At 66.6% G+C, this 57671-nt stretch carries 46 protein-coding genes (1 of these 46 cut by a window edge); 35 read left to right on the forward strand and 11 right to left on the reverse strand.

What is annotated here, in order from left to right:
- From ACQQ2N_RS16955 to ACQQ2N_RS17010, 12 genes are all read left to right on the forward strand, one after another.
- Nucleotides 1–553, forward strand: partial view of a beta-ketoacyl-ACP synthase III gene (locus ACQQ2N_RS16955; RefSeq protein ID WP_440222748.1) — the 3' portion only. The gene continues 431 nt to the left of window position 1, outside the view; only the last 553 of its 984 coding nucleotides appear in the window; its start codon lies beyond the left edge, outside the window; its stop codon occupies nucleotides 551–553.
- A gap of 25 nt (nucleotides 554–578) precedes the next feature.
- Entirely contained in the window at nucleotides 579–1391 is an 813-nt protein-coding gene (locus tag ACQQ2N_RS16960; RefSeq protein WP_440222749.1) for a serine/threonine protein phosphatase, read from the forward strand.
- Nucleotides 1388–2338: an ACP S-malonyltransferase gene (gene fabD, locus ACQQ2N_RS16965; RefSeq protein WP_440222750.1), complete on the forward strand. Its 951-nt coding sequence runs from the start codon at nucleotides 1388–1390 to the stop codon at nucleotides 2336–2338. The genes ACQQ2N_RS16960 and fabD overlap by 4 nt, the downstream gene beginning before the upstream one ends.
- Nucleotides 2339–2370: 32 nt before the next feature.
- Nucleotides 2371–3114 (forward strand): 3-oxoacyl-ACP reductase FabG, encoded by a 744-nt coding sequence (gene fabG, locus ACQQ2N_RS16970; protein ID WP_440222751.1) that lies wholly within the window; start codon nucleotides 2371–2373, stop codon nucleotides 3112–3114.
- 136 nt (nucleotides 3115–3250) lie between these two features.
- Nucleotides 3251–3490: an acyl carrier protein gene (gene acpP, locus ACQQ2N_RS16975; RefSeq protein WP_440222752.1), complete on the forward strand. Its 240-nt coding sequence runs from the start codon at nucleotides 3251–3253 to the stop codon at nucleotides 3488–3490.
- Nucleotides 3491–3669: 179 nt separating this feature from the next.
- Nucleotides 3670–4908, forward strand: coding sequence for a beta-ketoacyl-ACP synthase II (fabF, locus tag ACQQ2N_RS16980; RefSeq protein WP_440222753.1), 1239 nt, complete (start codon nucleotides 3670–3672; stop codon nucleotides 4906–4908).
- 17 nt (nucleotides 4909–4925) lie between these two features.
- The gene (locus ACQQ2N_RS16985) at nucleotides 4926–6296 is read left to right on the forward strand and encodes an aminodeoxychorismate synthase component I (RefSeq protein WP_440222754.1); all 1371 of its coding nucleotides are present in this window, start codon (nucleotides 4926–4928) and stop codon (nucleotides 6294–6296) included.
- Nucleotides 6297–6351: 55 nt separating this feature from the next.
- Nucleotides 6352–7410 carry an endolytic transglycosylase MltG gene (mltG, locus tag ACQQ2N_RS16990; protein ID WP_440222755.1) on the forward strand — a complete coding sequence of 353 codons (1059 nt, stop codon included), beginning with the start codon at nucleotides 6352–6354 and terminating at the stop codon, nucleotides 7408–7410.
- Nucleotides 7407–8042 carry a dTMP kinase gene (gene tmk / locus ACQQ2N_RS16995; protein ID WP_440222756.1) on the forward strand — a complete coding sequence of 212 codons (636 nt, stop codon included), beginning with the start codon at nucleotides 7407–7409 and terminating at the stop codon, nucleotides 8040–8042. Before mltG ends, tmk begins: the two co-directional genes overlap by 4 nt.
- On the forward strand, nucleotides 8039–9004 hold the full coding sequence (gene holB / locus ACQQ2N_RS17000) for a DNA polymerase III subunit delta' (protein WP_440222757.1): 966 nt from the start codon (nucleotides 8039–8041) through the stop codon (nucleotides 9002–9004). Before tmk ends, holB begins: the two co-directional genes overlap by 4 nt.
- 27 nt (nucleotides 9005–9031) lie before the next feature.
- Nucleotides 9032–9373 carry a PilZ domain-containing protein gene (locus ACQQ2N_RS17005; RefSeq protein ID WP_440225792.1) on the forward strand — a complete coding sequence of 114 codons (342 nt, stop codon included), beginning with the start codon at nucleotides 9032–9034 and terminating at the stop codon, nucleotides 9371–9373.
- Nucleotides 9373–10293: a ketopantoate reductase family protein gene (locus ACQQ2N_RS17010; protein ID WP_440222758.1), complete on the forward strand. Its 921-nt coding sequence runs from the start codon at nucleotides 9373–9375 to the stop codon at nucleotides 10291–10293. Before ACQQ2N_RS17005 ends, ACQQ2N_RS17010 begins: the two co-directional genes overlap by 1 nt.
- A 27-nt stretch (nucleotides 10294–10320) precedes the next feature.
- Here the strand turns inward: ACQQ2N_RS17010 and ACQQ2N_RS17015 are convergent, their stop codons facing one another.
- Nucleotides 10321–12372: a 3-hydroxyacyl-CoA dehydrogenase NAD-binding domain-containing protein gene (locus tag ACQQ2N_RS17015; protein WP_440222759.1), complete on the reverse strand. Its 2052-nt coding sequence runs from the start codon at nucleotides 12370–12372 to the stop codon at nucleotides 10321–10323.
- A 117-nt stretch (nucleotides 12373–12489) separates the two neighbouring features.
- Here ACQQ2N_RS17015 and ACQQ2N_RS17020 point away from each other — a divergent pair, with 117 nt between their 5' ends.
- From ACQQ2N_RS17020 to recO, 13 genes are all read left to right on the forward strand, one after another.
- Nucleotides 12490–12978, forward strand: coding sequence for a hypothetical protein (locus ACQQ2N_RS17020; protein ID WP_440222760.1), 489 nt, complete (start codon nucleotides 12490–12492; stop codon nucleotides 12976–12978).
- Nucleotides 12978–15575: a two-component system response regulator gene (locus ACQQ2N_RS17025; protein WP_440222761.1), complete on the forward strand. Its 2598-nt coding sequence runs from the start codon at nucleotides 12978–12980 to the stop codon at nucleotides 15573–15575. Before ACQQ2N_RS17020 ends, ACQQ2N_RS17025 begins: the two co-directional genes overlap by 1 nt.
- A gap of 112 nt (nucleotides 15576–15687) precedes the next feature.
- Nucleotides 15688–16275, forward strand: a complete 588-nt coding sequence (gene rpoE, locus ACQQ2N_RS17030; RefSeq protein WP_440225793.1) for an RNA polymerase sigma factor RpoE — start codon at nucleotides 15688–15690, stop codon at nucleotides 16273–16275.
- 4 nt (nucleotides 16276–16279) lie between these two features.
- A complete protein-coding gene (locus ACQQ2N_RS17035; protein ID WP_440222762.1) occupies nucleotides 16280–16957 on the forward strand; it encodes a sigma-E factor negative regulatory protein in 678 nt (225 codons plus the stop codon).
- Nucleotides 16954–18003 (forward strand): MucB/RseB C-terminal domain-containing protein, encoded by a 1050-nt coding sequence (locus ACQQ2N_RS17040; RefSeq protein ID WP_440222763.1) that lies wholly within the window; start codon nucleotides 16954–16956, stop codon nucleotides 18001–18003. The genes ACQQ2N_RS17035 and ACQQ2N_RS17040 overlap by 4 nt, the downstream gene beginning before the upstream one ends.
- Before the next feature lie 158 nt (nucleotides 18004–18161).
- Nucleotides 18162–19595, forward strand: a complete 1434-nt coding sequence (locus ACQQ2N_RS17045; RefSeq protein WP_440222764.1) for a DegQ family serine endoprotease — start codon at nucleotides 18162–18164, stop codon at nucleotides 19593–19595.
- 158 nt (nucleotides 19596–19753) lie between these two features.
- Nucleotides 19754–21547 carry a translation elongation factor 4 gene (gene lepA / locus ACQQ2N_RS17050; protein WP_440222765.1) on the forward strand — a complete coding sequence of 598 codons (1794 nt, stop codon included), beginning with the start codon at nucleotides 19754–19756 and terminating at the stop codon, nucleotides 21545–21547.
- Nucleotides 21548–21587: 40 nt separating this feature from the next.
- A complete protein-coding gene (lepB, locus tag ACQQ2N_RS17055) occupies nucleotides 21588–22478 on the forward strand; it encodes a signal peptidase I (RefSeq protein WP_440222766.1) in 891 nt (296 codons plus the stop codon).
- A 14-nt stretch (nucleotides 22479–22492) separates the two neighbouring features.
- Nucleotides 22493–23326, forward strand: coding sequence for a signal peptidase I (gene lepB / locus ACQQ2N_RS17060; protein WP_440222767.1), 834 nt, complete (start codon nucleotides 22493–22495; stop codon nucleotides 23324–23326).
- Nucleotides 23327–23346: 20 nt separating this feature from the next.
- The gene (locus tag ACQQ2N_RS17065) at nucleotides 23347–23730 is read left to right on the forward strand and encodes a DUF4845 domain-containing protein (protein WP_440222768.1); all 384 of its coding nucleotides are present in this window, start codon (nucleotides 23347–23349) and stop codon (nucleotides 23728–23730) included.
- Nucleotides 23726–24394, forward strand: a complete 669-nt coding sequence (rnc, locus tag ACQQ2N_RS17070; RefSeq protein WP_440225794.1) for a ribonuclease III — start codon at nucleotides 23726–23728, stop codon at nucleotides 24392–24394. The genes ACQQ2N_RS17065 and rnc overlap by 5 nt, the downstream gene beginning before the upstream one ends.
- A gap of 20 nt (nucleotides 24395–24414) precedes the next feature.
- Complete coding sequence (gene era / locus ACQQ2N_RS17075; protein WP_440222769.1) at nucleotides 24415–25317, forward strand: GTPase Era; 903 nt, start codon at nucleotides 24415–24417, stop codon at nucleotides 25315–25317.
- Between the two features lie 9 nt (nucleotides 25318–25326).
- On the forward strand, nucleotides 25327–26043 hold the full coding sequence (gene recO, locus ACQQ2N_RS17080) for a DNA repair protein RecO (protein WP_440222770.1): 717 nt from the start codon (nucleotides 25327–25329) through the stop codon (nucleotides 26041–26043).
- Here recO and ACQQ2N_RS17085 read toward each other — a convergent pair.
- On the reverse strand, nucleotides 26032–26730 hold the full coding sequence (locus tag ACQQ2N_RS17085; RefSeq protein ID WP_440222771.1) for a response regulator: 699 nt from the start codon (nucleotides 26728–26730) through the stop codon (nucleotides 26032–26034). The genes recO and ACQQ2N_RS17085 overlap by 12 nt on opposite strands.
- Nucleotides 26731–26855: 125 nt before the next feature.
- Between ACQQ2N_RS17085 and rlmD the strand changes: the two genes are divergently transcribed.
- From rlmD to ACQQ2N_RS17105, 4 genes are all read left to right on the forward strand, one after another.
- Nucleotides 26856–28157, forward strand: a complete 1302-nt coding sequence (gene rlmD / locus ACQQ2N_RS17090) for a 23S rRNA (uracil(1939)-C(5))-methyltransferase RlmD (protein ID WP_440222772.1) — start codon at nucleotides 26856–26858, stop codon at nucleotides 28155–28157.
- Between the two features lie 103 nt (nucleotides 28158–28260).
- Nucleotides 28261–29265, forward strand: coding sequence for a beta-N-acetylhexosaminidase (nagZ, locus tag ACQQ2N_RS17095; RefSeq protein ID WP_440222773.1), 1005 nt, complete (start codon nucleotides 28261–28263; stop codon nucleotides 29263–29265).
- Nucleotides 29266–29278: 13 nt separating this feature from the next.
- Nucleotides 29279–29818 (forward strand): hypoxanthine-guanine phosphoribosyltransferase, encoded by a 540-nt coding sequence (locus ACQQ2N_RS17100; RefSeq protein WP_440222774.1) that lies wholly within the window; start codon nucleotides 29279–29281, stop codon nucleotides 29816–29818.
- Nucleotides 29819–29829: 11 nt separating this feature from the next.
- Nucleotides 29830–30576, forward strand: coding sequence for an S-methyl-5'-thioinosine phosphorylase (locus ACQQ2N_RS17105; RefSeq protein ID WP_440222775.1), 747 nt, complete (start codon nucleotides 29830–29832; stop codon nucleotides 30574–30576).
- Nucleotides 30577–30618: 42 nt separating this feature from the next.
- Here the strand turns inward: ACQQ2N_RS17105 and ACQQ2N_RS17110 are convergent, their stop codons facing one another.
- The 7 genes from ACQQ2N_RS17110 to ACQQ2N_RS17140 all read right to left on the reverse strand — a co-directional run bounded on the left by ACQQ2N_RS17110 (nucleotide 30619) and on the right by ACQQ2N_RS17140 (nucleotide 42275).
- The gene (locus ACQQ2N_RS17110; RefSeq protein WP_440222776.1) at nucleotides 30619–32787 is read right to left on the reverse strand and encodes a malate synthase G; all 2169 of its coding nucleotides are present in this window, start codon (nucleotides 32785–32787) and stop codon (nucleotides 30619–30621) included.
- A gap of 91 nt (nucleotides 32788–32878) precedes the next feature.
- Complete coding sequence (gene glcF, locus ACQQ2N_RS17115) at nucleotides 32879–34102, reverse strand: glycolate oxidase subunit GlcF (protein WP_440222777.1); 1224 nt, start codon at nucleotides 34100–34102, stop codon at nucleotides 32879–32881.
- Nucleotides 34103–34105: 3 nt separating this feature from the next.
- On the reverse strand, nucleotides 34106–35161 hold the full coding sequence (gene glcE, locus ACQQ2N_RS17120; RefSeq protein ID WP_440222778.1) for a glycolate oxidase subunit GlcE: 1056 nt from the start codon (nucleotides 35159–35161) through the stop codon (nucleotides 34106–34108).
- Nucleotides 35162–36661, reverse strand: coding sequence for a glycolate oxidase subunit GlcD (glcD, locus tag ACQQ2N_RS17125; RefSeq protein WP_440222779.1), 1500 nt, complete (start codon nucleotides 36659–36661; stop codon nucleotides 35162–35164).
- A 149-nt stretch (nucleotides 36662–36810) separates the two neighbouring features.
- A complete protein-coding gene (locus ACQQ2N_RS17130) occupies nucleotides 36811–38574 on the reverse strand; it encodes a choice-of-anchor J domain-containing protein (protein WP_440222780.1) in 1764 nt (587 codons plus the stop codon).
- A gap of 805 nt (nucleotides 38575–39379) precedes the next feature.
- Nucleotides 39380–41062 carry a choice-of-anchor Q domain-containing protein gene (locus ACQQ2N_RS17135; RefSeq protein ID WP_440222781.1) on the reverse strand — a complete coding sequence of 561 codons (1683 nt, stop codon included), beginning with the start codon at nucleotides 41060–41062 and terminating at the stop codon, nucleotides 39380–39382.
- Between the two features lie 685 nt (nucleotides 41063–41747).
- The gene (locus ACQQ2N_RS17140; protein WP_440222782.1) at nucleotides 41748–42275 is read right to left on the reverse strand and encodes a choice-of-anchor Q domain-containing protein; all 528 of its coding nucleotides are present in this window, start codon (nucleotides 42273–42275) and stop codon (nucleotides 41748–41750) included.
- A 152-nt stretch (nucleotides 42276–42427) separates the two neighbouring features.
- Between ACQQ2N_RS17140 and ACQQ2N_RS17145 the strand changes: the two genes are divergently transcribed.
- Both ACQQ2N_RS17145 and ACQQ2N_RS17150 read left to right on the forward strand, forming a co-directional pair.
- Nucleotides 42428–44575: a KAP family P-loop NTPase fold protein gene (locus ACQQ2N_RS17145; RefSeq protein ID WP_440222783.1), complete on the forward strand. Its 2148-nt coding sequence runs from the start codon at nucleotides 42428–42430 to the stop codon at nucleotides 44573–44575.
- A gap of 54 nt (nucleotides 44576–44629) precedes the next feature.
- Nucleotides 44630–46036 (forward strand): hypothetical protein, encoded by a 1407-nt coding sequence (locus ACQQ2N_RS17150; protein ID WP_440222784.1) that lies wholly within the window; start codon nucleotides 44630–44632, stop codon nucleotides 46034–46036.
- Between the two features lie 172 nt (nucleotides 46037–46208).
- Here the strand turns inward: ACQQ2N_RS17150 and ACQQ2N_RS17155 are convergent, their stop codons facing one another.
- Nucleotides 46209–47150, reverse strand: a complete 942-nt coding sequence (locus ACQQ2N_RS17155; RefSeq protein WP_440222785.1) for a DNA-binding protein — start codon at nucleotides 47148–47150, stop codon at nucleotides 46209–46211.
- A gap of 104 nt (nucleotides 47151–47254) precedes the next feature.
- Between ACQQ2N_RS17155 and ACQQ2N_RS17160 the strand changes: the two genes are divergently transcribed.
- From ACQQ2N_RS17160 to ACQQ2N_RS17175, 4 genes are all read left to right on the forward strand, one after another.
- Complete coding sequence (locus tag ACQQ2N_RS17160; protein WP_440222786.1) at nucleotides 47255–48340, forward strand: site-specific integrase; 1086 nt, start codon at nucleotides 47255–47257, stop codon at nucleotides 48338–48340.
- Nucleotides 48341–48480: 140 nt separating this feature from the next.
- Nucleotides 48481–50283 (forward strand): ATP-dependent nuclease, encoded by a 1803-nt coding sequence (locus ACQQ2N_RS17165; protein WP_440222787.1) that lies wholly within the window; start codon nucleotides 48481–48483, stop codon nucleotides 50281–50283.
- Between the two features lie 17 nt (nucleotides 50284–50300).
- The gene (locus ACQQ2N_RS17170; protein WP_440222788.1) at nucleotides 50301–52013 is read left to right on the forward strand and encodes a UvrD-helicase domain-containing protein; all 1713 of its coding nucleotides are present in this window, start codon (nucleotides 50301–50303) and stop codon (nucleotides 52011–52013) included.
- 22 nt (nucleotides 52014–52035) lie between these two features.
- Nucleotides 52036–56646 carry a hypothetical protein gene (locus tag ACQQ2N_RS17175; protein WP_440222789.1) on the forward strand — a complete coding sequence of 1537 codons (4611 nt, stop codon included), beginning with the start codon at nucleotides 52036–52038 and terminating at the stop codon, nucleotides 56644–56646.
- 171 nt (nucleotides 56647–56817) lie between these two features.
- On the opposite strand, the gene ACQQ2N_RS17180 is transcribed toward ACQQ2N_RS17175, so the two are convergent.
- Nucleotides 56818–57216, reverse strand: a complete 399-nt coding sequence (locus tag ACQQ2N_RS17180) for an H-NS histone family protein (RefSeq protein ID WP_440222790.1) — start codon at nucleotides 57214–57216, stop codon at nucleotides 56818–56820.
- Nucleotides 57217–57671 lie beyond the last annotated feature (455 nt).

Raw genomic sequence — 57671 nt, forward strand, 5'->3', positions numbered from 1 at the left:
TGCCGAGACGCTCACGCGCATGCTCGACTGGAACGATCGTGGCACCTGCGTGCTGTTCGGAGACGGTGCCGGCGCGGTGGTGCTCGAGGCCTCCGAAGAGCCGGGCATCCTGACCACCAAGCTGCACGCGGACGGCGGATACAAGCATCTCCTGTACAACCCGGTCGGCGTCTCGGCGGGATTTCGCGACGAGCCGAACCATGGCGTCCGCGTGCTCATGACCGGCAACGAGGTGTTCAAGGTCGCGGTCAAGACGCTCGATCGCATCGTCGGCGAGACGCTCGAGGCCGCCGGCATGGACGAGTCGCAGATCGACTGGCTCATTCCGCACCAGGCCAACCTGCGCATCATCGAAGCCACGGCCAAGCGCCTGAAGATGCCGATGGAGCGCGTCGTCGTCACGGTCGACCGCCACGGCAACACGTCGTCGGGATCCGTGCCGCTCGCGCTCGACGAAGCCGTACGCTCGGGCAGGGTCAAGCGCGGCCAGACCGTGCTGCTCGAGGCCTTCGGTGGCGGCTTCACGTGGGCTTCGGCATTGCTGCGGTACTGATCGACCTTTCGAGGGAGATGCAGCGATGGCCCAGCGACTGACCCTGCGCGATACGCCGGTCTGGATGAAGCGCTACGTCGGCGGCGAGCGACGCCTGTCGCTTGCGCTGCTCGACGCGTGCATGCGCCGCCTCGGTGTCACGCCGCTGCGCCCGCCGCCGCACCACGCGGGTGATCGCGCCAAGCAGCTCGAGATGCGTCGCCTCGGCGAGCTGCGCGATGCCGACGTGAGCGTGCCCGACGTCATCGGCGAAGGTCCCGGCTTGCTCATGCTCAGCGACATAGGATCATCGTTCTCGGCGCGCCTTTCGCAATGCCGTGGCGACACGGTCGCGATCGATGCGCTGACGTCGGCTGCCGTCGATGCGATCGCCGATGTACACGCGCGCGGCCAATACCTCGGCCAGCCGACCGCGCGCAACCTCGTCGTGCTCGACCACGGCGGCATCGGCTTCCTCGACTTCGAGGAGGATCCGGCCGAAGTCATGTCGCTCGACAATGCCCAGGCACGCGACTGGCTGCTCTTCACCCATGGTGTCGCACGCCATTACGCCCAACGTCCCGAGGCCTTGTCCGGCATCCTCAAGCATGGCCTCTCGCGTTCACGTGCGGACGTCGCCACGATCGTGACCGACAGCAGCGATCGCCTGCACGTCGTCGCCCGCGTGCTCGCGCCGTTCGGCCGCAGCGCCGCGCGCGTGCGCGCCGCGCTCGCCGCGCTGCGCCTGGTCTCCTTCGCCGCCGTGGCCTTCCTTGCCGCACTCGCTGTCGACTACCTGCACGATGGCGACATCGACCTGCTGTCGTGGGCGAGCCACATCATCGGAACCCTCTCGTGACCAACAACGTTTCCTCCGCGCTCGCCCTCGTATTCCCGGGGCAGGGCTCGCAGTCGGTCGGCATGCTCGCCGACCTGTCCGACCGCCATGCCCTCGTGCGCGCGACCTTCGAAGAGGCCTCGGCCGGGGCCGGCACCGACCTCTGGGCGCTGTCGCAGGGCGGCCCCGAGGAGCTGCTCAACCGCACCGAGTACACGCAGCCCGCGCTGCTCGCCGCGGGCATCGCCGTGTGGCGCGCGTGGCGCGAGGAAGGCGGAGCGTTGCCTGCGCGCGTTGCCGGCCACAGCCTCGGCGAGTACACCGCCCTGGTCGCGGCGGGCGTGCTGTCGCTGCACGATGCCGCACACCTCGTGCGCATCCGCGGCCAGGCCATGCAGGCTGCCGCGCCGGAAGGCGTCGGCGCGATGGCGGCCGTGCTCGGCGCCGACGACGCCGTCGTCGAAGCCGTCTGTACGGCCGTCTCGGGCGAGCACGTCGTGGTGCCGGCGAACTACAACTCGCCGGGCCAGATCGTGATCGGCGGACATGCCCAGGCCGTCGATGCGGCGATCGCCGCGCTGGCGGAACAGGGCGTGCGCAAGGCCGTCAAGCTCGCCGTGAGTGTGCCGTCTCACACGCCGCTCATGCGCGAAGCCGCCAATCGTCTCGCCGAGGCGATGACCGCTTACGCGTGGCAGCCGCCGTCGATCCCGGTCGTGCAGAACGTCGATGCCGCCGAGCATGCGGGCACCGACGCGATCCGCGACGCGCTCGTGCGCCAGCTCTACCTGCCGGTGCGCTGGACGCAGTGCGTGCAGGCACTCGCCGCGGGCGGTGCGACCCGCATCGCCGAGTGTGGCCCGGGCAAGGTGCTCGCCGGCCTCGTCAAGCGCATCGACAAGGGCCTCGATGCGCGCGCGATCGGACTGCCGTCCGACCTCGCCGCCGCACGCGAAGCCTGGGCCTGATCCCCATCCATCGTTTCCCGGAGCACGTTTCCATGAGCGCATCCCTCAACGGCGAGATCGTCCTCGTCACCGGCGCGAGCCGCGGCATCGGCGCGGCCATCGCCGACACGCTCGCCGCACGCGGCGCCACGGTCGTCGGTACGGCGACCTCCGAGGCCGGCGCGAACGCGATCGGCGAACGTCTCGCCGCGCACGGCGGCCACGGCCGCGTGCTCGACGTCGCCGACGGCGCGTCGATCGAAGCCCTTGTAGACGCGATCGGCAAGGAATTCGGCGCGGTGTCGATCCTCGTCAACAACGCCGGCATCACGCGCGACCAGCTGCTCATGCGCATGAAGGACGAGGATTGGCAGGCCATCCTCGACACCAACCTGACCTCGGTCTATCGCGCATCGAAAGCGGTCATGCGCGGCATGATGAAGGCGCGCAAGGGACGCATCATCAGCATCGCCTCGGTGATCGGCGTGATGGGCAACGCGGGACAGTCCAACTACGCCGCGGCGAAGGCCGGCATCATCGCGTTCTCGAAGTCGCTCGCGCGCGAGATCGGTTCGCGCGGCGTGACGGTCAACGTCGTCGCGCCGGGTTTCATCGACACGGACATGACACGTGCGCTGCCGGAAGAACAACGCAACGCGCTGCTCGCACAGATCGCGCTGCAGCGTTTCGGTGGCCCGCAGGACATCGCGGAAGCCGTCGCGTTCCTCGCCTCGCCGGCGGCGGCGTACGTCACCGGCGAGACGCTGCACGTCAACGGCGGCATGTACATGGCGTGACACACATGGGCGCTGCCGGTCGGTAGCGACTGTGAACGGGTTCCACTACAATGCGCCGGCCTCGCGGGGCCTGCGCCCCAGCGGCGGTCCGCCAAAGGCGACCGCACAACCAATCCCATCGGGAGATTCCACACACATGAGCACTATCGAAGAACGCGTCAAGAAGATCGTCGTCGAACAACTGGGCGTGAAGGAAGACGAGGTCACGCCGAACGCGTCGTTCGTCGATGATCTGGGCGCCGACTCGCTCGACACCGTCGAACTCGTGATGGCGCTCGAGGAAGAGTTCGAGTGCGAGATCCCGGACGAGGAAGCCGAGAAGATCACGACGGTCCAGCAGGCGGTCGATTACGTGAAGTCGCACGTCAAGTCCTGATGGACCTGGCGGGCGCGGCGACCGCGACTCCACCCGTCGTCGCACAGCGACGACGGGCCGGACGCGCCGCACATTGAGTCAGAAAGCTGCGCCCGAGGGCGCAGCTTTCGTTTTGAGGATCGGGAACGGTACGCCGGCGTATGCACGGCGAGGCGCTCCCCACACGTGGAAGTCCCAGCATGAGCAAGCGTCGCGTCGTCGTCACCGGTCTCGGCATCGTCAGCCCCGTGGGCAACGACCTCGAGACCGCCTGGGATGCCATCCGCAACGGCCGCAGCGGTATCGGCCCGATCACCAACTTCGACGTCAGCGCGTTCCCCACGCGCATCGCCGGCGAGGTCCGCGACTTCGACGCCGCGGCCTGGATCCCGCCGAAGGACGTCAAGAAGATGGACAACTTCATCCATTACGGCGTCGCCGCCGCGCTCATGGCGCTGCGCGATGCCGGCCTCGAGATCACCGAGGCGAATGCCGAGCGCACCGGTGCGCTGATCGGCTCGGGCATCGGCGGCATCGCCGGCATCGAGAAGACCACGGTCGCGTGGCACGAAGGCGGCCCGCGCAAGATCTCGCCGTTCTACGTGCCGTCGACGATCATCAACATGGTCTCGGGCCACATCTCGATCATGACCGGCATCAAGGGCCCGAACTTCTCGGCCGTGTCGGCGTGTGCGACCTCCAACCACAGCATCGGCATGGCGATGCGCCTGATCCAGTACGGCGACGCCGACGCGATGATCGCGGGCGGCGCCGAGTACGCGACCGTGCCGACCGCGGTCGGCGGCTTCTGCTCGATGAAGGCGATGTCCACGCGCAACGACGACCCGCAGCGCGCGAGCCGTCCGTGGGACAAGGACCGCGACGGCTTCGTGCTCGGTGACGGCGCCGGCATCCTCGTGCTCGAGGAGTACGAGAGTGCGAAGAAGCGCGGCGCGCGCATCTACTGCGAACTCGCCGGCAGCGGCAGCAGCAGCGACGCGTTCCACATGACCGCGCCGAGCGAGAACGGCGAAGGCCCGGCGCGCTGCATGGCCGCGGCCATGAAGGACGCCGGCATCAACGCCGACCAGGTCGAGTACCTCAACGCGCACGGCACCTCGACGCCGCTCGGCGACGTCGCCGAGACGCTCGCGCTCAAGCGCGCGCTCGGTGACCACGCCTACAAGACGATGGTCAGCTCCACGAAATCGATGACCGGTCATCTGCTCGGCGCGGCCGGCGGCGTCGAGGCGATCTTCACGATCCTCGCGCTGTACCACGGCATCATCCCGCCGACGATCAACCTCGACGAGCCGGGCGAAGGCTGTGACCTCGACTACGTGCCCAACGTGGCGCGCGAGAAGGCGATCTCGGTCGCGGTGTCGAACGGCTTCGGCTTCGGCGGCACCAACGGCACGCTGGTCTTCCGCCGCATCTGATCGCGGCGGCGAACGACATGACCCAGCGCGGCACGCCGCCGCTCGTGCGCGTGCTGTCCGGGCGGCGCGACCTGCTGGCGCTCGCCGCGGCGTGGCCGTCGCGCTATCCGGGCCTGCTCGAGAGCGTCGCCCACGGCACCGCGCAGGCGCGCCACGACATCCTGTTCGCCTGTCCGCAGGCCTCGTTCGCGCTCGAGGCCGATGGCACCGTGCGTGATGCATCGGGTGCCGTGGTCGGCACGCGCTTCCTCGACGTGCTCGATGCTGCGTGGACTGCCGGGCGCGTCGTCGACGCATCGCCCGAGCCGCTGCCGTTCACGGGCGGCTGGCTGCTGTACCTCGGCTACGCGCTCGCCGCCGAGGTCGAGCCGCGCCTGCGGCTGCCGACCGAACGTGGTCGCGTGCCGCGCGCACTCGCGCTGCGCTGTCCGGTCGCGGTCGTCGTCGACCATGCGGCGGATCGCACGCTGCTCGTCGCCGAATCCGGTTTCACGCACCTGCTCGACGAGGTCGAGGCCGACCTCGCGGCCACGCCTGCGTTCACGGCGGCCCAGCCCCTCGTCGAACGCGTCGACGAGGATGCGCCGGAACGTTTCCTCGACGGCGTCGCGCGTACGCAGGCGTACCTGCGCGCCGGTGACGTGTTCCAGGTGAACCTGTCGCGCGAATGGCGCCTCGGCCTGCGCGCGCCGACGCCGCCGACGGCCGTCTACGCGGCCTTGCGGCGCGCGAACCCTTCACCGTTCGCTGCGCTCGTGCAGCAGCCGGGCTGGGCCATCGCGAGCTCGTCGCCCGAGCGCCTCGTCGAGGTACGCGGGCGCGACGTGCAGACGCGCCCGATCGCCGGCACGCGTGCACGCCTGCCCGGTGACGACGAGGCCGCGCGCGTGCGCGAGCTCGTCGGCCATCCGAAGGAACGCGCCGAGCACGTCATGCTGATCGACCTCGAACGCAACGACCTCGGCCGCGTCTGCGTGCCGGGTAGCGTGATCGTCGACGAGCTCATGGGCGTGGAGAGCTACGCGCACGTCCACCACATCGTCTCCAACGTGCGCGGCCGCCTGCGCGATGGCGTCACGCCCGCCCAGGTGATCGCGGCGGTGTTCCCGGGCGGCACGATCACGGGCTGCCCGAAGGTGCGCTGCATGGAGATCATCGCCGAGCTCGAAGGCGTGCCGCGAGGTGCCTACACCGGCTCGATCGGCTATCTCGGCCGCAACGGTGACCTCGATCTCAACATCCTGATCCGCACCCTCATGCTCGAGGACGACGAGGTCCGCCTGCGCGCCGGTGCCGGCATCGTCGTCGATTCGGTCGCCGAGGCCGAGCTCGCCGAAACGCGCGCCAAGGCGCGTGGTCTGCTGCGTGCGTTCGACCTCGACGCGTGACGCGATCCGATCCGGTCGATCCTGCTACGCTTCGGCGTCTTTCCGGCGTGACCGCATGACCTTCAAGCCTCTTCCCCGATCCCGCGGCGGCATCCTGCGCGTGCTGCTCGTCCTCGTCGCGCTCGCCGCCGTGGCCGTCGCCGTGCTCGCCGGCATCGCATGGCAGGATTTCAAGCGTTTCGCCGACGCACCGCTCGTCGTCGAGGCGCCGCGCACGATCGATTTCGAGCGCGGCACGCGTTTCAAGGCGATCGTGCGCCAGCTGCGCCGCGAAGGCGTCACGCGCGGTTCGCCGTTCTTCTGGCGCGTACTCGCGCACGAGATGGACGTGGCCTCGCGCCTGCAGGCCGGCGAGTACGCGCTCGCGCCCGGCATGACACCGCGCGACCTGCTCACCGCGATGGCGGCGGGCCGTGTCGTGCAGCACCGCTTCACGATCGTCGACGGCTGGACGTTCCGCCAGCTGCGCCTCGCGCTCGCCGCCGACAGCGGCCTCGCCCAGACCTTGCCGGGCCTCGACGACGCCACGATCGTCGCGCGCCTGTCGATCGAGGGTGGCCATCCCGAGGGCTGGTTCCTGCCCGAGACCTACTCGTGGGTGAAGGGCGACAGCGACTTCGACGTGCTGCGTCGCGCGCACACCGCGATGCGCCGCGAGCTCGATCGCCTGTGGCCCGCGCGTGATGCCGCTGCCGTGGTCAAGACGCCGTACGAAGCGCTCATCATGGCCTCGATCATCGAGAAGGAATCGGGCATCGCCGACGAGCGTCCGCAGATCTCGGGCGTGTTCGCGCGCCGCCTGCGCATCGGCATGCGCCTGCAGACCGACCCGACCGTCGTCTACGGGCTCGGCGAGGCCTACGACGGCAACATTCGCCGCCGCGACCTCGACACCGACACGCCGTACAACACCTACACGCGCGCCGGCCTGCCGCCGACGCCGATCGCGATGCCGGGTCTGCGTGCGCTCGAGGCGGCGCTGCATCCGGCCGACGGGAATGCGCTGTACTTCGTCGCAGTCGGTGACGGCAGCGGTCGCCACGTCTTCAGCGCGACGCTCGACGAGCACAATCGCGCCGTCGCGCGCTACCTGCGCCAGCTGCGCGCGCCATGAGCGGACGCCTGGTCACGATCGAAGGCGGCGAGGGTGCGGGCAAGAGCACCGTGCTCGACAGCGTGCGCGCGCGCCTCGAGTCCCACGGCATCACGCTCGAGGTGACGCGTGAGCCGGGCGGCACCGCGTTCGGCGAGGCCGTGCGCCAGCTCGTGCTCGATCCGTCGCTCGGTCCGGTCTGCGCCGAGAGCGAGCTGCTGCTGATGTTCGCGGCGCGCGCGCAACTCGTGCGCGAGCGCATCCGTCCCGCGCTCGCGGCCGGGCGATGGGTGCTCTCGGATCGTTTCACCGACGCGAGCCACGCCTACCAGGGCGGTGGCCGCGGCCAGCCCGGCGAGCGCATCGCCGAGCTCGAGCGCTGGGCCGCCGACGGTCTGCGTCCCGATCTCACCCTGCTGCTCGACCTTCCCGTGGAGCAAGGCCTCGCGCGCGCTGCGCAGCGTGGCGCGCAGGACCGCATCGAGGGTGAGCAGGCGACGTTCTTCGAGCGCGTGCGCGCGGCGTACCGTGCGCGCGCGGCCGCCGATCCCGCGCGCTTCCGCGTCATCGACGCAAGCCGCGACGTCACCAGCGTGCGCGACGATGCGCTCGCCGCGATCGACGCGTTCGTCGCTGCGGAGGGCAGGGCATGACGCTCGCGCCCTGGCTGCAGCCGGCATGGGCGTCGCTGGCCGCGCGGCTCGAGGCCGGGCGCCTGCCGCATGCGCTGCTCGTGGCGGGGCCCGCGGGACTCGGCAAGCGTGTGCTCGTCGAGGCGCTCGTCCGTGCAGCGCTGTGCGACCGTCGCGAAGACGACGGCCACGCCTGCGGCCACTGCCGCGCCTGCCTGCTGCTCGCCGCGGGGTCGCATCCCGACCGCGCGCACGTCACCTTCGAACTGCGCGACGACGGCAAGCCACGCACCGAGATCGTCATCGAACAGATCCGCGTGCTGTCGCAGCGGCTTGCGCTCGCGAGCCAGTTCGGCGGCCTGCAGGTCGCCATTATCGATCCGGCCGACGCGATGAACGCGAGCGCCGCCAACGGCTTGCTCAAGACACTCGAGGAGCCGTCCGCGTCGACCGTGATCGTGCTCGTCGCGGATCGCCTGTCGCGCCTGCCGGCGACGATCCGCAGCCGCTGCCAGCGCATCGAGGTCGGCGTGCCGCCGCGTGCCGAGGCGCGTGCGTGGCTGGCCGCGCAAGGCGTCGCCGCCGCGCGCGCCGACGAGGCCCTCGACGCGATGCTCGGCAACCCCGGACGCGCGCTCGAGGCCTGCGGCGACGACACGCTCGCGTTGCGGGCCGCCTGTGCGAAGGACCTCGCCAGCCTGCGCGGATCACGCGCGAGCGCGCTCGCGGTCGCCGAGGCCTGGACCGCCGACCGTCCGGCCGAGCGCCTCTGGCATGCCGCGGTGCTCGCGCGTGACGAAGGCCTGCGCCTCGCGCGTGGCGAGCGCGGTGTGCTCGGCTTGACCGCATCCGACGAAATCCCGAAGCTAGCCACGTGGTTTGCGGCGGCCAACAAGGCCCGCGAGCTTCTCAACACACCCGTGCGCAGCGAGCTGGTCGTCCTCGACCTGCTGCATGCGTGGCAGGCGCCAAGGAGGAACTGACCCATGTCCACACCTGCCGGCGGCGGCATGCCGCGCCAGGGCATCCTGTCGCTCGCCATCAAGGACAAGGGTGCGCTCTACAACGCCTACATGCCGTTCGTGAAGGGCGGTGGCCTGTTCGTGCCGACGACCAAGCGCTACAACCCGGGCGACGAGGTGTTCATCCTGTTGTCGCTGATGGACGAGAAGGACCGCCTGCCGGTCGCCGGCAAGGTCGTCTGGATCACGCCGCCGGGCGCGCAGGGCAACCGCACGGCCGGCATCGGCGTGCAGTTCAACGAATCCAGCGACGGCGAGGCCGCGCGCACGAAGATCGAGACCATCCTCGCCGGCATCCTCGGCCAGGAACGCCCGACCCACACGATGTGATGCGCACGCTGGTCCTCGGTGCCGGTGCGACCGGCGGGTATTTCGGCAGTCGTTTCCTCGACGCAGGCCTCGACGTGACGTTCCTCGTGCGCGAGGCACGCGCGGCGACGCTCGCACGCGATGGCCTGCGCGTGCATCGCACCGGCGGCACGTTCGCGGCGCCCGTGAACACGCTCGTGCGCGTGCCGGACGATGCCGCATTCGACCTCGTGCTGCTGTCGTGCAAGGCCTACGACCTCGAGGCCTCGATCGACGCCATCGCGCCCGCAGTCGGGCCGTCGACGCGCGTGCTGCCTCTGCTCAACGGCCTGCACCATCTCGAGGCACTCGATGCGCGCTTCGGCGCGGAGCGCGTGCTCGGCGGCCTCTGCCACATCTCGGTGACGCTCGACGCCGAAGGTGCGATCCGCCAGACCGGTGCGATCGACCGCCTCACGTTCGGGAGTCGCGATCCAGCCGCGCATCCGTTGCCCGCGACGATCCGCGGGGCGCTGCTCGGCGTTCCGGTCGAAGTCGCCGAGAGTCCCGACGTGCTCGCCTCGATGTGGCGCAAGTTCGCGTTCCTCGCGACGCTGGCCGGCATCACGACGCTGCTGCGCGGATCGATCGGTGCGATCGAGGCCGTGCCGGGTGGCGCGGCGCTGACGCTGCGGCTCTACGAGGAGTGTTGCGAGACCGCGAGCCGCCACGGCCATGCCCAGGATGCCGGCGCGCTCGAAGAGGGAAGCGCCATCCTCACCGCGCCTTCCTCGCCGCTCAAGGCCTCGATGCTGCGCGACCTCGAGCGCGGCTCGCGCACCGAGGTCGAGCACGTGCTCGGCGACATGCTCGCGCGGGCACAAGCCGGCGACGTCGATGTTCCGCTGCTCGCGGCGGCGGTCGCGAACCTTCGCGTCTACGAGAACGCGCGCCGCGGTTGAGCCGGCGCGCGTTGCCCGTCGCTTCCGTCAGCCCTGCGGGCGCAGCAGGGCGCTGTCCCAGCCCGGACGCGGCGTGAAGCGGTCGCCGTAGCGCTTTTCCAGCAACTCGAGGCGTGCCTTGAGCAGGTCGACGCCGGTGTCGCGGATGTGCTGGATCGGGCCGCCGCGGAACGGTGCGAAGCCGGTGCCGAAGATCACGCCGGCATCGCAGAGTTCGGCGTCGTCGACGACGCCGTCGTGCAGGCAGGCGACCGACTCGTTGAGCATCGGCAGGATCATGCGGTCCTCGATGTCGGACGGCGCGGTGTACTGCGGATCGACCTCGGGCTTGACCGGTTTGCCGTTCTCCCAGCGGTAGAAGCCTTCGCCGTCCTTCTTGCCGCGCTTGCCCGAGGCGAGCAGCGCTTCCATGCCCGGCGGGATCTCGAGGCCGAGGAACGGGCCTAGCTCGCGCCCGACCGAAGCAGCGACGTCGAGGCCGACGGTGTCGGCAAGCTCGATCGGGCCCATCGGCATGCCGAACTTCTTGGCGGCCTTGTCGAGCACGGGGCCCGGCACGCCTTCGCCATAGAGGCGCACGGCCTCGAGCATGTACGGCATGAGGATGCGGTTGACGAGGAAGCCCGGCGTGCCCTTGACCGGCACGGGCAGCTTGTCGAGCGCCTTGCAGAACGCGAGCGCGCGCTTCTCGACCGCGGGATCGAGGCCGTCGTGGCGCACGATCTCGACGAGCGGCATCAGCGCGACCGGATTGAAGTAGTGCAGGCCGAGGAAACGGCCCGAACTCGCCACGGCACCGCGCAGCTCGTCGAGCGGGATGCTCGAGGTGTTCGAGGCAAGCAGCGCGTCGGGTTTCATCGACGGTTCGGCCTGGCGGTACAGCGCCTCCTTGGCCTCGGCGTTCTCGAAGATCGCCTCTATGAGCAGGTCGGCCTCGGCGACGCCGTGGCCCTCGACGTCGGCCTTGAGGCGCGCGAGCGCGGGGTCGACGCGCTGCGGTGTCTTGAGCTTCTTCGTGAACAGTTCGCGTGCGCGATCGAGCGCGGGCTGCACGTACTTGAGCTCGCGGTCCTGCAAGGTGACGTCGAAGCCGCGCAGTGCCGACCACGCCGCGATGTCGCCACCCATGACGCCGGCGCCGACGACATGAACCTTGCGGATGCCGTGGTCGATGCCGCTGCCGAGGCCCTTGAGGCGCTCCTGCAGGAAGAACACGCGGATCAGGTTGCGCGCGGTCGGCGTGGTCGCGAGCTTGGCGACGGCGCGCGCCTCGTTGCGCAGGCGCTGGCTCAGCGAGCCGCCACGGCGCCAGGTCTCGATCAGCGAGAACGGGGCCGGGTAGTGCTCCGGCCGCGCCTTCGCGGCGGTCTGCTTGCGCACCATCGGAGCGAGCACCTGGCGTACCGGCCACAGGTTGGTCGCCCACGCGGTCGCGCGCTGGGCGAACGGGCGCACGGGCGGGTGGCGGATGATCTCCTTGGCGCGTTCGACCAGCCCTTCGGGCGTCGTCACGGCGTCGACGAGGCCCATCGCGCGCGCGTTCTCGGCCGAGGCGGTGCGTCCGCTCAGCATGAATTCGAGCGCCTTGGGGGCGCCGACCAGGTAAGGCAGGCGGGCGCTGCCGCCCCAGCCCGGGAAGATGCCTAGCTTGACCTCCGGAAGGCCGATGCGCGTGGAAGGCGCGTTGCTCGCGACGCGGTAGCGGCAGGCGAGGGCGAGTTCGGTACCACCGCCCATGCAGTGGCCATGGATCGCCGCGACGGTCGGGCATCGCAGCTTCGCGACCGACTGCAGCACCTTCTGGCCATGCGTGATCGCGTCGAGCACGGTGCCCTTGCGGCCGAAGCCCTCGAATTCGCGGATGTCGGCGCCGGCGATGAAGCCCGCGTCCTTGCCCGAGCGGATCACGAGGCCACGCGGCGTCTCGAACGACAGCCGCTCGATGATCTCCGCGAGTTCGTCGAGGACGGCGCGCGCGAAGGTGTTGACCGAGCTGCCTTCGCGATCGAGCGTCAGCACGACGATGCCGTCGGCGTCGCGCTCGCTGCGCCAGTGCCGGAAGCGGAGTCCCTCGAACATGGCTGGCTCCTGAAGGTTGGGATCACGCTATGATCCGGGCAAGCCGCGGCGATGGTCAATGCGGCTGCGTACGGATATCGTTGGGCGGTTCCCGCGCCGCGGGACCGGAGGGGCGACGTGTCGCGCGAACCGAAAGACCTGCTGGTCACGCCGAAACTCTTCGAGCAGATGCTGCGCGCGGAGGGCAACCTCATCGGCCTGGAATCGCGCAACATCGCCGACACGCTCGCGCAGTTCCAGCAGATCGCGGTCCGCACCGGCCAGTCGATCTATCTCTGGACGCCCGACACCGGCATCGCCTCGCTGCGCGAGGCCGATGTGCACGTGCCGGGATCCAAGCGCCTCGCGGACGCACTTCGGTTCGTCCTGCAGAGCGTGCAGTTCGGCGTCTACCTGTTCACGGGTTTCGAGGACCAGCTGAGGCCCCCGGCGACCTCGCTGTTGCGGCGCATCGCGCGCATCCGCACCGGCAACGAACGCAAGCTGCTGTTCGTCGCGACCACGCTCGACATCCCCGACGAGATCGACGGCCTCGTCGAACGCTTCGGTGGGGCGACCGGCGACACGCCGCATCCGCGCCTTCGCGACGGTCGCTGGGTGTTCTGATGGCGAGCGATCCCGGCAAGGGGGCCGTGCTCATCGTCGCGACCGATCGCGACGATCGCCGCACGTTGTTCGATGCCCTCGATGCGCAGGAGTTCGACGCGATCTATACGGCCAAGGACATCGGCCAGGCGCGTGCCTTCCTCGAGCAGGACCCGCAGATCGACCTGGTCGTGCTCGAATTCATCGGCGCGGCGCCCGACGCGGTGGCGTTCTGCGCCGAGCTGCACGAGCTGGCACCTTCCGAACGCATGCCCGTGATCGGCATCCTCGCGCCTTCTCCCGGCGAACCGGCCTGGCGCGGCGACCAGCTTCCGTCCGGGGTGGTCGAGTGGATCACGAGTCCGGTCAATCCGGCCGAGGCGCTCGCGCGCATCCATGCGTTGCTCGACAAGCGTCCCGGCAGTCCGCGACAGGCGGCCACGACAGGCACCGAGGATCGCTACCAGTTCGCCTTCGACGGCAGCGTCGACGAACTCGCGCTCGTCGACCCCAAGAGCGGCCGCCTCATCGACGTCAACGCCGCCTTCGTGCAACGCAGCGGGTACGCACGCGTGCAACTGCTCGGGGCACGCCTGGACAGTTACGACGCGGCGCTGCCCGCCGAGCAGCGCAGTGTGCTCAACCAGAGGCTCGCCCGCGAGGGCAGCGTGACCTATCGCGCTCAGAAGCCGCGCTCGGACGGTGGCACCTACGCCGTCGACGTGCAGGTACAACTGGCCGTCCAGGACGGCCGGCTCGTGCACTTCTACACGTTCCGCGAGCTCGGCGAGCTCGCGCGTCACCAGCAGATGCTCGCGGTGCTGTCGGGCATGGTCGGAACGGGCAGCGGGGACGAGGGACTCAATGCGATCGTGCGCAGCCTCGTGGACTGGCTCGCACTCGATTTCGTCGCGCTCGTCTCGTCACGTCCCGATCTCGCGGGCGAGATCCAGCCGCTCGTCGTCTACCACCGCTTCAGCCCCAGCGACGACAGTCCCGACCCGCTGCGCCAGTCGACGCTGCGCCATGTGCTCGACGGCGATGAGGTCGTGCAACTGAACGATGCGTGGCGCCTGAGCCCCGAGGACGGCTTCACGCGCGAACGTCGCTTCGAATGCGTGCTTGGCCTGCCGTTGCAGGACGAGCGCCGCGTCGGGCTCGGTGGCCTGCTGCTCGCGCGCCGCGAACCGATGCCGACGCCCGGGCCGGTGCTCGACGGCCTGCGCATCGTCGCGCATCGCCTCGCACTCGATCTCGAGCTGCGCCGTGCGCGCGAGCAGGGCAGGGTGCGCGGCCTGCAGGATTCACTCACCGGCCTGCCGAACCGCCTGCTGTTCAATGACCGCCTCGAGTCGACGATCCAGGAAGCGCACCGCACCGGCGAGATGTTCGCCGTGCTGTTCGTCGACCTCGACCGCTTCAAGAACGTCAACGATTCGCTCGGCCACAACGTCGGCGACCACGTGCTCGTCGCGGTCGCGCGGCGCCTGCGCGCGAGCGTGCGTGCATCCGACTCAGTCGCGCGCTACGCCGGCGACGAGTTCACGATGATCCTGCGCCACATCGTCCAGCGCGAGGACGTGCTGCGCATCGCCGACAAGATCGTGCGCGTCATGGAAGGGCCGCTGACGCTGCCGGGCGGGCTCGAGCTGCAGATCACCGCGAGCATCGGCCTGAGCTTCTACCCCGACGATGCGACGACCGCCGAGCGCCTGCTCAAGCACGCCGACGTCGCGATGTACACGGCCAAGGGCATGGGCCGCAACAACTACCAGGCCTACGTCGCCGTCCCCGAGGAATCGCATCAGCAGCGCCTCGCGCTCGAGGCCAAGCTGCGCCAGGCCGAGCGCAACGGCGAGTTGCGCGTGTACTACCAGCCGCAGGTCGACGCGGTCAGCGAGGACATCGTCGGCATGGAGGCGCTGATCCGCTGGGAGCATCCCGAGCTCGGCATGATCAGCCCGGGATTCTTCATCCCGCTCGCCGAGGAAACAGGGCTCATCATCGGCATCGGCGAATGGGTCCTGCGCGCGGCCTGCGCCGACGCGCGCCGCTGGCAGGTCCAGTTCCAGCTGCCGCTGCGCATCAGCGTCAACCTCTCGCCGCTGCAGCTGCGCCAGCCGAACCTTGTCCAGCTGGTCGCCGACGTGCTCGAGGAAACCGGTCTGCCCGCGCATCTGCTCGACCTCGAGGTCACCGAGAGCATCAGCGTCAAATCCATCCCGAACCTGCTCGAGACGCTGCAGGCCCTGCGCGAGCTCGGCTGCCAGATCTCGATCGACGATTTCGGCACCGGTCAGTCCTCGCTCGACTACATCAAGCGCTTCCCGGCCGATCGCATCAAGATCGACCAGGCCTTCGTGCGCAACATCGGCGTCGACCCCGACGACGAGGCCATCGTGCAGGCGACCATCGGAATGGCGCACAATCTCAACCGGGCCGTCGTCGCCGAGGGTGTGGAAATCGAGGCGCACCTCGATTTCCTGCGCGCACTCGGCTGCGAGGTGCTGCAGGGCTACCTGTTCTGCCGCCCGTTGCCGGGTGCGAGCCTCGAGAACCTCCTGGCCGAACGCGAGCGCCTGTTCCAGGGCGTGGTCGCTCCGGGGCAGGGCGCCTGAGCGGCGCACGTTCCGGCGGACGGACCTTTAACATCCACGAAACTTTTTCCGGCCGGCGCGGTCCCACAGGACATGCGCCCAGAACGTGCCGGCACCAAGGAGACAGGCCCTGATGGGCGAAAGCGAGTTGGACCAGGCACTGGTCGAGCGTGTCCAGAAGGGAGACAAGCGGGCGTTCGACCTGCTGGTGCGCAAGTACCAGCACAAGATCGTCAGTGTCATCACGCGCTATGTCTCGGACTGGAGCGAGGCGCAGGACGTCGCGCAGGAGTCGTTCATCCGCGCGTACCGCGCGATCGCGGCATTCCGTGGCGACAGCGCGTTCTACACGTGGATCTACAAGATCGCGATCAACACCGCGAAGAACCATCTCGTGTCGAAGGGCCGCCGGCCGCCGATCGGCGACATCGCGATCGAGGATGCCGTGCTCTACGACGGCTCAGCCCAGTTGCGCGACCGGGCCACGCCCGAGCGCGAGCTGTTGCGCCAGGAAATTGAACAAACGGTCTTCTCCACGGTCGAAGACCTGCCCGAGGAGCTCAGGACCGCGATCACGCTGCGCGAGGTCGACGGCTTGAGCTACGAGGAAATCGCCGAGGCGATGAACTGCCCCATCGGCACGGTGCGTTCGCGGATCTTCCGCGCGCGTGAAGCCATCGACGAGAAGCTGCGACCGTTGTTGTCGGAATCCGAGGACTAGACCCATGAGCCAGCAGATCCAGGAGCAGTTGTCCGCCCTCATGGACGGCGAGCTGCAGCGCGACGAGACGATGTTCCTGCTGCGCCGCGTCGAAGGCGACCGCGACCTGCTTGCGCGCTGGTCCGGCTACCACGTCGCCCGCCAGGCGCTGCGTCGCCAGGAGATCCTGCCGCTGCGGGCCGACTTCGCGGCATCCATCATGGCTGCCATCGAGGCCGAAGCCGTGCCCGTGGCCGGCCGCTCCCGTACGGCGACGCTGCTGCGCTGGGGTTCCGGCGGCGCCATTGCCGCCTCGGTCGCGGTCGCTGCCTTGATCGCGACGGGTCCCGGAGGGCAGGCACCCTCGGTGAACGGCCAGCAGGGCACCAGCGTCGCGGCCCAGGTCCCCGCGGCCTCCAACGCCCCCCCGCCGAGCCTGCCTGCCGAGTTCAGGCCGCCGCTGCTGTCGCCCGCACTCGACGCACAGACCGCGTCCGCGACGAGCGGAGGCTTTTCTTCCGGCGCCGCCGCGCCGATCGACCCGCGCCTGCAGTCCTACCTCATCCGTCATTACGACGCCGCCGGTTCGGCGGGGCAGGCCGGCATGGTGCCTTATGTCCTTCTGATCGTCCCGGGGCAGCCGCAGCAGATCTCGACGCGCGAGGCCGCACCTTCCGAGGCGGAGCGTCAGCAGCGCCGTTGAGCACGAACGTCATGGACGATGCGACGGGAGCGCGCCGCGCCACTACTCCCCTTGCTGCAGCGACGGGCGGGCGATACGCCGTTGCGTGGATCACCTGCCTGATCGCAGCGTGCTTCCTGGCTGGATGGGCGCACGCCGACGACGAGCGTCCTTCCGGCGAGGTGTTGCTCGCTCGCATGGGCGAGGCCATGCGCAACCTCGACTACCAGGGCTCGTTCACGTACCAGCATGCGGGCCGCACCGACACGCTGCGCGTCTTCCACGCCGGCGGACCTCGCGAACGCGAGCGCCTCGTGAGTCTCAGCGGCCCTCGCACCGAACTCGTCCGTGACGGCTTCAACGTCACCTGTGTGCAGGCCGACGGTACCGCGACCGTCTACACGCGCCTGTCGAATCGCGGCCTGCTGCCGCTCATTCCCGATGCGGGCGGACGCTCGCTGGCCACGCATTACGACGTGCGCACCGTAGGCAGCGATCGTGTCGCAGGGTTCGTCGCCGACATCGTCGACGTGGTCGCTCGCGACCGCCTGCGTTACGGGTACCGGCTCTGGCTCGACCAGCAGTCGCACCTGCTGCTTCGATCGATCGTGACCGATGCGGATCGCCGCCCGCTCGAACAGTTCATGTTCGTGTCGCTCGAGGTCGGAAGCATGCCGAGCGAGACCGATCTCGCGCCGAGCCGACGCGAGCTGCAGGTCACGACGGCTCCATCGCAGGAAGTCCTCGTCCGCACCGATCCCACCTGGTCGGTCGCGGAGCTGCCGACCGGGTTCGAGCTGGTGTCGGCACGCCGCTCGCCCAAGGATCCCGACGGCGCCGAACATCTCGTGTACTCGGACGGACTGGCCAGCGTGTCGATCTATGTCGAGCCGAAGGGCGAGGGTGTCGACGACGCAGGAGCGCTCGCCGGCCATGGCACGATGAACATCGATTCGCGCGTGCAGGACGGCTGGCGGATCACCGTGCTCGGCGACGTGCCGGCCGAAACGGTGGGCACGATGGCGCGGTCGGTGGTACGCAAGGCCGACTCTCCCGGCACGCCGTGAGCCGCGCGTCGAAACGGGTCCTGAACCGCTCGCCGCGGTGGCTGCGCCGACGGAACTTTGGTGCGGTGCCTGCATCCAACCGCGCGTCATCCTTTCCCGCAGACCCGGCGTCTGGCCGACCGGATCGCGGTACCCACGCTGGAACCAGGAGAATCTCCATGAAGTCACCGATGCACCGGGCCGGCGCCACCCTGGCCTTGGCCTGGGCTGCGGCGCTGATGGCCGTTGCAACGCCCGCCGTGGCGGCGGACCTGCCCGATTTCGTCTCGCTCGTCGAACGCAACGGCCCGGCCGTCGTCAACGTGCAGGCCACGACGTCGCGCAATGCGCGCGCCCAGCAGCAAGGGCCGGACGATGCCGATGACGCCGAGGTACCGGAAATCTTCCGCCGGTTCTTCGGCCCGATTCCGCGCGGCCCGCAAGGCGGCGAGCGCCGTTCGGCCGGCTCGGGTTTCGTCATTTCCCAGGATGGTTACATCCTCACCAACAACCATGTCGTCGGCGACGCCGATCAGGTGACGGTACGCCTGTCGGATCGTCGCGAGCTCGACGCCAAGGTCATCGGTACCGATCCGCAGACCGACGTCGCGCTGCTCAAGATCGAGGCGAGCGGTCTTCCCACCGTCAGCATCGGCGACTCGTCGAAGCTCAAGCCGGGCCAATGGGTCGTGGCCGTCGGTTCGCCGTTCGGCATGGACCACTCGGTGACCCACGGCATCGTCAGTGCGATCGGCCGCGGCTACGACAGCAGCCAGCAGTACGTGCCGTTCATCCAGACCGACGTGCCGATCAACCCCGGCAATTCGGGCGGCCCGCTGTTCAACCTCGACGGCCAGGTGGTCGGCATCAACTCGCAGATCTTCTCGAACACGGGCGGCTACATGGGTGTGTCGTTCGCGATCCCGATCAGTGTCGCGATGAACACGGCCGACCAGCTCAAGACCAAGGGGCGCGTCTCGCGCGGCATGATCGGCGTGCGCATCCAGAACGTCGACCGCGAGAACGCCAAGGCGCTCGGCCTGCCGCGCAGTGGCGGCGCGCTCGTCAACAGCATCGAGGCCGCCAGCGCGGCAGAGAAGGCAGGCGTGAAGGTCGGCGACGTCATCCTCGCCTTCAACGGCGTCGAGATCATCAGCTCGTCCGACCTGCCGCCCCTCGTGGGCCTGACCGCGCCGGGAACCAGAGCCGAGCTGCGCGTCTACCGCGACGGCAAGGAACTGACGCTGCCGGTGACCGTGGCCGAACTGCCGCAGGACGCCTCGCGCCCGACTGCCAACGCGGCCGCACAGCCGGCAGCGACCAATCCGCTCGGCATCGTCGTCGACGACCTGACCGCCGAACAGCGCACCCAGCTCGGCCTCAAGGACGAGGGCGTCGTGGTGGCCCGCATCGCTGGCGAGGCGGCGCGCCGCGCCGCGCTGCAGCCGGGTGACATCATCCTCATGGTCGGCCGCACGTCGGTGAAGAACGCCGCCGCATTCAACGCCGCGGTCAAGGACCTCAAGCCCGACGATTCGGTCATGCTGCTGGTCCGTCGCAACGACGTGACGAGCTTCATCGCACTGAGCGTGCCCAAGAAGGACGAGCGCTGACCTCCAGGCGTTCGATCCGCGTCACGACGACGGGGCCATTCGGCCCCGTCGTCGCATCGGTCCCCGTCGCAGCCCGCGGATTGGCGCGGTGCAGCGGAACACGCCGGATTCTGCGATAATCGGCGACTTTTGCAGCCCGCCGGCCCCAAGCGCACACGATGGACCACATCCGCAATTTCTCGATCATCGCCCACGTCGACCACGGCAAGTCGACCCTCGCCGACCGCATCATCCAGATCTGTGGCGGCCTGCAGGAGCGCGAGATGGAGGCCCAGGTGCTCGACTCGAATCCCATCGAGCGCGAGCGCGGCATCACGATCAAGGCACAGAGCGTCTCGCTGCCGTATACCGCGCGGGACGGCAAGACCTACCAGCTCAATTTCATCGACACGCCCGGCCACGTCGACTTCTCCTACGAGGTGAGCCGTTCGCTCGCCGCGTGCGAGGGCGCGCTGCTGGTCGTCGACGCCGCTCAAGGCGTCGAGGCGCAGTCGGTCGCCAACTGCTATACCGCCGTCGAGCAAGGTCTCGAGGTCGTGCCGATCCTCAACAAGATCGACCTGCCGACCGCCGACATCGAGCGTTCCAAGGCCGAGATCGAGGCCGTCATCGGCATCGACGCGACCGATGCGGTGCCGATCAGCGCAAAGACCGGGCAGGGCGTGACCGAGGTGCTCGAGGCGATCGTCGCGCGCATCCCGCCGCCGAAGCCGCGCGACACCGACAAGCTGCAGGCGCTCATCATCGATTCGTGGTTCGACAACTACCTCGGCGTCGTCTCGCTCGTGCGCGTCATGCAGGGCGAGATCAAGCCCAAGGACAAGATCCTCGTCATGTCGACGGGGCGCTGGCACGAGGTCGACCAGGTCGGCGTGTTCACGCCCAAGCGCCTCGTGAAGAACAAGCTCGCGGGCGGCGAGGTGGGTTGGGTCACGGCCTCGATCAAGGAGGTCAACGGCGCGCCGGTCGGCGACACGCTGACCCTCAACAACGACCCTGCGCCGGCGCCGCTGCCGGGCTTCCAGCAGGTGCAGCCGCGCGTGTTCTCGGGCCTGTTCCCGGTCGCGTCGGAGGACTACCCCGCGCTGCGCGAGGCGCTCGAGAAGCTCAAGCTCAACGACGCCGCGCTGAATTTCGAGCCCGAAAGCTCCGAGGCGATGGGTTTCGGCTTTCGCTGCGGCTTCCTCGGCCTGTTGCACATGGACATCATCCAGGAGCGCCTCGAGCGCGAGTACGACCTGGACCTCATCACCACCGCGCCGACCGTGGTCTACGAGATCCTCAAGACCGACGGCAGCATCATGCTGCTCGACAATCCGGCCAAGCTGCCGGCGACGCAGTACGTCGAGGAGACGCGCGAGCCGATCATCGTCGCCAACATCCTCACGCCGCCCGACCACATCGGCAACGTGATCAAGCTGTGCGAGGAAAAGCGCGGCGTGCAGCGCTCGATCAACTACCTCGCGAGCCAGGTGCAGATCAGCTACGAGCTGCCGCTGGCCGAGGTCGTGCTCGACTTCTTCGACAAGCTCAAGTCGGTGTCGCGCGGCTACGCGTCGATGGACTACCACTTCGACCGCTTCCAGGCCGGCCCGCTGGTGCGTCTGGACATCCTCATCAACGGCGACCGCGTCGACGCGCTGAGCCTGATCCTGCACCGCTCGGCCGCGGATCGCCGTGGCCGCGAACTCGTCGAGCGCATGAAGGACCTGATCCCGCGCCAGCAGTTCGATGTCGCGATCCAGGGCGCGATCGGCGCGCAGATCATCGCGCGCTCGACCGTCAAGGCGATGCGCAAGAACGTGCTCGCCAAGTGCTATGGCGGCGATGTTTCGCGCAAGCGCAAGCTGCTCGAGAAACAGAAGGAAGGCAAGAAGCGCATGAAGCAGGTCGGTCGCGTCGACATCCCGCAGGAGGCGTTCCTCGCCGTGCTGCAGGTCGACTCCAAGTGATGGCGAACGATCTGCCGACCGACTTCCAGGGGATCCGAGGATGAATTTCGATTTTGCATTGTTGCTCGTCGGCCTGACCGCGCTCGCCGGCGTGATCTGCGCCATCGACCGGCTTGCCTTCGCACCACGTCGACTGCGCGCGGCGCGCGAGATCGAGCAGATCGGCGCGCTGTCCGAGGCCGAACGCAAGGCGCGCATCCAGGATGCATTGCGCGAACCGGTGGTCGCCGAATACGCGCGCTCGTTCTTCCCGGTGCTGTTCGTGATCCTGCTGCTGCGCTCGTTCATCGCCGAGCCGTTCAAGATCCCGTCGGGCTCGATGATCCCGACGCTCAAGATCGGCGACTTCATCCTCGTCAACAAGTTCGCCTACGGCCTGCGCGTGCCGGTGCTCAACACGCGCTTCTTCGACATCGGTTCGCCGCAGCGCGGCGACGTCATGGTGTTCCGTTACCCGGGATTCCCGTGCACGCGCGACGGCGCCACCGTGCGCAGCGCGAATCCCTGCGGACAGCCGATCGAGCCCGTGCCGCAGCAGAACTACATCAAGCGCGTCGTCGGCCTGCCCGGAGACCGCATCACCTATCGCGACAAGGTGATCTACGTGAACGACCAGGCGGTCGAGCAGCGCTACGTCGGGCCTTACACGGGTCCGTCCGAGGAGCACACGAACCTCTCCGGTGCGCGCGTGAGCGACGAGACGCTCGGCGAAGCGACCCATCGCATGATGGTGCTGCCACTGCAGCCGTCGCGCGGCGAGGGCAGCTGGACCGTGCCGCCCGACAGCTTCTTCGTCATGGGCGACAACCGCGACAGCAGCCTCGACAGCCGCTTCTGGGGCTTCGTGCCCGAGTCCAACCTCGTCGGCCGCGCGATGGTCGTGTGGATGAACTTCGGGGACTTCAGCCGCATCGGCACCTCCGTGCACTGATCCCGACTCCCGCCATGCTGCTCAACTTCGATCTCGCACTCGCGCTCGTCGTCCTGACGGCGCTTTCGGGCCTGCTGTGGCTCTTCGACAGGTTGTTCCTGTTCCCCGGGCGCCGCCGCCGTGCCTCGTCGATCGCGGGCATCGCGGCATTGTCGGACGCCGAGCGCGATGCGCGCATGCGCGATGCGATGCGCGAGCCGATCGTCACCGATTACGCACGCTCGTTCTTCCCGGTGCTGTTCGTGATCCTCGTGATCCGCTCGTTCATTGCCGAGCCGTTCAAGATCCCGTCCGGCTCGATGATTCCGACGCTGCTGGTCGGCGACTTCATCCTCGTCAGCAAGTTCTCCTACGGCATCCGCCTGCCGGTCCTGAACACGCGCATCGTCGAGACCGGCGAGCCGGCGCGCGGCGATGTCGTGGTGTTCCGCTATCCGGACAATCCCAAGCAGGATTACATCAAGCGCGTGGTCGGCCTGCCCGGTGACACGGTCGTCTACCGCAACAAGACGATCTACGTGAACGGCGAGGAGGTGCGGCGCACCTACGTGGGTCCGTACAACGGCCCCGCCGAGGCCGGCCGCGACCTTTCCGCGGCGCAGGTTTCGGTCGAGAAACTGGGCGTTCACGAACATCGTATGATGACGATGCCCGGTACGGGTCGCGAGGGTGAGTGGACGGTCCCCGAGGCGAGCTACTTCGTGCTCGGCGACAACCGCGACAACAGCGAGGACAGCCGCTACTGGGGTTTCGTGCCGCAGGACAATCTCGTCGGCAAGGCTTTCGTGGTATGGATGAACTGGCACGACGGCGTCGACTTCGGTCGCATCGGCACCGTCATCCGCTAACCGGAGGGGAGGCAATGGGCATGCGTCGTCGTTCTCGCGGTATCACGCTGATCGGATTCCTGATCCTGCTCTCGGTCGTGGGCTTCTTCGCGTATCTCGCGATGCGGCTCGTGCCGCTCTACGTCGAGTACATGGGCGTCGTGAAAGCGATGGAGCAGGTGCGTGCCGAGCCCGGTGCGCAGAACAAGAGCGCCGAGGACATCCGGCGTTCGCTGAGCCTCAAGTTCAACACGCAGTACGTCGGTGACGAAGCCATCCCGCCGCAGGCGATCCAGGTGGTGCGCCAGAACAATGCGTCCACCCTGCGCATCCGTTACGAGCGCCGCGTGCCGTTCGTCTATAACCTCGAGATCCTCGCGACGTTCGACAAGTCCGTGAGCCTTTCGGGAGGTACCGGGTATTAAGTCGCAGCTCCTCGGCCACCCGTTCGGCGACGCCTCGCTGCTCGAGCAGGCGCTGACGCATCGCAGTGCCGGGCGGCGCAACAACGAGCGCCTCGAGTTCCTCGGCGATGCGCTCGTCAACCTGATCGTGGCCGAATTCGTCTACGAGCAGTATCCCAAGGCCAGCGAGGGCGAGATGACGCGCCTGCGGGCCTCCCTCGTCAGCGGTGCGGCCCTCGCATCGGTGGCGCGCGACGAGGCCATCGGCGATGCGATCGTGCTCGGACCCGGCGAACTCAAGACAGGGGGATTCCGGCGCGAGTCGATCCTCGCCGATACGCTCGAGGCGCTCATCGCGGCGGTCTACCTCGATGCGGGCTGGCAGCCGTGCCGTTCGCTCGTGCGCCGCCTTTTCGAGACGCGTGTCGCGGCAGCCGAAGGCAAAGTGGCCAAGGATCCCAAGACCACGCTGCAGGAACTGCTGCAGGCGCGCGGGCACGCGTTGCCCGTCTACGAACTCGTCGCCAGCAACGGTGACGACCACGCCAAGACCTTCGATGTCGCCTGCGTCATCGAAGCGTTCGACCTGCGTGAACCGGGCCATGGCCCGAGCCGGCGTGCGGCCGAACAGGCCGCTGCCGAAGTCGCCCTCGTGCGCGTCCGCGAGCATCTCGCGTCGCGTTGACCACCTCCACGGTACCTTCCATGTCGGATCCCACATCTCCCCACCGCTTCGGGCACGTCGCGATCGTCGGTCGTCCCAACGTCGGCAAGTCGACGCTGCTCAACCGCCTCGTCGGTACGCCGCTCAGCATCGTCTCGCCGAAGCCGCAGACGACGCGCCATCGCATCCTCGGCATCGCGACGTTCGACGGTGCGCAGGTCGCATTCCTCGATACGCCGGGCCTGCATCTCGGCGGCAAGCGTGCGATGAACCGCCAGCTCAACCGCGTCGCGCGCCAGGTACCCGACGAAGCCGACGTCATCGTGCACGTCATCTCGGCGCCGCGCTGGACCGAGGAGGACGAGCAGGTCTGGTCGGTCGTCTCGCGCCAGAAGGTGCCGCGCCTGCTCGCGATCAACAAGACCGATCGCGTCAAGGAGAAGGGCGAGCTGCTGCCGTTCGTCGCCAAACTCGCCGAAAGCCATCCGTACGACGGGGTGCACTTCCTGCGCGCGACCCACGGCGATGGCCTCGAAGCGCTCGTCGCCGACGTCGTCGCCCGACTGCCCGAAGCACCGCCGCAGTTCGAGCCCGACGAACTCACCGACCGCAGCGAGCGTTTCCTTGCCGCCGAGATCGTGCGCGAACAGCTCATGCTGCGCCTTTCGGACGAACTCCCTTATGCGACCACCGTCGAGATCGAGAACTTCGAGCAGAAGGGCGACCTTGCGCGCATCGCCGCGGCGATCTGGGTCGAACGCGAAGGCCAGAAGGCGATCGTGATCGGTGCCGGCGGCGAACAGCTCAAGGCGATCGGCACCGGTGCGCGCAAGCGCATGGCGCACCTGTTCGGTGGCCGCGTGTTCCTCGAGCTGTGGGTTAAGGTGCGCGAGAACTGGTCCGACGACGAGAGCTCGCTGCGCCAGTTCGGCTATACCGAATAAGCGGCGCGCATGCGCGTCGACGCGCAGCCGGCCTTCATCCTGCACGCGCGGCCGTATCGCGAGACCTCGCTGCTGCTCGAATGCCTCACGCGCGACCATGGCCGCATCGGTCTCGTCGCGCGCGGCGTGCGCCGCGAACGCTCGCGGCTTCCCCGCGGCCTGCTGCAACCCCTGCAGCCGCTCGCACTGGGCTGGACCGGCGGAGGCGACCTCGCTCCGCTGGTCGCCGCGGAGGCGACCGCGGTGCCCTACGTGCTCGCGGGCTCGCGCCTTTTCTCGGCCATCTACCTCAACGAACTCGTGCTGCGCCTCAGCGTGCGCGCGGATCCGCACGCCGGCCTGTTCGAGCACTACCACGACTGCCTGCGTCGGCTCGCGGGCGCGGAAGGCGAGGCGTGGACCCTGCGTCGCTTCGAACGCGATCTGCTGGCCGGACTCGGGTACGCACTCGTGCTCGACCACGCCTTCGACACCGGTGACCCCCTCGAGGAGGATGTCGTCTACGCGTACGTGCCCGACGCCGGGCCGGTGACGTGGCGCGAGCAGCCCGGCGCGGTCCGCGTGCGTGGCGCGGCGCTGCTCGCACTCGCACGCGACGAGGCCCCCGGCAGCGACGACCTCGCCGCCCTGCGTCGCCTGATGCGGTCGCTCGTGCGCCACCAGCTTGGTGGCGGCGAACTCAAGGCCTGGTCGATGCGGCTCGCGCCGGAAACCTCACGCCGCTGAAAAGGCGAGTGGTTTCGCCAGGGCCTCGCGGGTGCGCGTGCACGCCTCGCGGAAATGCGCGACGGCCTCGCCGATGCCCTGGCGGCCGTCGAGCCGTTCTCGCAGCATCACCACGGCTGCGCCGAGTGCTTCCGCGCCGCAGAAACCCGCCGACGCCTCGAGGCGATGCAGCAGGTCGCGCAGGTCGACGCGGCGACCGGCATGCAGGTGCGCCTCGACGGTCTCGTCGATCGTCGACAACTCCGCAGCGAGCAGGCCGCGCAGCGCAGCGACGATGCCGATGTCGCCCGCGCTGGCTTCGAGCGCCCGTGCGTCGTCGAGCATGCGGGCGGGCAGGTGGCGCGCGATCGCACGCCGCAGGTCGGTGACCGAGACCGGCTTGGGGAGCACGCCGGCGAACCCCGCCGCAAGCAGGTCGGCGCGACCGTCAGGATCGCCGGCCGTGGTGGCGAGGGCAGGGCTGCCGCACGACGGCCCGCCCGACCGGATCGCGGCGAGCGTGGCGACGCCGTCGAGGAGCGGCATGTTGACGTCGACAAGCAACAGGTCGAACGCCGCTTCGTTCGCGCGCGCCACGGCCTCGGCCCCGTCGGACGCGACCACGCAGTCGACGCCGAGCCGCGCGAAGGCCTCACCGAAGAAGGCGAGGGCGACCGGATTGTCGTCGGCGACGAGCACGCGGGGCATCACCCGAATCCTTTCGACGAGATGACGGGGCGAGCATCGCGCCAAGGCGGTCCGGCGTCAACGCAGGCGCTTCGGACGATGCTGGTACCATGCGGCCCCCTCGTGCCCAGCCAGCGCCCGGCCTCATGCCCATCCAGATCCTCGACGCCGACATCACCGACCTTTCGCATGACGGCCGTGGCGTCGCCCACGTCGCCGGCAAGGCGTTGTTCGTGTCCGGCGGCCTGCCCGGCGAGCGTGTCCGCGTGCGCCTCACCGCACGCCATCGCGCCTACGACGAGGGGCGTGCGGAAGAGATCATCACGCGCTCGCCCGAACGCATCGAGCCGCGTTGTCCGCATTTCGGTACCTGCGGCGGCTGCGCGCTGCAGCACCTGCCGGCCGAAGCGCAGATCGCCGCGAAGCAGCGTGTGCTGGCCGAGAATTTCGAGCGCATCGGCAAGGTCGAGCCGCGCACCTGGCTGCCCGCGCTGACCGACGCACCCTGGGGTTATCGCCGCAAGGGGCGCCTGTCGGCGAAGTGGGTGGCGAAAAAGGACAAGGCCGTCGTCGGTTTCCGCGAGATCGTGCCGAAGTTCATCGCCGATCTTTCCGAATGCCACACGCTGTTGCCCGAGGTCGGCCTGCGCATTGCCGCGATCGCCGAGCTCGTCGGGTCGCTCGTGGTGCGCGACCAGATCCCGCAGATCGAGATCGCCGCCGGCGACGACACGATCGCGCTCGTGTTCCGCCATCTGCGACCGCTCAGCGACGCCGATCGCGAGCGTCTGGCCGCATTCGGTCGCGAGACCGGCCTCGCGATCCTGTTGCAACCCGGAGGTCCCGACAGCGTGCACGCGCTCTGGCCCGAGCAGGCGCCGTTGTCGTTCCGCATTCCCGCGCACGACGTCGATCTCGCTTTCGAGCCGCTCGACTTCATCCAGGTCAACGCGGGCATGAACCAGCGCATGATCGCGCGCGCGCTCGACCTGCTCGAACTGTCGGCGCAGGACCGCGTGCTCGACCTGTTCTGCGGCCTCGGCAACTTCACGCTGCCGATCGCGCGCCATGTCGCCGAGGTCACCGGCGTGGAGGGTGACGCCGCGCTGGTCGCACGCGCCCTCGCCAACGCGACGCGCAACGGCATCACCAATGCGACGTTCCATGCGGCCGACCTTGCCGCCGACGCGTCGGGCACGCCGTGGGCGCGCGCACCCTGGACCAAGCTGCTGCTCGACCCGCCGCGCTCGGGCGCCGCGGCCGTGCTGGAGTACCTGCCGCGCAAGGGCACCGACCACGTCGTCTACGTGTCCTGCCATCCCGGCTCGCTCGCGCGCGACGCGGGTACGCTGGTCAACCGGCACGGTTTCGAGCTCGTGCAGGCCGGCGTCATGGACATGTTCCCGCACACCGCGCACGTGGAGTCGATCGCGTTGTTCCGGCGCTGATCGGCGGTAGGATGCACAGCGTCACGCCCGGCCACTACAATCCGGCGCTCATGGCATCCCCCCTGTTCCCACCGCGGGCACGCGAACGCGAGGCACACGACGCATGCTGATCATCGGTATCCCGGGACGTACGCTCAGCGACGAGGATCGCGTCTACCTGTCCTCGCCGCAGGTCAGCGGCGTGATCCTGTTCTCGCGCAACTTCTCCAACCGCGACCAGATCACCGAGCTCGTCGACGACATCCGCATGGAGCGGCCCGACGATCCGTTCCTGATCTGCGTCGACCAGGAAGGCGGCCCGGTGCAGCGCTTCCGCGAAGGCTTCACGCGGCTGCCCGCGCTGTCGCGCATCGGTGCGCTGCACGCGACCGATCCGAAGCGCGCGATCGCGCTCGCCGAAGACCACGGCTGGCTCATGGCCAGCGAGATGCGTGCGATCGACATCGACCTGAGCTTCGCGCCGGTCAGCGACCTCGCACGCGGCAACCTCGCCATCGGCGAGCGCGCCTTCCACGCCGATCCGGCGATCGTCTCCGAACTCGTGCAGGCCTACGCACGCGGCATGCATCTCGCCGGCATGGCGGTCACGCTCAAGCATTTCCCGGGACACGGTTCGGTCGTCGCCGATACGCACTTCGACGTCGCCCACGATCCGCGCACGCTCGACGAGCTGCGCACGAGCGACCTCGTGCCGTTCGTCGACGGCTTCGCGAGCGGGGCCGAGGCCGTCATGCTCGCGCACGTGACCTATCCCGAAGTCGATGCGCTCGCGGCCGGTTACTCGCGCACCTGGATCACCGACATCCTGCGCCGGCAGCTCGGCTTCGGCGGCCTCGTCATCGGCGACGACATCGGCATGGCCGCGGCCGAATCGATGGGCAGCATCCCCGAGCGCATCCAGGCGCATCTCGATGCCGGCTGCGACCTCATCCTCGCCTGCAGCCCCGCGATCGTCGAGGAAGCCGTCACCTCGACCCTGCACCTCAAGCCCTGCGCCGCCGCGCGCGTCGAGAGCCTGCGTGGCGCCGTCGCGCCGACGTGGGAGGGCCTGATCGACAATCCGAAGCGTGACGAAGTCGCCGCGCGACTCGCCGCCCTCTGCACCTGATACGGACGACCCGATGACCCGACCCGCCTTGTCCGACGCGCTCGCGCGCGCCGACCTCATCCACGACACCGCCACGCTGCAGGCTGCGATCACCGGCGTCGGCCGCGCGATCGACGCGGCGCTCGGCGACGAGGAAGCCGTGTTCCTCACGATCATGCAGGGTGGTCTCGTGTTCGCGGGCCAGGTCGCCAGCGCGATCAGCGCCGCCCTCGTGTTCGACTACGTGCACGCGACGCGCTTCCGCGGCGGCACGACCGGCGGCGAACTGCAATGGCTGCGCCGCCCGGCGACGCCGCTCGCGGGTCGCACCGTGCTGCTCGTCGACGACATCCTCGACGAGGGCCACACGCTCAAGGCGATCCGCGACTGGTGCGTCGAGCAGGGTGCTGCGCGCGTGCTGCTCGCGGTGCTGTGCGAGAAGCGCCACGGCCGCACCGTGCCGGGCCTCGTGGCCGATTTCGTCGGCGTCGAGGTGCCCGACCGCTACGTGTTCGGCTACGGCATGGATTACCACGAGCAGGGTCGCAATCTGCCCGCGATCCACGCGCTGTGACGGAGACCGGCATGAGCCTCGACCTCGCCGTCATCGGCGGCACCGGCCTCTACCAGTTCCCGGGCCTGACCGACGTCGCCACGCAACACGTCGACACGCCGTTCGGCGCGCCGTCGGACGCGATCGTCAGCGGTCGCCTCGGCGAACGCCGCATCGCGTTCCTCGCCCGCCACGGCGGCTCGCACACGATCGCGCCGCACCGCGTGAACTACCGCGCCAACGTGTGGGCGCTGCACGCGCTCGGTGCGCGGCGCGTCGTCGGCGTCAATGCGGTCGGCGGCATCCGCGACGACATGGGCCCGCGCGTGCTCGCGGTGCCGGACCAGATCATCGACTATACGCACGGCCGCGTCTCGAGCTTCTGCGACGTCGACGGCGCCAAGGTCGAGCACATCGATTTCAGCGAGCCGTACTCGGCCTCGCTGCGCGCAGGCCTCGTCGCGGCCGCTGCGCGCGCCGGCATCGCGGTGGTCGACGGCGGCTGCTACGGTGCCACCCAGGGACCGCGCCTCGAAACGCGTGCCGAGATCGCACGCATGCGCCGTGACGGCAGCGACCTCGTCGGCATGACCGGCATGCCCGAAGCCGCGCTCGCACGCGAGCTCGGCATCGACTACGCCTGCGTCGCGCTCGTCGCGAACTGGGCCGCCGGCTGCGGCGACACCGCCGAGATCAGTCTCGAGGAGATCTTCGAGAACCTCGCGGCGGTCACCGCGCACGTTCCGCCGCTGATCGCGGCGCTTCTTTCCTCCGAGTGACCCGCATCGCCGGTTGCGGATACCCGGCGTACGCGGTCGCGATCACCCCTTGAAGCGCTGCCGGAACCGGTGCAGCAGCGGTTCCGTGTAGCCGTTCGGCTGCGCACGTCCTTCGAACACGAGCGCGCACGCGGCCTGGAACGCGAGCGAGCGCTCGGTATCGACCGCCATCGGGCGATACGCCGGATCCGCCGCATTCTGGCCGTCGACCACCTTCGCCATGCGCAGCAGCGCATCGCGCACGAAGGCTTCGTCGACGATGCCGTGGCGCAGCCAGTTGGCGAGGTGCTGGCTCGAGATGCGCAGCGTCGCGCGGTCTTCCATGAGACCGACGTCGTGGATGTCGGGCACCTTCGAGCAGCCAACGCCGTGCTCGACCCAGCGTACGACGTAGCCGAGGATGCCCTGGGCGTTGTTGTCGACCTCCTCGCGGATCGCCTCGCTGCTCCATGCCGGTGTCGCGACGACCGGCGAGGTCAGCAGGCCGTCGATCAGCGCATCGCGCTCGGCGTCGAGGTCGATGGCTTCGAGATCGCGCTGCACGGCGTTCACGTCGACACGGTGGTAGTGCAGCGCATGCAGCGTCGCCGCGGTCGGGGAGGGCACCCACGCAGTCGTCGCGCCGGCCTTCGGATGAGCGATCTTCTGCTCGAGCATCGCAGCCATTCGATCCGGCATCGCCCACATGCCCTTGCCGATCTGCGCGCGCCCGCGCAGGCCACAGGCGAGGCCTGCGAGCACGTTGTAGCGCTCGTAGGACTGGATCCACGCGCTCGACTTCATGTCGCCCTTGCGCAGCACCGGGCCGGCTTCCATGAGCGTGTGCATCTCGTCGCCGGTGCGGTCGAGGAAGCCCGTGTTGATGAACACGACACGCGCCGACGCCGCCGCGATGCAGGCCTCGAGGTTGAGGCTCGTGCGGCGCTCCTCGTCCATGATGCCGATCTTGAGCGTGTGGCGCGGCATGCCGAGCAGGTCCTCGACGCGCGCGAACAGCGTGTCGGCGAACGACACCTCGGCAGGCCCGTGCATCTTCGGCTTGACGATGTAGACGCTGCCCGTGCGCGAGTTGCCGCGACGCGCGAGGTCATGCAGCGCCGCGAGTGATGTGATCGCCGCGTCGAGCATGCCCTCGGGGATCTCGGCGCCGTCGCCGTCGAGCACGGCCGGCGTCGTCATGAGGTGGCCGACGTTGCGCACGAACAGCAGGCTGCGCCCCGGCAGCACGTGTTCACCGCCGTCGGGCGAGACGTAGCGCCGATCCGGTGCGAGGCGGCGCTCGACCGTGCGGCCGTCCTTGACCAGCGTCTCGACGAGATCGCCCTTGAGCAGGCCGAGCCAGTTGCGGTAGACGAGGATCTTGTCCTCCGCGTCGACCGCGGCGACCGAGTCTTCGCAGTCCATGATCGTGGTCAGTGCCGACTCGAGCACGACGTCGTCGATACCGGCAAGGTCGGTGCGCCCGATGCGTCCCTCGCGATCGATCACGAGCTCGAGGTGCAGACCATGGTGGCGCAGCAGGATCGCCGACGGCGCTGCGGGATCGCCGCGATGGCCCGCGAACAGCGACGGATCCTGCAGCGCGAAGGTATCGCCGCCGACGTGCGCGCGCAGCCTGCCGTCGACGATCGTGTACGCGGTCATGTCGGCGTGGCTCGCGCCGGCCAGCGGCACGATCTCGTCGAGGAACGCACGTGTCCACGCGACCACTTTCGCGCCACGCACGGGGTTGTAGGCGCCCGCGCGTGTCGCGCCGTCACGCTCGTCGAGCACGTCGGTGCCGTAGAGCGCGTCGTACAGCGAACCCCAGCGTGCATTGGCGGCGTTGAGCGCGTAACGCGCATTCATGACCGGCACGACGAGCTGCGGGCCGGCCTGGCGCGCGATCTCGTCGTCGACGTTCGTGGTCGTCACCGCGAACCGCTCAGGCACCGGCACGAGGTAGCCGATCGACGCGAGGAGGCTCTTGTAGGCAGCTAAGTCCGTGACCGGACCGGGATGCTCGCGATGCCAGGCGTCGAGCAGCGCCTGCAGGCGATCGCGCTCGGCCAGCAGCTCGCGATTGCGCGGCGCGAGTTCGCGCACGAGCGTGTCGAAGCCGTCCCAGAACGCCGCGGGCGCGATGCCGGTGCCGGGAAGGACCTCGTCGTCGACGAAGCGCTTGAGGGCCGCGTCGATCTGCAGGCGCTGGTGGTGCACACGGTCGGTCATGCCGGAACTCCGGAATCGGGAACAAGGAAGGCGGATGCATGCGCAAGCGACATCGAAGTCGCGCGACATGCAGCTCGTGAGGGGCGATACGTCATCGCGAAAGCACCTCGTCGACGAGTTCGATCCAGTGCCGCACGGGCGTGCGCCCGGCGCCGTCGAGATGGACCTGGCAACCGATGTTGGCCGTCGCGACGACATCGGGCGCGGATTGCTCGAGTGACTCGAGCGCACGATCGCGCAACTCACGCGACAACTGCGGCTGCATGATCGAATACGTTCCGGCCGATCCGCAGCAGTGGGGTGGCGCCGTCACCGGCGCGAGCGGAACGCCGACGCGCGACAGCACGGTCGCAACCTGGCCGCCGAGCTTCTGCGCATGCCGCAGCGAGCAGGGATCGTGCACGGCGACGCGCGGTGCATCGCCGGCGCGCGCCAGCGTTTCGAGAGGGGCATCACGCAGGACTTCGACGAGGTCGCGTACGTGTTCCACGACCGCGCGCGCCTTGTCGGCATAGGCTGGATCGTCGCGCAGCAGATGCGCGTACTCGCGCACAAACGCGCCACAGCCGCTCGCGGTGATCACGACGGCTTCGGCACCCGAGGCGATCGCGGGCCACCACGCATCGATGGCGCGGCGGGCACGTACGAGTCCGGCGGCTTGCGCATCGAGGTGGTAGTCGATCGCGCCGCAGCAGCCCGTATCGGGTACAGCGGCGGTCGTGATGCCGAGCCGGTCGAGTACGCGTGCTGCGGCGGCATTGGTGTTCGGCGACAACGACGGCTGCACGCAGCCTTCGGGCAGGATCATGCGTCGCGCGTGGCGTGGCTCAGGTCGAGCACCGGCTGTGATGCGCCGACGCGGCAGTTTCGCGGCGAGGGTGGCCGGCAACACGCGACGCACGCTCGAACCGACCGTGGCGAGCATGCCGAACAGGCGCGGCCGCACGAGCACCGCGCGCAGGGCACGCCGGAACAGGCGCTGGCGCAGCGGACGCATGACCTGCGCGTCGACGACCTCGCGGCCGATGTCGAGCAGCGCGTGGTAGTTCACACCCGAGGGGCAGGTGCTCTCGCAGGTCCGGCAGCCGAGGCAGCGGTCGAGATGGCGCTGCGTCTCGATCGTCGCCGCGTGGCCTTCGAGCACCTGCTTGATGAGGTAGATGCGCCCGCGCGGACCGTCGCGTTCGTCGTGGCGAAGCTGGTAGGTCGGGCAGGTCGCATTGCAGAAGCCGCAGTGCACGCAGGCGCGCAGCACGGATTCCGCTTCGGTCGCGCGGGGCAGACGCCTGGCCTGATCGCTGAGCGTGGTCTGCATCGGTCAAAGCTCCCGGTAGAGGCGGCCCGGATTGAAGATGCCGAAAGGATCGAGCGCATGCTTGAGGCGCTGGTGGATGCGCAGCATCGCCGGTGGAAGCGGATGGAACGCGTCGCCGGCCCGCGCCATGCGTGTCGCATGGCCACCCGCCTGCGCGACGATCACGCGAAGGTGCGTCGCGTCGAGATCGCCATCGGCCAGCAGCCAGCGCTGCGCGCCGCCCCAGTCGATGAACTGGCGACCCGGCAGATCGAGCGGCGGTGCGTGCGCAGGCAGGCTGAGCCGCCACAGCGGGGCAGGGTCGTCGAAGAACGGCAGTCGGCGTTCGCGCAATGCCGTCCAGTACGTGTCATCGACCGCGTCCCCGCCGAGGCGATCGCGCGCGGCGCACACGGCAGCCTCGCCGCCTTCCAGGCGCAGAAGCAGCGCGTCACCATCGTGGCAGGCCGCACTGATCGGCATCGGCTGGCGTCCCCAGGCCATGAGACGCGCGCGTGCCTCGTCGCGTGAGAGTTCGAGCCGCACGCCGGCACACGCACGCGGCCGCGGCAGCACCTTCAGCGACACCTCGGTGACGAGGCCGAGGCAGCCCCAGCTCCCGGCCATGAGCCGCGACACGTCGTAGCCCGCGACGTTCTTCATGACCTCGCCGCCGAAACGCAGCAAGGCACCGCGGCCGTCGACGAGGCGCACGCCGAGCACGTGGTCACGCACTGCACCGGCCCACGGCCGTCGAGGCCCCGACAACCCGCTCGCGAGCATGCCGCCGAGCGTCGCGCCGTCGCCGAGGTGCGGCGGTTCGAACGCGAGCATCTGGCCCGACGCCTCGAGCGCACGTTCGACCTCGGAGAGCGGCGTGCCTGCGCGCGCGGTCAGCACGAGCTCGCCCGGCTCGTAGGCGACGATGCCGTGATGCACGCGCGTGTCGAGCGTCTCGCCGTCGGCGGGACGCCCGAGATCCGCCTTGCTGCCGCCGCCGCGAATTGCGAGCGGCCGGCGTCGCGCGATCGCCTCGCGCACGCGTTCGACGAGATCGGCGCTCGCGTCGTGCCCGGACATTCAGAAGCGCTCCAGTTCCGGGAACGCGACCGCGCCGCGATGCACGTGCATCGCGCCGAACTCGGCGCAGCGGTTCAGCGTCGGCACGCCCTTGCCGGGATTGAGCAGACCGCGCTCGTCGAACGCGGCCTTGATCGCGTGGAACGCGACGAGCTCGCCTTCGCCGAACTGCGCGCACATCTGGTTGATCTTCTCGCGGCCGACGCCGTGTTCCCCGGTGATGCTGCCGCCGACGGCGACGCAAAGTTCGAGGATGCGACCGCCGAGCGCCTCGGCGCGTTCGAGTTCGCCCGGTGCGTTGGCGTCGAACAGGATCAGCGGATGCAGGTTGCCGTCGCCGGCATGGAACACGTTGGCGACGCGCAGGTCGTGCTCGCGCGAGAGCACCTCGATGCCGTCGAGCACACGTGCGAGCTCGCGCTTCGGGATCGTGCCGTCCATGCAGTAGTAGTCGGGCGACAGGCGCCCCACGGCCGGGAAGGCATTCTTGCGTCCCGCCCAGAAGCGCGCCCGTTCGGCGTCGTCGGCGGCTTCGCGCACCTCGACCGCTCCGGCCGAGGCGAGCAGCTCGCGCACGCGCGCCGCATCCTCGCGCACGTCCGCCTCGACGCCGTCGAGCTCGCACAGCAGGATCGCCGCAGCGTCGACCGGATAACCCGCGTGCACGAAGGCTTCTGCCGCGCGGATGGCCGGGTTGTCCATCATCTCGAGGCCGCCCGGGATGATGCCCGCGGCGAGGATCGCGCCGACCGCATGCGCCGCGGCGTCGACCGACGCGAAGCTCGCGAGCAGCACGCGTGCGACCTCGGGCTTGGGCAGCAGCCTCAGCGTGACACCGGTGACAACGCCGAGCAGCCCTTCCGAGCCGTGCATGAGTGCGAGCAGGTCGAAGCCCGGCGCATCGAGCGCTTCGCCGCCGACCGCGAGACGTTCGCCCTCGATGGTGAGCACGTCCACACCGAGCACGTTGTGCACGGTCAGGCCGTACTTCAGGCAGTGCACGCCGCCGGCGTTCTCGGCGACATTGCCGCCGATCGAGCAGGCGATCTGCGACGACGGATCCGGCGCGTAGTACAGGCCATGTGGCGCCGCGGCCTCGGATACCGCGAGATTGCGCACGCCGGGCTCGACGCGCGCGACGCCTGCATCGGCGTCGATGCCGAGGATGCGATGGAAGCGCGCCATGACCAGCAGCACGCCGTGCTCGAGGGGCAGGGCGCCCCCGGAAAGTCCCGTTCCCGCGCCGCGTGCGACGACCGGCACGCCGAGCGCATGACAGGTCCGCAGGATCGCCACGACCTGGTCGACATGCGAAGGCAGCACGACGAGCATCGGCGCCACGCGGTAGGCGGCGAGGCCGTCGCATTCGAAGGGCCGCAGCGCCTCGGGTTCGTGCAGCACCTCGAGCGTCGCATCGGCGCGCCGCAGCGCGGCGAGCACCGTCGCCTTGTCGACGCGATGGATCGCGCCGTCGAGCCGCTCGTCGTAACGCAGGTTCATGGATCGGATCGCCCGGCATGGCCCGGACGCATCATGGCCGATCCGCGTGCCCGCGGGGCAGGGGCGCGTTCAAATGCCGCGTGCGACGACGCCCCGACCGGGAAACGCGCGGGAAGGGCGTGTTCCGCCCTTCCCGCAGCATGCTGCACTCAGCGGGACGCCGGCACCGCGAACCCCTTGCGCACGCCGCCCGTGCGATACGTGGCATCACGCGTCGCCGCACGGCCGCCTTCGGGCTCGACCTCCTCGTCGAAGCCGTCCGCGAACAGCGAGGACTCGGTCAGCAGCGACACGTAGAAAGTCCGCGCAAAGTTGGCTCCGAACGATTCGACCGGTGCCCAGTCACCGGTCGGAATGGTCGGCCAGTTCACCCAGTTGGTGTTGGTCACGAACCGGTTGGGGCCGTTGTAGAGCGGGAGCGTGGCGTCGGTGCCCGTCGGTTCGACTACACCGACGAAGTAGTTGCCGGCTTCCAGCGTCTGCAAGCCGTCGACGAACTGCACGTCGTAGGTGCCACCTTCCATCGTCGTGATGATGGCCTCGGTCGAGGCGATCAGTGCGCCGGGCTTGCCGGTCGCGTCAGCGGCGCGGAGATTCGCCGTCACGCTCTTGCCAGGCCACTGGCTCGGCGGATCGGGCGGCGTGCTCTCCTGGACAGGGCCGAGTGCGAAACGCACACCCTCGAAGGTCGCGGCGTGGGCCAGCGAGAACGTCGTACCGAGTTCGCCGCCGTTCTCGGCGCCGATGCCGAGCGTTCCCGTGGGTTCGCCGTGGAAGCGGGCCAGTTCCCTGCCGCCGACGGAGGCGATCGCCACGCTCACGGTGTCGTCGGAAGGATCGATGTCCTGCGCGCTCTGGTCGGACGAGACCGCGTAGTCGACGGACCAGACGCCCGATCCGGACAGTGCAGCGGGAGCGGTGAACGGCAGCGTCGACGACGCACCGGCCGCGATCGTCGGGACGATGGTCGGCGAGGTCAGCGGCGAGCCGATCGGCGTACCGTCGAGGAGGATCTGGGCCGTCGCGCCGACGTTCGTCTGCGTGACCGTGCCGGGATTCGATGCGACCACCTGCAGGTTGGCATCGACCGAGAAGCCGGTCGGCAGTCGGGCGTAGGGGAACGCGTATCCCGGCGCGGCAAGGGCTGCGAGGTTGGTCTCCGCGCTCTTCACCTCGATGTCGTCGATCACCAGGAGGAACTTGTCGGTGGCGTTGTTGCGGAAGGCGATGTAGACGGTCTGCCCGGTATACGCGGACAATTCGACCGTGCGGGACACCCAGGCGGACGCGTTCTCTGCAGCGGTCGAGTAGAGCACCGTGCTGTTGGTGATCTGGTTGCCGATCACTCCCGTGCCGCCCGTCGGAGTGTTGGGCGCGGTCATGATGCGGACTTCATAGCCGTCCGGATACATCGGGTCATAGGCCTTCGCGCGCCATGACAGCGAGCTTTGCGCCGGCAGCGGACCGATCGCAGGCGTCCACATCCAGTCGTTGGCGGCACCGGCAGGCGAGTACCACGAGTTGCTGAAGGCCACGCAGTTGAGCACGTTGGTCTGGAAGTCCTCGCGGACGATCCACGCGTTGTTGACGTAGTTCGTCGAGCTCGCCGGCGTGCGGTTATCGACGTTGCGCAGCAGCCAGCCGGTCGGGAAGGGATAGGTGCCCGGGCCTCCGGGGCCGCTGCATCGCATGACCGGCTGGCCAGTCGACGAGTCGATGACCGTCTGGAAATCCTCGAGAAAAACCGTTGCTGCCATGGACGTCGAAGAAAGGACGCAGGCGATGGAGGTGGCAAGAACGCGGCGGTGCAGAGTTCCGAGCATGGTGTTCCCCAAGGATGAAGACGAGCGGATTCCCGACGGACGATTCCGCGGGCGATGCAGGCACCGGTGTGGCGACGTCGATGGCGGCATGACGCTTCAAGCGTGAAAGCCAGGCGAGAACGATCATTTCCCATGCAAATGTTTCTCTCGAAACACCTGCGACGGTCGTGCACCAGCGCTCCTCCCCCGACGGGGACGCCAAGGCAAGATTCGAACCAAGATGGGTCGGCGGCATCGCCGGGCTGCGATGAGATGGATGAACGGCGCCCGTTCAGGTCGGTGCACCTGCAACGACATCCCGCGAGCAGTCACTAGATGACAAGGACTGTCACCAAGGAACTCCACCCATTCTCGCTCGCCGGTCCGTCACGGTCGTGTGCATGTGCAACAAGTGCACGAAGGGCGTACGACCCATCGGCATTCACGAGGACGAGACCGAGGCGATGCACGAGTGCTGTACCTTGCCGATGCCGGGCATGAAGGCAAGCCTCCCTCGGCAGACGATTCCTGCGACGAGGCGACGGCGATGCCGGCGCACGAGCATGATGCCGCGGTGCGCTCGATCGAACCTGCAGGTCGGCCGACCTGCAAGGCCTGCGACTGCCCGTGTCGTGTGCCGGGGCCACTCGCCGAGGAAGCGGCCGGAGTCAGAGACGGGCAACGACCCCGGCTGCGGCTCGGGGCAGAGACATCACTGCTTCGCGAGCGAACGGGGGTTTCCCGATCTTGAATGGCGGCATCAGGGGCGGCGGCATCGCCGAGAGGCGAGGGGGGAGTGCCAATGAATGGACGCCGCGCCGATGGATCGATGTGCGGGGCCGTCTAACCCAACAGTGTCGACCGGCCCGCCGGCATCGGGGCGGCAAGGCCGATGCACGAGGGCACCCGGCAGGCCTTACTCGAAGCCGTGGCGGAACAGCTCGTCCTGCGTGGCACCGACTTCGACCGCACCGATGTCGCACAGGCTGTCGGCGCGTGCATACCGGCGCTGGTCCGCAGGTGAACAGTACGACTCGCGACCGGTATCGATCGCGATGCTGCCCGCGCCGGGCATGCGTGTCGGCGTAGGGCCGCCGTTATCGGCCAAACCGCCGAGAGCGAGCTGGGCACTCGTCGCGGACACCTCGTTCTGCGCCTGCTGCGAGGCCGTGGTCAGTCGGCACGTGTTCCCGGGGGACTCGATGGTGTTGTAGGCCACGGCCCACTGCCGTCCGGACGGAAACGTGCAGGTGCCGGCGAGGAGGGTGTTGGCGATCACCTGGGCGTTGCCCGGCGTATCGTCGAGCATGCGCAGGATCGTGCCTTGCCTTCCGGCGATGCCGAACGGCCCCGCAGCGAGCGTGCTGCGATACAGCTGCAGCTTCCCGCTGGCCAGCGAAATCGCACCACCGCGGAACGCGTCGTTGCCGGAGAACGTCGAACGCTGGATCAGCAGGGTGTCGCCACCGAATCGGATTGCGCCACCGCCTTCGTCGGCCGCGTCGGTGCTGGTGACGCGGTTGGAGTCGAACGTGGACCGATCGACGACGACCGTCCTGGAGCCCGATACGGCGCCACCGGAAAAGCTCGCGGTGTTGTCACGCAGAAGGCTGTCGATCAACTGCAGTGACCAGTTGCTGTACACGGCACCGCCTCGGTTGCCGCTGTTCGAGGAGAGTGTGGTCCTCAGCATCACCGTGGAGCTGATTCCGTCTTCGGCATGAAATGCGCCGCCTGCGAAGGCATTGGTGCTTGTCGTGACATTGGCATGCAGCACACTGTCTTCGATCCGGGTCACGAAGGAGGAACTGAGCACCGCCATGGCCGCACCGCCGCTCCCGCCGGCACGATTGCCGTTGAAGATGGTGCGACGGATGGTGACGTCGCCGCCCGAGTTGCTGATCCCGCGCAGGGCGATGGCTCCGCCACCGCTCTTGCCTTCGTTGTCGATGAACCTGCTGTCCTCGATCAGGATGAACGGGGCGCCGACGATGGTTGTCGTCGCGTACAAGGCGCCGCCCAACCCATTGTTGACCTGGGTGGCCATGTTGTCCTCGAAGCGCACGCGCCGCAGCACCAGGCGCGGCTCGGCGATCGACGGATCGTACGCGGCAGACAAGGAGATGGCGCCGCCATTCTGGGTGACACTGTTGCCGACGAACGCGGCATCTTCGATCGTCACACGCGACGATGCGCGCAAGGCGCCACCCTCGAAGCTGCGGCCGCCTTGCACCGTGAGCCCTCGCAACACGAGACGCCTGTCGGCCGTCATGGAGGTTTGCAGCACGCGGTCCGCGATGGTCTGCACGAGCACGGTGGTGTCGGCGCCGGTACCGATGATCTCCAGATCGTCGAGTACATTGAGGTCGCCCGTCGCGCTGACGTTCTCGCCGGCTCCGGGGATGGTGAGCTGCAAGGGCAAGCCCGGCGTCGCCGGCAACAGGATGCGATCCGGCCCGGCGAGACTGTTGGCCAGGATGACGGCCTCGCGCAGCGAGCAATGACCCGGCGTGCAACCGTTCGGCTCGGGATCCCCGAGGATGTCCACCGTGATGTCGATGGCCCGGACCGGAGCGGCGGCCAGCAACAGGATCAGCAAGCAGCCGCGCACACTCGCGGATTGATGCCTGGGAGAAGGCATGGGAACGGACGACGTCATGGAGGGCCCCTGGGCGGTGTTCTGTCGACTCGCCACGGAACACGAGGGCTGCAGGGGACATAGGGAGAGGTTGGGTACCTAAGCGCTAGGATCTCCGTTCTATATTTTACATAATATGCATTGTGCACGTTATGAAGTGGCTGGCACGAATTTTGTCCGCAGTCTCGTCCGTTTTCCGATCGGAGATTCACGCGCATGAAGCCGCCCCCGTGTTGTTGATCGTCAAAAGGTTCGTACAGTCACGGCCAAAGGTTTGAGCACTTAGCGCCAACAAGTCCGTGCAGTGTTGGACAGACGCCAACAAGTCTGGGCAGTGTTCGACGGTACGCCAACAAGTTCGTGCGGTTTTCGACAGTACGCCGAAAGGTTCGTGCAGTTTTGAACAGTGGAACCGGCTCAAATCCTACGTAGAGGTCCCCTTGCGGCGACGACGCGTCGAAGGATCCTCGGGCGCACGACGTTCGGTCGGCACCTTGACGCCCTTGATGGCTGCCCAGACGGTCTCAGCGAGCATCGCATCCGCCAGGATCGCTGCAAGGGGCCCGACGCCTTCGTAGTGTTCCTACCGGAGGCCGGCGACGGTGCGCTTTCGACGCTCGTTCGCTTCTCGAGCGCCTCGACCGTCCTATTCGAAGCCGTTGGCGAACAACCGATCCCCGTCCCGCTCATACGCGCCGATGTCGCAGCGCGTACCGCTCGGTCGGGCGAAACCGTGCTGGTCGGTCCCGGTGTGACCCGCGGCGTTTACGATCACCTGGTCGATGGCCGGGCTGGCGGGCTGCAATTCCATGGTCTTCGTCGGTCCGCCGTTGTCGGCGAGATCGGCCAGGCCGCGATCGAGGTCGACGCGGTCTTTGAGCGCGGCGGATGTCGCGAAACACGTGGCTTCGCCGGCGATGTTTTCTCTTCCGGAGCCAACCGGTCTTCGGCTGAAGACTAGCCCGACATCGCCCTGGCTGGCATTGCTGCCGGCGGTCTTGTTGTTCGAGAACATGCTGCTTTCGAGCCGGTCGGCGCGTTCGATAGCGGCTTCGCGCTGTTGCGTGAGATCGTCAAGCTGGGACGCCTGTTGGGCGATCAAGCGCGGCGCATCATCTAGCCGGGTCACTGCCATCGCTTCACTACGGTGCGCGCCCGCGAGCTCGTCGGCCAACTGCTCGGCTGACTGCGCAAGGCGCCGGCGCTCGCCTTCAAGGCTTTCCGAGGGTTGGCCGCTAAGTCAAACAAACAGAAATTCTTATTCACCTACTCGCAGCCACTGGAAAGTTCTACATTGGGACAATACCCCACGAGGTGGCAACTCCCGTGCACAAGCTTCCCTTCCCCGATAGCGTACGCATCCATGCTGGTGAGCCGCTAACCGCCGTCAATGCCATAGAGAGGGACGGCCTCGGGCGGAAGGGTTTCGCCCGAGCCGCCGTGATGGCGCTTCGCGGGGTTGGCTCATCTGCGGGCCTGGTTGTGTCTGTCGAAGGCGCGTGGGGCAGCGGTAAGACATCTGCTCTCGCGTTGATTGAGGCCTACCTCAATCAAGAGCCGGAAGAAACGCGCCCCGTGGTGGTTCATTTCAACCCATGGCTCGTCGGCGACCGGGACGCCCTGCTGAAACTATTCTTGCAGAAACTGGCCACCGCTGTCGGCTTGACGAGTAACACAGCGGTTGCCATCAAGGCAGCTGAACAACTGCGAGCCTACTCACGCGTTTTCGGTGTGTTGAAATTCGTCCCCGGCGCAGAGCCGTGGGCCTCCATCACCGAAAAGGTCATCTCGACATCCGGCCGACTTACGGAGTCGGCGGCCAAGTTGAAGGCGCCCGATCTCGAAGGCCAGCGCGACAAGGTCGCGGATGCGCTGAAAGAACTGACTCGGCCCATCATCGTGTTCATCGACGACGTTGACCGCCTGTTTGCGCAGGAGGTCTTCGAAGTCGTTCGCATCGTCAAGGCCGTCGGCGAACTGCCCAACGTGGGTTACGTCATCGCATGGGACGCGGACTACGTCACCAAGGCTCTCGAAAGTCTCCATGTCCCGTTCGCGGCGACCTATCCCGACAAAATCGTCCAAGTCCGCCTGCCTCTTCCCGCGATTTCTCGGGCAGGTCGTGAGCATCTGTTTACCGAGCAACTCGATTCGCTGGGCGAAGAGGTCACCCGCCACAGGTTCCCCAACGAAGAGGACCGTTTGTCCCTGCTCTACTGGTCGGGGTTGAACGACCTGTTGGCGTATCCGAGAGACTTTACGCGTGTGTTCAACACACTGAGGACGATAGAACCGATACTGCGAGGTGAGGTCGCGTTCGCGGACTTGCTCGGCTTGGCCGCGTTGAAGGTCAAGGCGCCCTCCATCTACGGATTGCTGCATCGGCATCCAAAGTTTTTCGCAGGCAGCCTCAACAATCGACAGATGGGCGAAAAGGGAGAGAAGACTCCCGGCGCAGTGGCGCGCGCTGAGGCTTTGAAAGCATGCGGCGCACCGCTCGCCGTCGGCAATCTCGTGCATCACCTCTTTCCGCTCACCGCATCGGAAGATGGCGCGTTCGCGATAGGACGAGTAGAAAGCACGGAAGGCCATCTGGCAGCCACCGACCGTCTTGCAGTGGCCCTTCAAGTCGGCACGACCGACTCCGACGTGAGTCTTGTCGCTGCCCAGGCCTACCTCTTCGAGCCGTCCCGGCGCGAGGAGTTGTTGAAGGCCATCACGACGCTCAACTGCAACGAGTTTCTGCACATGCTCGGCCAAGTGCTCGAGTCGACGACGGTGCCAGTCGAGGATGCAAAACTTCTGTGCCTCGATGTCGCAAGGCTGGTCGACCATCCCGTCTTCATTGAGCGCAGACGCAGCCGTCGAGATGACTTCTTGCTTCGTGGCGCTGAGGACATTGCGGTTCTGTTGGCAAGCAGTGTGGCCAAACGGCACGCAGAGGGAAGCGAGTCCCTCGTTGCCGCATCGCTTGCCAGCGATGCAGGTTCATTGACGGTTGCTGCCCAGCTGCTATGGGAAAGCTACATGGGAAGAAAAGATGACCCTCCTCCCGAGTTCGCCTGCGCCGCCGACTCGCGAACGGAGATTGTGGCGGCCTACGCCGCGAACGTGCTCGCTGCGGCCAAAGCAGGAAAGCTGCTGACCATCGCGAACCCAGGCTCGGTTCTGTGGCGATTGGAGGATCTTGCGCCGGACTCTTGTCCGGCGGTGTTTTCGGCGATTCGCGAGATTGACCCAACCTTGGATTCATTCGCGCTGGAAATCCTTCGCAAATCGTTCCACAGCCCGGGCGGTCAAGCCTATGGGCTGAACCAGGGTTCCGTCGAAGCCTATTGCAAAATCGATGAACTTCGAGCACACGCAACCCAACGAATCGCCGGCGGGGTCGCTCTTCCTGCGTTGGCTGCCTGGAAATCTCTGGTGGATGGGAAGACCTACTTTGGGACGTCAGGACGGGTCGTCAGAGAATAGGTCGAACCATTGTCCCATCCGATGCCGGCTGAGCGAACTCATACTACGCCATCCATGAAACTCCTCAACATCGCCATCAGATGCTTGGACGAGTTCTCCCGCGTGCAACCAGGCGGTGCACTCGATGCCAAGCAACTCCTCCGCAAAGGCGAGATGCCTTCGATGCTCCGTGCAGCGAACGGGATGGAGGTTTGGTTCAGTCCTCACGCGTTGGAGCACATGACTTGGCTCGCCCAGCACCTTCACCAGGAGTCGGCGGCGGGTAGAGCGATTCGATTGGAGGAGTATGCCCAGCTCGTTCGCCAAGCGTTGGTCGACGGGCACTGCGATGGGCGGCTCACCCGCAGCAGCACCACGCTCCTCGCCGATGTCCGTGCGATGGTCGCCGCGGCGGTCGAAGCGTCCCAGCGCCCCCTCATTCATTCGTTTCCGGCCTGGTCGGTCGACATCGGCGAACGCGTCGTCGAAGTCGGTCCGGCCGTTATCTACCCGCTGGCGCAATGGCTGGAACGCCAGCGCTTCACGCCCAAAGTCGCTGAAGCATTCTTCACCGACGAACTGCCCGAAGAGGGATGGGCACAGCGCTTTCACGAGTATTTGTCGGGTGCGCGCGCCGAAGAGTATCTTGATCCGGCCTGCATGCTGTCGGGGGTCATCGGTGAGGCCACGCATGTGGTGGAAGTGGCCATGCCGCCAAGGGAAACCGTTCTGTCGCGGCACCAAGCTCGCTTACTTGCGCAGGCAAGTCTCGATTGCATCGCACTCATCCTGGAACGACCCGTGTTCCACCGACACTGGGTCCTTCGTGACCAGCCGACCTCGCCCGAGTTCTACGACGACATCACGGCGTTTCAGTCCGGCCTGTCGCCTCCCAATGCTCGCAAGCGGTTCCACCGCAGCCCGTTCAGCAAACCGCAGAACAAGGCCATGCTGGACCAATACGCCAGCCACGTGGCCGCGTGCGCGCACGTCCTGCATGTTGTACGTACGGATGACCAAGCCGCTCCTAACCTCGGGCTTGCTCATCGTTGGCTGTCGGCACTGCAGTGGGCTTCGGAAGCTGCACGCGAGCCCAACGATGCGATGTCATCGACCAAGTTCGCGACCAGCCTCGACATCCTTGCCAGCGCGAGCAAATCTCATCCCATCGTGGATATGGTGACCAATTTGCTGAGGATAACCGCGGATGTCCGACTCGTTCGGCCTACACCTCAGCACCCCGAGGGCATGACGCTAAGACAGGCCGTCGAACGGCTCTACGGGGAGGGTCGCTCTCAGGTGCTGCACGGGAACATTGTCAATCCGATGCACCGCCATACCGTGGAACGCGACGTCGGGGCATGGCTTGCCCGTACCTGCCTGCGACAGGCGGTGTCGACCATTCCTCTGGCTATTGATGCGGAGCATGCCAACTTCCGGGCGATACCGATCACACCGAACGACGATGCGCTCTCTGCCTGAGACCACGGCGTGTCAGCCGTTTTCGCCACTCGCAGAGATGTCGGCGAGCATCGCATCCCCAGACGATTTCTGTGGACAAGGAACTGCCCCAGCCGCAGTCAACAAACTCTCCTAGAGCGACCAACAAATCGCCCTCTAGTTAGCGGCAGTGCCAACAAACCGCCCTAAAAATCTACGTTGACCGACCTTTGCGGCTACGGCGCGGTGAAAGATCCTTCGGTGGATGACGTTGGGTCGGTGTCTTGGCGCTCTTGATGGCTCCCCGGACGGTTTCAGCAAGCTCTGACAGTTGCGCCTGCTGACGTTCGAGTATGTCGGCGCGGGCCTTGTAGGCGATCGCCTCCGCCCGAACCGCTGCGAGGGCCGCAACGGCGTCGTCGCGCTCCTGCCGGAGGCCAGCGTCAGCGCGCTCGTGCTTGCCAACCAGCGCTGACACTTCTTGCTTGGCCGTGCGGGCCTCTTGTCTGGCACGGTCGACTTCGACGCTCGTTCGCTTCTCGAGCGCCTCGACGTACTGATCGTGTCGGGCGCGCTCGGCCATGGCGGCCGCCTCCTGGTCGGCCTGCCGGGACCTGAGTTCGGAAACCTCGTGTTCGAGCCTTTGGGCACGCTCTTGAGAGGCGTCGCGCTGGCGAGCGACGTCCTCGAGCTGGGACGCCTGCTGGGCAGTCATGCGCGTGGCATCGTCCAAGCGGGCCGTTGCCTGCGCCTCACTACGTTTCGCGGCTTCGAGGTCGTCCGCGAGCTGCTTGGCTGATTGGTCCATACGCCGACGCTCGACTTCAAGGCTTTCCCTGTCCTGCGCCACGGCAGCCGAGGCCTTCCGAAGCTCTTCATCCGCCAGCCGCCTTGCCTCCTCGAGCGCCTTCTCCCACAGCGCGTGTGCGAGCGACGCCACCGCCTCCGGCGCGTCCGGCATCTGGAGCTTGGCGTTCTGCGCCTGCAGACGCGCGCCCAGATCCGACCACCAGACGTCGAGCAACCGGATCAGCGTGTTCGGCGAGCCGGTGCCGAGTTTGGTACGCACGCGCTCGATGGTCGGGCGCTCGCCGGCGAGCAGCAGCGCGTCGGCGGCTTCGTTGACGTTGTCCTGAGTGACGCCGGTTCGTGCCATGTGGAGGTCTCCCGTATGCGTGCCCTGCCCGCTGGATTTCGTACCCGCGATAAGTGATGATTATCGGTGGTATGTAGTCTATTGCGTATTTAAAGATACATAACATGAAACGAAAAGACAGCCCTCCCGCATCGGCGACGACCGGCACCGCGCTGGTGTTGCCAGAACAGCTCGCCCAACAGGCCGCGCACGCCGTGCGCGAACTGCTCGCCGAGGCTGCCGCCGCCAACACCACGCGCAGCTACACCAGTGCCCTGCGCTACTGGGCTGGCTGGCACGCGGCGCGCTACGGCCTCGAGCTCACGCTCCCGGTTCCCGAAGCGGTCGTGCTGCAGTTCGTGGTCGACCACGTTAAACGCCGCAACGCCGAGGGCGAACTCGCTTGGGAACTGCCGCCGGCAGTCGACGAGGCGCTTGTCGCCTCTGGGCTCAAGGCCAAGCGCGGAGCATGGACCTTGGCGACGGTTCGACATCGCGTCGCGGTACTGTCGACGGCGCATCGCCTCAAGCAGGTCGCCAACCCGTGTGAGCAGCCGGCGATACGCACCGTGCTCAGCCGCGCCGCGCGTGCGTCGGTGAAACGCGGCGAGCGGCCGCGCAAGAAGACGGCCATCACGCGCGCCGAGCTAGATGCGATGCTCGCAACGTGCGATGACACCTTGGAAGGCCTGCGCGATCGCGCCCTGCTCTGCTTCGGCTTTGCCAGCGGCGGCCGCCGACGCAGCGAGATTGCCGCGGCAGACCTGCGCGATCTGCGCCGGATCGGCGCAGCGGGTTACATCTACCGGCTTGAGCACAGCAAGACCCAGCAGGCAGGCGTGACCACGTCGTCGACGCCGGACAAACCGGTGCTCGATCGGGCAGCGAGCGCCATGGAGGAATGGTTGGAGGCGTCCGGGATCACCGAAGGCGCGATCTTCCGGCGGCTATGGAAGCGGCGCGTCGGCCCTGCCCTGTCGCCTGCGGCCGTCGGCGAGATCGTGCAGCGTAGGGCACGACTGGCCGGGCTCGAGGGGGACTTCGGCGGCCACAGCCTGAGGTCTGGGTTTGTAACCGAGGCCAGTCGTCAGGGCGTGCCGCTGCCGGCGATAATGCAGATGACTGAGCACCGAGCGGTGTCAAGCGTGATGGGGTACTTTCAGGCTGGCGGAGCTACGGCAAATCCAGCCGCTCACCTTCTCGACGACTAGGAATTGCCAGTGCGCAATGTGCTGTGCGCTACTTGTCGCCGTTTTTCTGTGGAAACGGAAGATAGGACCTCACGCTTTATCCTCCTCAGCTCGAGGAGAGTACGAGAAGTTTCGATCAACGTCTTGAGTTGGGAGAAGCCATGCGCGTTGCTCGCGTTCACATTGAAAACTTCCGTGGCATTCGACTGGCCGACCTAAGCTTTGCCGGAACCACGGTCCTGCTTGGCGACAACAACACCGGAAAGTCCACGGTGTTCGAAGCCATTGAGCTCGCCATCGGCGCAGACAGGCTAGCCAGAAATCAGGTCATCGATGAACACGATTTCTTCGGCGGCGACTACCGAGGTGACGAGGAGCACCCAGCACCAAAGATTGTTGTCGAACTAATCATCGCAGGACTCGACGCACAGCATTGCGAGCGTTTCCGGAACAATTTGGAGTTTTGGCGCGGGAGCGATGGTGTCTTGATCGGACCTGGCGGCGCCGCGCAGGCAGCACAGCCTGGGGTGGAGCCAGCCGTCCGGATCAGGTTTGAAGGTGAATACAACGAGGAAGCTGACGAGTTCAGCGCCAAGACATGGTTTGCCGTTCCACGGAGTGTTGACGATGTTCCTACAAGCGAATGCAAGTCCTCGGACAAAAGGGAGTTTGGATTCCTCCACCTTCGCGCGCTTCGTACCGGAAGCCGTGCACTGTCGATGGAAAGGGGCTCGTTGCTCGATGTAATCCTGCGGACCTATGAGGTCAGGACTCGGATGTGGGAAGGACTCCTGGATCGCTTACGTGTGCTTGATGTGGTTGGGGAGCAAGATCCGGAGTTTGGCCAGATACTGACCGCCATTCGGGATGCAATGCGGGAGATCGTTCCGGGCGAATGGGCGGATGCCCCGCATCTCCGGGTTTCGGAACTCACACGCGAGGACCTCCGACGCGTCTTGAAATCCTTTCTTGCCACGGGAGTCCCCGGCTACGCGGCACCCTTCCAGCACCAAGGTTCGGGAACGATCAACGCGCTGGTGCTGGCTATGTTGGGACTGATTGCGCAGCGCCGCGCGGGCCGCGTGATCTTCGCAATGGAGGAGCCCGAACTTTCTCTTCCACCGCACGTCCAGCAGCGAGTGGTCGACAAGGTGCGAGGCCTTGCGTCCCAAGCCCTGTTCACGTCTCACTCCCCGTATGTCATCGAGCAGTTCAAGCCCGAACAGATGACAGTTGTGCGTAGGGACGCCGCAGGGAACATGTCTGCCACGCCCGTGTTGCTGCCGCCCAATCTCAAACTCAAAATCTTCCGCGATGGATTTCGCACGCGCTTCTGTGAAGCGCTTCTCGCACGAAGAGTTCTTGTGGTCGAAGGAAAGACTGAGTTCGTTGCATACAGTGCAGTATCACGTCGTGCCGCTGAAATTGCGCCCGCTGCGCACAAGCGCCTTGACTCGCTTGGCTGGGTTCCATTCGACGCAGTTGGGGATACGGCCGTTGCCCCGTTTGCTACATTTTTCCGCGGTCTGGGCAAGACCGTGGCCACGATATTCGACCAGCAGCTGCCCGCGGCAACAGTGGCGATCGAGCAGGCGAGTGATCGAGCCTTCGAGCAGCCTTACGCTGGCTTCGAAGACCTCCTTCGAACTGAGGTCTCGCCTGCCATGCAAAGTTGGTTCGTCAAATGGCTAGTCGCTCAGGGCGAGTGGCCGCAGGCCTTGCAAAATCAGCTGCCTCCTGAGAACTCGCCGGACCAAGCCTTTGCCGCCCCCTTCTTTGAACTTCTTCGACACAAGAAGGGCAATGACTACCTCACTCTCTTTTTTGAGCAGTGTGAGATCCAGCACTTCCCTCCAACCATCATGAGGATCCTCGGTCAACTAAGACTGATGGTTGAACCACCTCCGGCACCCCCACCTCCCCCACCTCCGCAATTGCCTCCGCTTCCCATTCCAGTCATCTGAGCAGGGTATGTAGCGCCATGCCTTTGGTACTTTGCGAACAACGACAACGCCTACTTGGAACGGATGGCCACATCGTAGTTCGAGGTGGCGCTGGGTCAGGCAAGACAACAATTGCACTCGCCAAAGCCTGCGAAGACCTCGCGACCGGACGCATTGGAAATTCAGGGAAGGCACTATTCCTGAGTTTCGCTCGTGCCACGATTGCGCGCGTTGCCGAACAGGCTACGGCGACGCTTCCCAAAGATCAGCTGCGCCGCATCGAAATCAACACCTATCATGGCTTCGCGTGGTCGGTTTTGAAGAGCCATGCGTATCTGCTCGGTACAAGACCCGGAGTTTCGCTGTTACTACCCGCCCAGGCACGCGAACGCCTTGTGGGACTCGCTGGCGATGCACGCACCAGGCGCCAGAGGCAGTTGTTTGATGAGGAAGGATTGGTTGCATTCGATCTTTTTCCCATCCTGCTAGCAGAGTTGCTGGAGCAGTCGCTTGTTTTGGCTCACGCCTTCGGTAATGCCTATCCGACGATCATCGTGGACGAGTTCCAAGACACAGATGATCAGGAATGGGAAATGATCTCCCGCTTGGGTCAACACAGCCGTCTGATTGCATTGGGCGATCCCAAGCAGCGCATCTACGACTTCAAGGGTGCGAGCCCTCGGCGCTTCAATGACTTCATTGAAGCATTTGCCCCGACCGAGTTCGACTTCCTCAGCGAGAACAATCGCAGTGCCGGCACGGACATCACTGCATTCGCGGATGCAATTCTTGACGGGGCATACCGCCACCAGCCCTACGCAGGTGTTTCCGTGGTTCACTACGCAGGTCGCAGCCTCAGACCCTTGAAGCAAAAGGTGCTTGAAACTGCAAATCGACTAAGGCGACGGGAGACCTGGTCTTTGGCCATTCTGGTTCCGTCGAACCCGCTGGCCGCGGCCGTATTTGATTACATGCACGGTGCAGAGCACGGGCTTCCGAGGTATCCGGTCGACATTATTGTCTCAGCTGAGGGCCCTATGCTGGCCGGCATGCTGATTGCACTGCTACTTGAACCCAGAAGCTCCGACATTGAACATGGCGCTGCTGTTCTGGAAGCACTCGCAGCATTTGAGATCGGGCGCAGCGAGATCGCTTCGGCTACTGCGATCAATAGATCCCGACGGATGCGCACCCTGGCGACCGCAGTCAGGACACGAGGCGATAGGGGCTACGGGGCAGCTGGCGTTGGACCCGGAGTCCGCCAGCTATTGGCCGACGTGGCACAACTCCAACTTACTGGCGATCCAGTCTCAGATTGGCGTGCAGTGCGAGCGGTCATCGCAGCGAGCCACCGAACCGAGCTTCAATCCGCAGCGAAAGAAGCGCGACACATGCGCTTGCTACGCCGAGGCGCCCAGGTCGAGGCAGTCCTAGCCGACGCCTGGCGGGCACGCGGTGCCTATGTCGATGCGAGGTCGCTCCTGCGAGCAGCCGTCGTAGAGGATCAGTTTTCTGCTACAGGACGCGCACACCAAGGTGTATCGGTGATGACTATACACAAGGCCAAAGGAAAAGAGTTCGAGGAGGTCATCGTGTTTGAGGGACCATTCCAACGCTTCTTCGTTCAACGAGGACCCGACTCGGAGCGATCCGCGAGATTCAACTTACATGTCGCTTCTACGCGGGCGCGATCTAATCTAACCGTGATGACTCCTTCAATGGATCCTTGCCGTCTACTCCCACCTCGCTGACAGTTGACTATCGGTCTAACGCATGAGCATCGCCGCCAGAAGATCCCACCGTGGAGACGAGTACCAGCTGGCTGTCGCCGTGCACTGGCTAATCAGGCTACTGTCCGACCGGAGTATTGTCTCCGTGCAAGTGGACGCCATAGCTCTTCCGGGTAAGTCCGAGACCGTCGATGTGGACGACATCGTCGTTACCTATTCCAGCGGCACGACCCGGCACATACAGGCAAAGAAGAATCACCCGAACCACCGCAATTGGCAGATAACGGATTCGGATCTGAAGGAAGAATTGGTCAAGGCACGCCGACAGCTGCAGAAGACGCCGGATGCAATTATCGAGTTCTGCTCGCAAACGCCGTTCGGCGACTTGGCAGCTCTCGTCGAGAGTACACGAGATTACGCGAGCCACGAGGTATTCGAAGCGCAAGCCAGCTCCAAACTCAAAGCAGCTCTTGCCAGGCTTCAAGGTGTCTTGGACTGCCCCGTTGATAGCGCCTTCGATCTGGTCAGACACATCCAAATCGGCAGCGCGCACAACTTCGAAGGGTGGGAAGCCGTCAACCTCTCAGCACTACAGTTTCAAGTCGATGACCCCGAGATCGCAGCCGACGTGCTCACCGCAATAGCGCGTGGCAACCAGAGCGGGCTGCGGGCTCCACCTAGACCGCTAGACCGCGACCAGATCCTGCAGGCGTTGGATGAGCGCAGTGTTGGCTTAATTCGCAACGCCACTTCGCTGGACTCGGCCCAAGTGTCCAACCGCTTTGCCGCAGCGTCGGCCGACTTGGCGGACTGGAAGACGACGCTGCCCAACGACGACTGGCTGGAGCGGCCCGAGCTTGACGCGCTTTGCGAACGAATCACCGAAGAGCCGGCCTCGTTGACGCTCGTACTCGGTGAGCCTGGCTGCGGCAAATCGGCGCTGCTCGCCAGGCTCGCGCGGGAGCAGGCCGCGCTAGGCATCCCTGTCCTCGCGATCAAGGCGGATTACCTGTCCGAGGACGTCGTCGACACGCCTTCGCTGGGCGACCATCTAAACCTGCCCGCCGATCCGATAGATTGCGTAGTCGCGCTGGCCAAGTCCACGAAAGTGCTCGTCCTTGTTGACCAGTTGGATGCGCTTGCGGATCTGGTCGTGCAGCACTCCACGCGCCTGCGTGCGCCCATGGACCTGATTCGCGGGCTTTCGGGCGTGCAGAACGTTCACATCGTTGCCTCCTGCCGGGTGTTCGAGCATCAGCACGACACACGGTTGCGGAATCTCGATGCAGAGACGATGACGCTCGATCTGCCCACGTGGGACAACGTCGAGGAAACACTCGGGAAATATGACATTCACGCCAAAGGATGGAACGCCTCGATCCGCGAGGACCTGCGATCGCCGCAGACCCTGAACCTGTTCCTGCAGCTGATCAATACCACCGACGAGGCAGATCTGCTGCTCGGGTACCAACACATGCTTGGGGAGCTGTGGAAACAGGAGGTCCTATCCGACGTGAGCGGGCGCTCGCGCACGGCGCTGTACGAGATCACTGCGCGCATGGCAGAGCGGGAAGTCCTCTGGTTGCCGGAGGCTCTGTTCGATGCCTTCCACCCCGAACTACAACGACTCTCGAGGTCCGGCATCCTGCTCTGCGAGGGTGGTCGCGTCGGCTTCCGGCATCAAACGCTCTACGAGTACATCCGCGCACGAAGCTTCGTCGACGCACCCGGGCAGCTCACCGATACCGTGTTGGCGCGCCAGCAAAGCTTGCGGATCAGACCGCTGCTTTGGCACTCGGTCGCCTACCTGCGTGCAGTCGACCGCCCCACCTATTCTCGGGAGATCGAACGGCTCTGGCACGCCAATCTTCGCCCGCACCTGAAGATGCTGCTGATCGAGTTCCTCGGCCAACTGCAGGATCCCGACTCCAACGAGACGGCCTTGGTCGCGGAGAAGTGGGACGACGGCTGGTACCGGCGCCGCATCCTCGCCACGGTTCCCGGAAGCCCGGGCTGGTTTGACTGGCTAGTGAACGACCACTTGGTGCACATCATGCGACTGCCGCTCGAGGATGCCCGCTTCGCGCTGCCGGTGCTGTCTCGGGCGTTGCCTTCCCGGCAATCCCATGTAATGGACTTGATTCGGGACCATTGGCAAGCAAGCTCGGAGAAGGATCCGCTGACTTGGTTCGTGCTAGAGCAATTGCCGGCTTGGAACGCGGACTGCATCGCCCTATGCCGGCAGATTCTTGCCAGGACTGAGATCTCGGGCTGGCAGGCGAACCACATGCTCAGCGTCGTCAGCGGCGCGGATCCGAGTCAGGCGCCGCTGTTAATTGATGCCTGGCTGCGGCAAAAGACTGGCGACGTGCGGCAGTCCGTAGAAGAGGCGGTGCGTCTCGCGGAGATATTGAACGGGCAGGAACTGCACGACCTGCGGGCAGTCGCTGAAGCCGCACCGCGAGAGTTCATGTCGACGGTCTGGCCTTGGGTGCTGAAGTCGATCCGGCTCCTGTCGCAGGATGCTCATGATTTCGTCGTCGGATACAGAAGCGTCGACATGAATTTTCCCGATCTCGACGATGACGAACCGCGTCGAGAGAAGCCGTTCATCTCGGCTGTGATCGCCGGAACAAAACTGCTGGCAGAACGTCATCCCGAGGACTTTCTTGCTTTTCTGCATTCCAATCGACATTCCGACCTGATGCCCGTCCAGCGACTGCTTGCGCTGGGTCTGCAGCAGGCGGCCCCGCGGTACCCCGCCGAAGCGGTCGAGTTCCTGCTCGAGGATCCCAGGCGTCTGGTAATTGGCAGCTTTCGCGATGCACATGGCGACACCAAGCGCCTCATCCGTGCGGTCTCGCCGCACCTCGACGAAGAGCAGATCCAGCAACTGGAAGGGGCCATCCGTGGCTGGAACCGATACATCTACTTTCCCGATGACGATGCAAAGACGCGTCTTCACCGCTTGCAATGGACACGCCAGCATCGGTTACGCCTGCTGCGGGCCATCCCACCTGAACGAATGAGCGCAGCCTGCTGCCGCCATGTCGCCGAGGAGGAGCGTGCATTCCCGGGCCTGGACGACGCTGACGTCCGCATTTCCGGATTCAGCAGGATCGACAGCCCTATGGACGCCACGAGCATGCAACGGGCGTCGGAGGAAGACATCCTCAGTCTATTTGCCGAACTCACCGATCAGACGCAGTGGGATCATCCCAGGCATCGCATGCGTGGCGGCGTGATACAGGCAAGCCGTGAACTGGCTGAGCTCGCCAAGGCCCTACCGGACAAGGCCATCCGCCTCATACGCCAGATGCGCCCGGACAACAACGAAATCGCGGTCGGCGCCGTGCTGCGAGCGCTTGGAGAGAGCAAGCACGACGCTACCGCGCTGCATTCGCTCATATTGGAGTTGAACCACAAGGGCTTTGATGGTCTGGAGTTCCGCAGGGATGCGGCGTATGCCGCCGGCGCGGTCGTGAGTGCCGATACACCACTGCCACAGGACCTGTTCGATCTGTTGACCTCATGGCTGCAGGACGATCCCGACAACGGCACCCAGACCGAAGACAATGCCGAAGACAAGGATGCGTCCGGCAGCATCCTGTGGAGCCACGGTGGCCTCTTCATCGTGCCTAGCGGCAACTATCCCATTCTCTCGGCGTTAACCCACGCCTGCCTTTCACAGGAACCCCCGCTTACCGAAGAGTGGTTGTCCCTGCTGGAAACACATGTGGGCCGCGAAGAACATCCGCAGGTCTGGGGAGCCCTCGCAATCGATCTGAAATGGCTGGTATGTGCCGAGCATGACCGAGCACAGTGCTTCCTACTGGAGTTGTTTCAATCCCATCCCAGGCTCTGCAATTTTAAGACTGGCATAATGCTAGTTGCAAACAGCCAGCATTGGATCTCGGCGGCAACTGCCAACAAATTATTTGACGCACTGCGCGCAATGCGGAAAGCCTTTGCGGCCCAGAGTGCAGGTGAGATCCTCATGCTGCGGTTCGCTCTGAAGAGCGACGACGAACCAGACCTGCAAGAGCTGCTGGGGCAACGCCTTAAGGACACGGATGATGAGCCATTCCTGATTCAATGCCGCACCGGCATGGCCTATGCCGCTGCCGAGTTGTGGCATGAGGTGGCCTTCCGTCCTCGGATCCAGCCCTACTTGCTATGTTTGCTGGATTCGGACGACGACAAGGTTGTGGCAGCAGCAGCTTGGGTATTCGCCCGACGACTTCTAAAGCCGGACGCGGCCAGCCGCGGATTGCTCGAGCATCTAGCGGTTCGCCCCGGCCTGCTCAAGCAAGTTGCCTGCAACAATTTTGGGGAGTGCTTGGTCTCGATGCTGGAAGCCGCACCCCTGATCGTTGCCAACGTCGTGCGATCTCTGCTGGAGGCAGTCGAAGACGATTTCTTCGACAACACCTCATCCCGTTATCTTCTGACAGAGCACCTGCTTACCGTTTCCCTTCGATTGCAGGAATTGGGGGCGCCGCACCAAGAGCTTGGGGCGTACATCTTCGAGCGCATGCTTGAGTTAAACACTTCCGAGGCTAGAAGTATCACACTGGATCTCGATAAAAGAACCGTCAATGCCTCGAGCTATCCTCGCCGTAGAAGGGGACGGCATCGCTCATCTATCGGATGATTAATAATGAGCAGGGAGTAGTTTCCGGCGCGTACGTGATAAGTAAAATTATTCAAAGGGCATATAGCAGCACATAGCCTCGGGCTCGCACAAGCCACATCCTAACCACGATAACGCTCCCTAATCGCGACGAAGCGCCCCTCGCAGGCGAAGGACGCTTCTTTCCGCGGCTCAGCCTGGATACTTGGGAAACTTCTCGTTCGGATGCGAGGCCTTCCATTGATTGTAGGCGGCCGTACCTTCCCACGCCGCAAAGGCGCGCGGCGTGCGCCCTCTCCCGCTCCATGTCTCTCCATTGTGTGGAAGCCAATATTTGGGAGCGACTTGTGCCTTCTGCTTCCGAGGTGCGCTAACTTTAGCCGAAGCTTTAGGCCGCACGGCCGCGAATATCTCCGCCTTCTGCTCGGCCGTGAAGTGCCCGCCGTATTCGTTGATACGCTCGATGACCTCAGCGAACGCCTGTGACGAGTGTTGTTGTCTGAGCTCGGCTTCCTGCTCCTCCAGCTTTCGCAGCTCCTCTGCAAGCTTTGACTTGGCCGCAGCCAGGGAATCCAAGGTCGTCTTACTCATTCTTTCGGCGCGCTCGTTGTGATGGAGGCAAAAGTCTACCGGACGGATCCATCAATCCACCACGACATGCTTTCCCCGGTGCCTAGATCTCCGTGTGCGCAGTTCCCGTGTCATAAGAGTCGTCCCTAAGTCCTGCTCCCCTACCCCTGTTCAAGTGCCTTGCGCTGAGGTTGCAGCAATCACTGCATCCAGTCTGCGATGCGCACGTAAGGCTTCCCTTGTCTGCCAACGGCCAGTCCAAGCGTCGACATGTCGGTCCGAAGCTGATGACTACTACCGCACCACAGCGGTAGTTCCCACGATCGGACGCGCTCGCTGGCGCATCGTCGTGGCCTTGGTGGCCTGCGGAAGGCCAGTGGCGCCGTACGTGTACCCGTAGCGGAAGCGGGAAATCCGCCGACGCCTACCGACCGAATCAGCGAGCTGCACGGCCCAAGCCCGGCGGGCGTCCTGTA

The sequence above is a fragment of the Dokdonella aquatica genome (assembly GCF_051987395.1).
Lineage (GTDB): Bacteria > Pseudomonadota > Gammaproteobacteria > Xanthomonadales > Rhodanobacteraceae > Dokdonella.

Coding starts and splice junctions, on each gene's coding strand:
- ACQQ2N_RS17100 (WP_440222774.1), top strand. CDS start 29,279: ATGACCCGACCCGCCTTGTCCGACGCGCTCGCGCGCGCCGACCTCATC.
- ACQQ2N_RS17170 (WP_440222788.1), top strand. CDS start 50,301: ATGCCTTTGGTACTTTGCGAACAACGACAACGCCTACTTGGAACGGAT.
- ACQQ2N_RS17015 (WP_440222759.1), bottom strand. CDS start 12,372: ATGTTCGAGGGACTCCGCTTCCGGCACTGGCGCAGCGAGCGCGACGCC.
- ACQQ2N_RS17180 (WP_440222790.1), bottom strand. CDS start 57,216: ATGAGTAAGACGACCTTGGATTCCCTGGCTGCGGCCAAGTCAAAGCTT.
- rlmD (WP_440222772.1), top strand. CDS start 26,856: ATGCCCATCCAGATCCTCGACGCCGACATCACCGACCTTTCGCATGAC.
- era (WP_440222769.1), top strand. CDS start 24,415: ATGTCGGATCCCACATCTCCCCACCGCTTCGGGCACGTCGCGATCGTC.
- ACQQ2N_RS17175 (WP_440222789.1), top strand. CDS start 52,036: ATGAGCATCGCCGCCAGAAGATCCCACCGTGGAGACGAGTACCAGCTG.
- ACQQ2N_RS17005 (WP_440225792.1), top strand. CDS start 9,032: ATGCCGCGCCAGGGCATCCTGTCGCTCGCCATCAAGGACAAGGGTGCG.
- ACQQ2N_RS16960 (WP_440222749.1), top strand. CDS start 579: ATGGCCCAGCGACTGACCCTGCGCGATACGCCGGTCTGGATGAAGCGC.
- ACQQ2N_RS17065 (WP_440222768.1), top strand. CDS start 23,347: ATGCGTCGTCGTTCTCGCGGTATCACGCTGATCGGATTCCTGATCCTG.
- nagZ (WP_440222773.1), top strand. CDS start 28,261: ATGCTGATCATCGGTATCCCGGGACGTACGCTCAGCGACGAGGATCGC.
- recO (WP_440222770.1), top strand. CDS start 25,327: ATGCGCGTCGACGCGCAGCCGGCCTTCATCCTGCACGCGCGGCCGTAT.
- lepB (WP_440222766.1), top strand. CDS start 21,588: ATGAATTTCGATTTTGCATTGTTGCTCGTCGGCCTGACCGCGCTCGCC.
- glcD (WP_440222779.1), bottom strand. CDS start 36,661: ATGAACCTGCGTTACGACGAGCGGCTCGACGGCGCGATCCATCGCGTC.
- ACQQ2N_RS17110 (WP_440222776.1), bottom strand. CDS start 32,787: ATGACCGACCGTGTGCACCACCAGCGCCTGCAGATCGACGCGGCCCTC.
- mltG (WP_440222755.1), top strand. CDS start 6,352: ATGACCTTCAAGCCTCTTCCCCGATCCCGCGGCGGCATCCTGCGCGTG.
- ACQQ2N_RS17165 (WP_440222787.1), top strand. CDS start 48,481: ATGCGCGTTGCTCGCGTTCACATTGAAAACTTCCGTGGCATTCGACTG.
- ACQQ2N_RS17025 (WP_440222761.1), top strand. CDS start 12,978: ATGGCGAGCGATCCCGGCAAGGGGGCCGTGCTCATCGTCGCGACCGAT.
- ACQQ2N_RS17010 (WP_440222758.1), top strand. CDS start 9,373: ATGCGCACGCTGGTCCTCGGTGCCGGTGCGACCGGCGGGTATTTCGGC.
- acpP (WP_440222752.1), top strand. CDS start 3,251: ATGAGCACTATCGAAGAACGCGTCAAGAAGATCGTCGTCGAACAACTG.
- ACQQ2N_RS16985 (WP_440222754.1), top strand. CDS start 4,926: ATGACCCAGCGCGGCACGCCGCCGCTCGTGCGCGTGCTGTCCGGGCGG.
- fabF (WP_440222753.1), top strand. CDS start 3,670: ATGAGCAAGCGTCGCGTCGTCGTCACCGGTCTCGGCATCGTCAGCCCC.
- glcE (WP_440222778.1), bottom strand. CDS start 35,161: ATGTCCGGGCACGACGCGAGCGCCGATCTCGTCGAACGCGTGCGCGAG.
- holB (WP_440222757.1), top strand. CDS start 8,039: ATGACGCTCGCGCCCTGGCTGCAGCCGGCATGGGCGTCGCTGGCCGCG.
- lepB (WP_440222767.1), top strand. CDS start 22,493: ATGCTGCTCAACTTCGATCTCGCACTCGCGCTCGTCGTCCTGACGGCG.
- ACQQ2N_RS17155 (WP_440222785.1), bottom strand. CDS start 47,150: ATGGCACGAACCGGCGTCACTCAGGACAACGTCAACGAAGCCGCCGAC.
- ACQQ2N_RS17150 (WP_440222784.1), top strand. CDS start 44,630: ATGAAACTCCTCAACATCGCCATCAGATGCTTGGACGAGTTCTCCCGC.
- ACQQ2N_RS17130 (WP_440222780.1), bottom strand. CDS start 38,574: ATGCCGCCATCGACGTCGCCACACCGGTGCCTGCATCGCCCGCGGAAT.
- glcF (WP_440222777.1), bottom strand. CDS start 34,102: ATGCAGACCACGCTCAGCGATCAGGCCAGGCGTCTGCCCCGCGCGACC.
- tmk (WP_440222756.1), top strand. CDS start 7,407: ATGAGCGGACGCCTGGTCACGATCGAAGGCGGCGAGGGTGCGGGCAAG.
- ACQQ2N_RS17105 (WP_440222775.1), top strand. CDS start 29,830: ATGAGCCTCGACCTCGCCGTCATCGGCGGCACCGGCCTCTACCAGTTC.
- ACQQ2N_RS17035 (WP_440222762.1), top strand. CDS start 16,280: ATGAGCCAGCAGATCCAGGAGCAGTTGTCCGCCCTCATGGACGGCGAG.
- fabG (WP_440222751.1), top strand. CDS start 2,371: ATGAGCGCATCCCTCAACGGCGAGATCGTCCTCGTCACCGGCGCGAGC.
- ACQQ2N_RS17085 (WP_440222771.1), bottom strand. CDS start 26,730: ATGCCCCGCGTGCTCGTCGCCGACGACAATCCGGTCGCCCTCGCCTTC.
- rpoE (WP_440225793.1), top strand. CDS start 15,688: ATGGGCGAAAGCGAGTTGGACCAGGCACTGGTCGAGCGTGTCCAGAAG.
- ACQQ2N_RS17045 (WP_440222764.1), top strand. CDS start 18,162: ATGAAGTCACCGATGCACCGGGCCGGCGCCACCCTGGCCTTGGCCTGG.
- ACQQ2N_RS17160 (WP_440222786.1), top strand. CDS start 47,255: ATGAAACGAAAAGACAGCCCTCCCGCATCGGCGACGACCGGCACCGCG.
- lepA (WP_440222765.1), top strand. CDS start 19,754: ATGGACCACATCCGCAATTTCTCGATCATCGCCCACGTCGACCACGGC.